This window comes from Reyranella sp., assembly GCF_044224635.1.
Classification (GTDB): domain Bacteria; phylum Pseudomonadota; class Alphaproteobacteria; order Reyranellales; family Reyranellaceae; genus Reyranella.
On record NZ_JBGAKA010000042.1, the window covers coordinates 1 to 55499 of the forward strand.

At 66.9% G+C, this 55499-nt stretch carries 57 protein-coding genes and 3 pseudogenes (1 of these 60 running past the window's edge); 22 read left to right on the top strand and 38 right to left on the bottom strand.

Annotated elements, in window-relative coordinates:
- Nucleotides 1-168: 168 nt before the first annotated feature.
- The 5 genes from ACILR9_RS28215 to ACILR9_RS28235 form a co-directional block, all read right to left on the bottom strand.
- On the bottom strand, nt 169-405 hold the full coding sequence (locus tag ACILR9_RS28215) for a hypothetical protein (protein WP_395713309.1): 237 nt from the start codon (nt 403-405) through the stop codon (nt 169-171).
- A 154-nt stretch (nt 406-559) separates the two neighbouring features.
- The gene (locus ACILR9_RS28220; protein ID WP_395713310.1) at nt 560-904 is read right to left on the bottom strand and encodes a hypothetical protein; all 345 of its coding nucleotides are present in this window, start codon (nt 902-904) and stop codon (nt 560-562) included.
- The gene (locus ACILR9_RS28225; protein WP_395713311.1) at nt 901-2370 is read right to left on the bottom strand and encodes a hypothetical protein; all 1470 of its coding nucleotides are present in this window, start codon (nt 2368-2370) and stop codon (nt 901-903) included. Before ACILR9_RS28225 ends, ACILR9_RS28220 begins: the two co-directional genes overlap by 4 nt.
- Before the next feature lie 131 nt (nt 2371-2501).
- A complete protein-coding gene (locus ACILR9_RS28230; RefSeq protein WP_395713312.1) occupies nt 2502-2813 on the bottom strand; it encodes a hypothetical protein in 312 nt (103 codons plus the stop codon).
- A gap of 25 nt (nt 2814-2838) precedes the next feature.
- Complete coding sequence (locus ACILR9_RS28235) at nt 2839-3117, bottom strand: hypothetical protein (protein WP_395713313.1); 279 nt, start codon at nt 3115-3117, stop codon at nt 2839-2841.
- Nucleotides 3118-3375: 258 nt separating this feature from the next.
- On the opposite strand from ACILR9_RS28235, the gene ACILR9_RS28240 reads away from it, so the two are divergent.
- Entirely contained in the window at nt 3376-3576 is a 201-nt protein-coding gene (locus tag ACILR9_RS28240) for a hypothetical protein (protein WP_395713314.1), read from the top strand.
- Here the strand turns inward: ACILR9_RS28240 and ACILR9_RS28245 are convergent.
- From ACILR9_RS28245 to ACILR9_RS28290, 10 genes and pseudogenes are all read right to left on the bottom strand, one after another.
- Nucleotides 3545-5557: a hypothetical protein gene (locus ACILR9_RS28245; RefSeq protein ID WP_395713315.1), complete on the bottom strand. Its 2013-nt coding sequence runs from the start codon at nt 5555-5557 to the stop codon at nt 3545-3547. The genes ACILR9_RS28240 and ACILR9_RS28245 overlap by 32 nt on opposite strands.
- Nucleotides 5547-5954: a hypothetical protein gene (locus ACILR9_RS28250; RefSeq protein ID WP_395713316.1), complete on the bottom strand. Its 408-nt coding sequence runs from the start codon at nt 5952-5954 to the stop codon at nt 5547-5549. The genes ACILR9_RS28245 and ACILR9_RS28250 overlap by 11 nt, the downstream gene beginning before the upstream one ends.
- 3 nt (nt 5955-5957) lie before the next feature.
- Nucleotides 5958-6446 carry a hypothetical protein gene (locus ACILR9_RS28255; protein ID WP_395713317.1) on the bottom strand — a complete coding sequence of 163 codons (489 nt, stop codon included), beginning with the start codon at nt 6444-6446 and terminating at the stop codon, nt 5958-5960.
- A gap of 8 nt (nt 6447-6454) precedes the next feature.
- A complete protein-coding gene (locus tag ACILR9_RS28260; protein WP_395713318.1) occupies nt 6455-6706 on the bottom strand; it encodes a DUF6127 family protein in 252 nt (83 codons plus the stop codon).
- Nucleotides 6707-6725: 19 nt separating this feature from the next.
- Nucleotides 6726-7028, bottom strand: coding sequence for a helix-turn-helix domain-containing protein (locus ACILR9_RS28265; protein WP_395713319.1), 303 nt, complete (start codon nt 7026-7028; stop codon nt 6726-6728).
- 91 nt (nt 7029-7119) lie between these two features.
- Nucleotides 7120-7273, bottom strand: a pseudogene (locus ACILR9_RS28270) (transcriptional regulator); the annotation flags it as partial.
- 72 nt (nt 7274-7345) lie between these two features.
- The gene (locus ACILR9_RS28275; RefSeq protein WP_395713320.1) at nt 7346-8740 is read right to left on the bottom strand and encodes a DUF2252 domain-containing protein; all 1395 of its coding nucleotides are present in this window, start codon (nt 8738-8740) and stop codon (nt 7346-7348) included.
- Between the two features lie 36 nt (nt 8741-8776).
- Nucleotides 8777-9853, bottom strand: a complete 1077-nt coding sequence (locus ACILR9_RS28280) for a hypothetical protein (protein WP_395713321.1) — start codon at nt 9851-9853, stop codon at nt 8777-8779.
- Nucleotides 9854-9931: 78 nt separating this feature from the next.
- The gene (gene ppk2, locus ACILR9_RS28285; protein WP_395713322.1) at nt 9932-10729 is read right to left on the bottom strand and encodes a polyphosphate kinase 2; all 798 of its coding nucleotides are present in this window, start codon (nt 10727-10729) and stop codon (nt 9932-9934) included.
- 33 nt (nt 10730-10762) lie between these two features.
- A pseudogene (locus ACILR9_RS28290) lies at nt 10763-12051 on the bottom strand (DUF2254 domain-containing protein).
- Nucleotides 12052-12187: 136 nt separating this feature from the next.
- Here ACILR9_RS28290 and ACILR9_RS28295 point away from each other — a divergent pair.
- The 8 genes and pseudogenes from ACILR9_RS28295 to ACILR9_RS28330 all read left to right on the top strand — a co-directional run bounded on the left by ACILR9_RS28295 (nt 12188) and on the right by ACILR9_RS28330 (nt 19165).
- Nucleotides 12188-12496 (top strand): DUF1622 domain-containing protein, encoded by a 309-nt coding sequence (locus tag ACILR9_RS28295; RefSeq protein ID WP_395713323.1) that lies wholly within the window; start codon nt 12188-12190, stop codon nt 12494-12496.
- A gap of 37 nt (nt 12497-12533) precedes the next feature.
- Nucleotides 12534-13049, top strand: a pseudogene (locus ACILR9_RS28300) (transporter); the annotation flags it as partial.
- Nucleotides 13046-13261: a hypothetical protein gene (locus tag ACILR9_RS28305; protein ID WP_395713324.1), complete on the top strand. Its 216-nt coding sequence runs from the start codon at nt 13046-13048 to the stop codon at nt 13259-13261. The pseudogene ACILR9_RS28300 and the gene ACILR9_RS28305, both read left to right, overlap by 4 nt.
- A 127-nt stretch (nt 13262-13388) precedes the next feature.
- Complete coding sequence (locus tag ACILR9_RS28310) at nt 13389-15587, top strand: DUF3141 domain-containing protein (RefSeq protein WP_395713325.1); 2199 nt, start codon at nt 13389-13391, stop codon at nt 15585-15587.
- Complete coding sequence (locus tag ACILR9_RS28315) at nt 15580-16542, top strand: phosphate acetyltransferase (protein ID WP_395713326.1); 963 nt, start codon at nt 15580-15582, stop codon at nt 16540-16542. Before ACILR9_RS28310 ends, ACILR9_RS28315 begins: the two co-directional genes overlap by 8 nt.
- A 200-nt stretch (nt 16543-16742) precedes the next feature.
- A complete protein-coding gene (fabI, locus tag ACILR9_RS28320; RefSeq protein ID WP_395713327.1) occupies nt 16743-17525 on the top strand; it encodes an enoyl-ACP reductase FabI in 783 nt (260 codons plus the stop codon).
- A 6-nt stretch (nt 17526-17531) separates the two neighbouring features.
- Nucleotides 17532-18731 (top strand): acetate/propionate family kinase, encoded by a 1200-nt coding sequence (locus ACILR9_RS28325; RefSeq protein WP_395713328.1) that lies wholly within the window; start codon nt 17532-17534, stop codon nt 18729-18731.
- Nucleotides 18728-19165 (top strand): hypothetical protein, encoded by a 438-nt coding sequence (locus ACILR9_RS28330; RefSeq protein ID WP_395713329.1) that lies wholly within the window; start codon nt 18728-18730, stop codon nt 19163-19165. The genes ACILR9_RS28325 and ACILR9_RS28330 overlap by 4 nt, the downstream gene beginning before the upstream one ends.
- A gap of 905 nt (nt 19166-20070) precedes the next feature.
- On the opposite strand, the gene ACILR9_RS28335 is transcribed toward ACILR9_RS28330, so the two are convergent.
- Both ACILR9_RS28335 and ACILR9_RS28340 read right to left on the bottom strand, forming a co-directional pair.
- Complete coding sequence (locus tag ACILR9_RS28335; RefSeq protein WP_395713330.1) at nt 20071-20493, bottom strand: GNAT family N-acetyltransferase; 423 nt, start codon at nt 20491-20493, stop codon at nt 20071-20073.
- A 102-nt stretch (nt 20494-20595) separates the two neighbouring features.
- Nucleotides 20596-20844 carry a hypothetical protein gene (locus ACILR9_RS28340; RefSeq protein ID WP_395713331.1) on the bottom strand — a complete coding sequence of 83 codons (249 nt, stop codon included), beginning with the start codon at nt 20842-20844 and terminating at the stop codon, nt 20596-20598.
- A 50-nt stretch (nt 20845-20894) separates the two neighbouring features.
- Here ACILR9_RS28340 and ACILR9_RS28345 point away from each other — a divergent pair, with 50 nt between their 5' ends.
- Entirely contained in the window at nt 20895-21089 is a 195-nt protein-coding gene (locus ACILR9_RS28345) for a hypothetical protein (RefSeq protein ID WP_395713332.1), read from the top strand.
- Nucleotides 21090-21192: 103 nt separating this feature from the next.
- On the opposite strand, the gene ACILR9_RS28350 is transcribed toward ACILR9_RS28345, so the two are convergent.
- Nucleotides 21193-21600, bottom strand: a complete 408-nt coding sequence (locus tag ACILR9_RS28350) for a hypothetical protein (protein WP_395713333.1) — start codon at nt 21598-21600, stop codon at nt 21193-21195.
- Nucleotides 21601-21815: 215 nt separating this feature from the next.
- On the opposite strand from ACILR9_RS28350, the gene ACILR9_RS28355 reads away from it, so the two are divergent.
- Nucleotides 21816-22619 (top strand): dienelactone hydrolase family protein, encoded by an 804-nt coding sequence (locus ACILR9_RS28355; RefSeq protein ID WP_395713334.1) that lies wholly within the window; start codon nt 21816-21818, stop codon nt 22617-22619.
- A gap of 99 nt (nt 22620-22718) precedes the next feature.
- A complete protein-coding gene (locus ACILR9_RS28360) occupies nt 22719-23774 on the top strand; it encodes a prolyl hydroxylase family protein (protein ID WP_395713335.1) in 1056 nt (351 codons plus the stop codon).
- Between the two features lie 286 nt (nt 23775-24060).
- Here ACILR9_RS28360 and ACILR9_RS28365 read toward each other — a convergent pair whose 3' ends face one another.
- The 7 genes from ACILR9_RS28365 to ACILR9_RS28395 form a co-directional block, all read right to left on the bottom strand.
- Entirely contained in the window at nt 24061-24516 is a 456-nt protein-coding gene (locus ACILR9_RS28365) for an MlrC C-terminal domain-containing protein (RefSeq protein ID WP_395713336.1), read from the bottom strand.
- A complete protein-coding gene (locus tag ACILR9_RS28370; RefSeq protein WP_395713337.1) occupies nt 24423-25574 on the bottom strand; it encodes a M81 family metallopeptidase in 1152 nt (383 codons plus the stop codon). The genes ACILR9_RS28365 and ACILR9_RS28370 overlap by 94 nt, the downstream gene beginning before the upstream one ends.
- 14 nt (nt 25575-25588) lie before the next feature.
- Nucleotides 25589-26137: a carboxymuconolactone decarboxylase family protein gene (locus ACILR9_RS28375; protein ID WP_395713338.1), complete on the bottom strand. Its 549-nt coding sequence runs from the start codon at nt 26135-26137 to the stop codon at nt 25589-25591.
- 61 nt (nt 26138-26198) lie between these two features.
- Nucleotides 26199-26879, bottom strand: coding sequence for a ChrR family anti-sigma-E factor (locus ACILR9_RS28380; protein ID WP_395713339.1), 681 nt, complete (start codon nt 26877-26879; stop codon nt 26199-26201).
- Nucleotides 26876-27433 carry a sigma-70 family RNA polymerase sigma factor gene (locus ACILR9_RS28385; RefSeq protein ID WP_395713340.1) on the bottom strand — a complete coding sequence of 186 codons (558 nt, stop codon included), beginning with the start codon at nt 27431-27433 and terminating at the stop codon, nt 26876-26878. The genes ACILR9_RS28380 and ACILR9_RS28385 overlap by 4 nt, the downstream gene beginning before the upstream one ends.
- Before the next feature lie 18 nt (nt 27434-27451).
- Entirely contained in the window at nt 27452-28858 is a 1407-nt protein-coding gene (locus ACILR9_RS28390) for a M20 family metallopeptidase (protein ID WP_395713341.1), read from the bottom strand.
- Between the two features lie 43 nt (nt 28859-28901).
- A complete protein-coding gene (locus ACILR9_RS28395; RefSeq protein ID WP_395713342.1) occupies nt 28902-29261 on the bottom strand; it encodes a hypothetical protein in 360 nt (119 codons plus the stop codon).
- A gap of 233 nt (nt 29262-29494) precedes the next feature.
- Between ACILR9_RS28395 and ACILR9_RS28400 the strand changes: the two genes are divergently transcribed.
- Both ACILR9_RS28400 and ACILR9_RS28405 read left to right on the top strand, forming a co-directional pair.
- Nucleotides 29495-30634, top strand: coding sequence for an iron-containing alcohol dehydrogenase (locus ACILR9_RS28400; protein WP_395713377.1), 1140 nt, complete (start codon nt 29495-29497; stop codon nt 30632-30634).
- A gap of 22 nt (nt 30635-30656) precedes the next feature.
- Nucleotides 30657-32549, top strand: a complete 1893-nt coding sequence (locus ACILR9_RS28405) for a DUF4214 domain-containing protein (RefSeq protein WP_395713343.1) — start codon at nt 30657-30659, stop codon at nt 32547-32549.
- An 86-nt stretch (nt 32550-32635) separates the two neighbouring features.
- Here the strand turns inward: ACILR9_RS28405 and ACILR9_RS28410 are convergent, their stop codons facing one another.
- The 6 genes from ACILR9_RS28410 to prpF all read right to left on the bottom strand — a co-directional run bounded on the left by ACILR9_RS28410 (nt 32636) and on the right by prpF (nt 40598).
- Nucleotides 32636-34396, bottom strand: coding sequence for a Calx-beta domain-containing protein (locus tag ACILR9_RS28410; protein ID WP_395713344.1), 1761 nt, complete (start codon nt 34394-34396; stop codon nt 32636-32638).
- A gap of 80 nt (nt 34397-34476) precedes the next feature.
- Nucleotides 34477-35442: an agmatinase gene (gene speB / locus ACILR9_RS28415; RefSeq protein ID WP_395713345.1), complete on the bottom strand. Its 966-nt coding sequence runs from the start codon at nt 35440-35442 to the stop codon at nt 34477-34479.
- Nucleotides 35439-36773: an aspartate aminotransferase family protein gene (locus ACILR9_RS28420; protein ID WP_395713346.1), complete on the bottom strand. Its 1335-nt coding sequence runs from the start codon at nt 36771-36773 to the stop codon at nt 35439-35441. The genes speB and ACILR9_RS28420 overlap by 4 nt, the downstream gene beginning before the upstream one ends.
- Nucleotides 36774-36802: 29 nt before the next feature.
- A complete protein-coding gene (locus ACILR9_RS28425; protein WP_395713378.1) occupies nt 36803-37930 on the bottom strand; it encodes an NAD(P)/FAD-dependent oxidoreductase in 1128 nt (375 codons plus the stop codon).
- A gap of 277 nt (nt 37931-38207) precedes the next feature.
- Nucleotides 38208-39275, bottom strand: coding sequence for an alpha/beta fold hydrolase (locus ACILR9_RS28430; RefSeq protein ID WP_395713347.1), 1068 nt, complete (start codon nt 39273-39275; stop codon nt 38208-38210).
- Between the two features lie 144 nt (nt 39276-39419).
- Nucleotides 39420-40598, bottom strand: a complete 1179-nt coding sequence (prpF, locus tag ACILR9_RS28435; protein ID WP_395713348.1) for a 2-methylaconitate cis-trans isomerase PrpF — start codon at nt 40596-40598, stop codon at nt 39420-39422.
- A gap of 76 nt (nt 40599-40674) precedes the next feature.
- Between prpF and ACILR9_RS28440 the strand changes: the two genes are divergently transcribed.
- From ACILR9_RS28440 to ACILR9_RS28455, 4 genes are all read left to right on the top strand, one after another.
- Nucleotides 40675-41361 carry a response regulator gene (locus ACILR9_RS28440; protein WP_395713349.1) on the top strand — a complete coding sequence of 229 codons (687 nt, stop codon included), beginning with the start codon at nt 40675-40677 and terminating at the stop codon, nt 41359-41361.
- Between the two features lie 253 nt (nt 41362-41614).
- Nucleotides 41615-42484, top strand: a complete 870-nt coding sequence (locus tag ACILR9_RS28445; RefSeq protein WP_395713350.1) for an LLM class F420-dependent oxidoreductase — start codon at nt 41615-41617, stop codon at nt 42482-42484.
- Nucleotides 42485-42688: a hypothetical protein gene (locus ACILR9_RS28450; protein WP_395713351.1), complete on the top strand. Its 204-nt coding sequence runs from the start codon at nt 42485-42487 to the stop codon at nt 42686-42688. It abuts the gene before it with no gap.
- On the top strand, nt 42685-44076 hold the full coding sequence (locus ACILR9_RS28455; RefSeq protein ID WP_395713352.1) for an amidase: 1392 nt from the start codon (nt 42685-42687) through the stop codon (nt 44074-44076). The genes ACILR9_RS28450 and ACILR9_RS28455 overlap by 4 nt, the downstream gene beginning before the upstream one ends.
- Before the next feature lie 89 nt (nt 44077-44165).
- On the opposite strand, the gene ACILR9_RS28460 is transcribed toward ACILR9_RS28455, so the two are convergent.
- The gene (locus ACILR9_RS28460) at nt 44166-45263 is read right to left on the bottom strand and encodes an enolase C-terminal domain-like protein (protein WP_395713353.1); all 1098 of its coding nucleotides are present in this window, start codon (nt 45261-45263) and stop codon (nt 44166-44168) included.
- Nucleotides 45264-45348: 85 nt separating this feature from the next.
- On the opposite strand from ACILR9_RS28460, the gene ACILR9_RS28465 reads away from it, so the two are divergent.
- On the top strand, nt 45349-45987 hold the full coding sequence (locus tag ACILR9_RS28465) for a TetR/AcrR family transcriptional regulator (protein WP_395713354.1): 639 nt from the start codon (nt 45349-45351) through the stop codon (nt 45985-45987).
- Here the strand turns inward: ACILR9_RS28465 and ACILR9_RS28470 are convergent.
- The 3 genes from ACILR9_RS28470 to ACILR9_RS28480 form a co-directional block, all read right to left on the bottom strand.
- Nucleotides 45905-47563, bottom strand: a complete 1659-nt coding sequence (locus ACILR9_RS28470) for a putative 2-aminoethylphosphonate ABC transporter permease subunit (RefSeq protein WP_395713355.1) — start codon at nt 47561-47563, stop codon at nt 45905-45907. The two genes, ACILR9_RS28465 and ACILR9_RS28470, sit on opposite strands and share 83 nt — an antisense overlap.
- Nucleotides 47564-47628: 65 nt before the next feature.
- The gene (locus tag ACILR9_RS28475) at nt 47629-48705 is read right to left on the bottom strand and encodes a putative 2-aminoethylphosphonate ABC transporter ATP-binding protein (RefSeq protein ID WP_395713356.1); all 1077 of its coding nucleotides are present in this window, start codon (nt 48703-48705) and stop codon (nt 47629-47631) included.
- A 187-nt stretch (nt 48706-48892) separates the two neighbouring features.
- Nucleotides 48893-49924, bottom strand: a complete 1032-nt coding sequence (locus ACILR9_RS28480) for a putative 2-aminoethylphosphonate ABC transporter substrate-binding protein (RefSeq protein ID WP_395713357.1) — start codon at nt 49922-49924, stop codon at nt 48893-48895.
- Nucleotides 49925-50089: 165 nt separating this feature from the next.
- On the opposite strand from ACILR9_RS28480, the gene ACILR9_RS28485 reads away from it, so the two are divergent.
- Together ACILR9_RS28485 and ACILR9_RS28490 are read left to right on the top strand one after the other, a co-directional pair.
- Nucleotides 50090-51334 carry an aromatic ring-hydroxylating dioxygenase subunit alpha gene (locus ACILR9_RS28485; RefSeq protein ID WP_395713358.1) on the top strand — a complete coding sequence of 415 codons (1245 nt, stop codon included), beginning with the start codon at nt 50090-50092 and terminating at the stop codon, nt 51332-51334.
- A complete protein-coding gene (locus ACILR9_RS28490; RefSeq protein WP_395713359.1) occupies nt 51331-53751 on the top strand; it encodes an FAD-dependent oxidoreductase in 2421 nt (806 codons plus the stop codon). The genes ACILR9_RS28485 and ACILR9_RS28490 overlap by 4 nt, the downstream gene beginning before the upstream one ends.
- An 87-nt stretch (nt 53752-53838) precedes the next feature.
- On the opposite strand, the gene ACILR9_RS28495 is transcribed toward ACILR9_RS28490, so the two are convergent.
- Nucleotides 53839-54231 (bottom strand): winged helix-turn-helix transcriptional regulator, encoded by a 393-nt coding sequence (locus ACILR9_RS28495; RefSeq protein ID WP_395713360.1) that lies wholly within the window; start codon nt 54229-54231, stop codon nt 53839-53841.
- An 81-nt stretch (nt 54232-54312) separates the two neighbouring features.
- Between ACILR9_RS28495 and ACILR9_RS28500 the strand changes: the two genes are divergently transcribed.
- Nucleotides 54313-54954 (top strand): glutathione S-transferase family protein, encoded by a 642-nt coding sequence (locus ACILR9_RS28500; protein ID WP_395713361.1) that lies wholly within the window; start codon nt 54313-54315, stop codon nt 54952-54954.
- A 34-nt stretch (nt 54955-54988) separates the two neighbouring features.
- Here the strand turns inward: ACILR9_RS28500 and ACILR9_RS28505 are convergent, their stop codons facing one another.
- Both ACILR9_RS28505 and ACILR9_RS28510 read right to left on the bottom strand, forming a co-directional pair.
- Nucleotides 54989-55471 (bottom strand): MarR family winged helix-turn-helix transcriptional regulator, encoded by a 483-nt coding sequence (locus ACILR9_RS28505; RefSeq protein WP_395713362.1) that lies wholly within the window; start codon nt 55469-55471, stop codon nt 54989-54991.
- A gap of 17 nt (nt 55472-55488) precedes the next feature.
- On the bottom strand, nt 55489-55499 hold the 3' end of the coding sequence (locus ACILR9_RS28510; RefSeq protein ID WP_395713363.1) for an oxaloacetate decarboxylase. 808 nt of this gene lie beyond the right edge of the window; only the last 11 of its 819 coding nucleotides appear in the window; its start codon lies off the right edge, out of view — the gene reads right to left on this strand; its stop codon occupies nt 55489-55491.

Below are 55499 nucleotides of genomic sequence, written 5' to 3' on the forward strand. Positions count from 1 at the left end.
TACCTAGCGCAGGTTCTGTCCCAGACATCATTGTGCGCATTCAGCTGATCGAAGAGCGGCCGCCACACCTTGCGCGAGTCGGGGGAGCGCTTGGCGTCGTCGACCTGGGCATCGGTGCCCTGAATGCGGTTGAACGACACGCAGGGATCGGGAGCGGTGATGGCCCGGCTATCGGCGGCCGGGCCGCAGCCGGTCGAAAGCATCGTCGTCAGGCAGAGCAACAGCATCGGCATTGGCTTTTGCCCGGCGCTTGATGGCCTCATTGGTCTTCTCCAGGGTTGCCGAGGCATTGCGGGCGACACCCGCGGATTTGCCTTCGTGGTAGATCCAGCCAGCGCCTGCCAGCGCGACCAGGACGATGACGGCGGCGACAGCCGCCTTGGGCTGAAGGGCGAGCACCGGCAAGCCCTACCCGCACGCCGACCGGCGAGCGGGTGAGGCAGTGTCGGCCGGATTGCCCGGGCCGGGCGCGCCGTCCGGTGTTGCGGTTTCACATCTCGGTTCGCTCAAGCTCGCCTCCTCCGTTCCTGTCTCGCGTCGCCTTGATCGGGGGCCGAGGTCACAGCCACCAGAAGGTCAGGACCGAGTCGCTGGCATAGGCGCGCACCGTCACCTGGCTCGGGCCACTCAACGTCATGCTTCTGCCGGCGGCCAGGTAGGCAACGCCCGAGCCGTCGGTCAGGGAGGCAGCCGGGAACTCGGCACCCGGCATCGAAGCGGTGCGATCGCCCAAAGCCATGCGCCAGCCGCCCTTGTCGGCCATCAGGTGGAGCACGCGCCGGCCTGGAGGCCTCGCAAGCAGCGTCGGCGCCGGGCCGACGATGTGGTTGATCTCGCTCGGCAGCAGCGCCGTTCCGTCTTCGTTTGGCGCGGCGTTGCGCTGCCCGTGCAAATCCATCGTCATCCTGTCACCCCCTTGTCGGGTTCGCCGGCGGTCGCGCCGGCTCGGGAGAATTCGACATCGAGGCCGGCCACCCGGTTCACCGCCTCGATCAGGCTCTGCGGTTCGACGCCCGGCAGCCTCGCGGCCAATCCGAGGGCGGCGATCTGCTGGGAGACATCGGTGAGCTGCAGCGGCCTGGAGCGAAACACATAGCCGGCGCCACCCAGGGCGGGCAGAAGCTTGCGCGTCACGATCTCGTCGAAGTGCGCCCGTTCCGGGCCGAACACCTGGGCTTCCGCCGCCAGGCAGCTCGCATAGGCCGTGGCGAAGTTGAAATCGGCCGACTTGCCGAGGAACAGCGGCGAGAAGCGGAACGCCCGCAGGATCCGCTCGAAGCATTTGTCGTCGTACTTCTCGAACATCGCGTCGCCGGATCGCTCGTGCCCGAAGCGCTCGACCGAGACGCTCACGCCGCCAGCGCGATCGAGCGTACCTTCGCTCGACGGCACCTCGATGATGGCGACGCGCTGCTTGTGTCCGGGAGCGAACTGCTGCTCGAGCGCCTGTCGGGCGTCGCGCGCCACCGAGCCGCCCTGCACGATCAGCAGGGCCGGCGGCAGGCCGCCCGACTGGAGGTAGGCGATGTTGGCCTCCTCCGCGGCGCGCGAGCCGATCACCGAGGGGATCTGCCCCTCCCAGCGCGGCACGCCGTACGGGCTGTCGGGATCCTGCCCGGTCTGGAAGTAGAGCAGCTCGGTGGCGCGGTCCTGCGGCGCGACCGGCCAGTCGGCCGACGCCCACCGTCCGGTATGCTTGTCGAGCTCGCGCGAGGCCCCGAACTCCTTGAAGAACAGCAGCTTGCCGCTCATCACTTGGCAGAAACGCCGCTCCCGCAGCATCATCTCGTAGGAGACCGGGATGCCATTGCGCGTCACCGCCTTCGCCACCGCGATCGGCGCGTCGAGGCGGACGATACGGAACGTGCGCGCCGGCGTAGCTCGCAGGAAGACGACCTCGCCCTCGAAGTTGCGCATGACCTCGAGAAAGCCATAGCCCACGCGTTCGAGATCGCGCCGCAGATCGCGACGCATGGTGACGAACGACTGGCCCGGGAAGGGCTCGTCGAAAAAGGCGGCCAGCCTCAGAGCGACCGGGTCGTCCCGTTCGTTGGCGTCCCGGTCGGGGTCCTTGTTCGCCTTCTCAATCGAATGGCCAGTGCCGTCCGTATTGACGACCATGGCCTCGATGCAGGCGCCCAGCACGTTGCTCTCCTGCGTCAGCCGCTCCAGGACGCGCGGCTCGTACGGCGGCCTCAGCACCTGGCCCGACGCCTCCAGGCTGCTGCCATAGAACGGGCTGAACTCGTCTTCGATCTCGCGCGTGTTGGTGGCGATGATCGAGCGCTGCGCCGTGTCCAGCACGCGAACCCTCACCTCGGGCTTGCCGCGCGCCGGGGCCGTCCGCCCTGCCATGTTCTCGTCGGTCACCGGTCCATCCCCTTCGCGTCGCCCTCTCGCGTTTGGCACGTTAGGAAGAAGGCGCTATCGCGGGCAGCGCCGCCGGCAGCGCCGGTGCGGTTCTGCCGCCACGCCGGCGGGCGGGACGAAGCTCGAGAGGGTCAGCGTCGCCTGGTGCGCTCCACGGCGGCTTCGCCGGACGAACCGTCGTTCTCGGCCGATCTGCGCTCGTCATACGTGCGCTGGCCGAAATAGCTCGCCTCGCCCTGCCCCATGACGCCGATCATGGTCACGACGTCATCAGGCGTGACGAACAGGATGAAATTCCGGTACCGCCGGTTGGCCGCGGGATGGGTGATGCGCGACGCGCGGCGCGCCATGTCCTTGACGACCTCCTCGGCATCGATCGCGCCGAGGCCGAGGCGTTCGGCCTGTTTCAGGGCCTCTTGCGTGACCCGGAAGTTGCGCGCCATCGGAGCTGCCCACCTCGCCCGGACGTCATGTCTTGCGCGCCATGCGGTATTTCGGCCCGATCAGGATGGTCTTGCTGCGCGGCGCATCGATGCGCACCCGGGCGGCACGCGTCGTCATGCGATCGCCGGTCTGCACCAGGACCTCGGGCTCGATCTCGCGCATTTCGTCATTGGTGATCTCGAAGGCAGCGCCGTCGCGCGGACGCTCGAGGCGCACCGTCGTCCCGGCGATTGCGGACAGCACGTAGCGCTCGTCGGCAATGAAGAAATCCTCGCCTGTGCGAAGCGAAATGACCAAGCCCATCGGGTCCCCTGGAACTCCTGCGCTGCAGAACGACACGAGGCGCTCCCGGACGGCTCCACGAGCTGGCCTCGCGCCGAGAGTACACGATTTTGCGCCCTCCACCACCCGCGAGCCTATGATCGACCGCATGCGCCGGCGCCGCCGCAAGGTGCGGGCGCGGGCCCAGGCCGATTGACAGCAGGCTTTCACCAAAGCGTCGCGATCCTGACTTGCCCGCCCCGCTATACGACGTGCCCGCACGGCATTGGGGGAGCCGCGATGGGAAGGAAGGTCATCGACGTTTTCCTGTGGGACTGGCTGATCCGGTCCTATGCCTTCGATCGGCATGCGGCAGACCGCCCGGCCTACGACCAGGATTTCATCGATCGCGCCAGACGGCGCCTGCTGGAAGACGGATACCTCGCGACGGTGATCGCCGACGTCCGCTTCATCGTGAAGGACGATGCCGGGCAGGCTTGACGACCGCGCGTTCATCCCACTCCGCCGCGCCCGCGTCGGTGGCGCCCCCCTCGGTCGCAATCGACAGGCCATGTCTCTCCGCCCCCGCCCGCCCCGCGGCCAGCGACCGCGCGTCCCTGTCCGCCAGCCTGCCGGCGATCTGCAGAAGGCTGCCGTGCATCGGCACGCCATGGCGCACCCACGTCTCGCGGCGATAGCTGAGGCCGAACACGACCCCCGCCATGGCGTCGGCGCAGTCCTTCGAAAAATTGGGCGGATGGTCAATCCGACCGGTCCGCGGGTCGCGCTCCAGCCTGACCAGCTCGGCCTGCGCCCGGCCGTGCGCCGGCGCGGCGACGCGTCCGTCATAGAGCGCCGTCTTTGTCACGTCGTAGGGCATGGAATCGACATCGATCGACTGGAGCCCGGTGAGAAACCCCTTCTGGCGCAGCAACTGCATGCTGTCGCGCGACTGGAAGGTGTCGAAGGTGATCCATTTCAGGTTCATGCCCAGCTCGACCAGCCGCAGGAACAGCCGCCGGATGCTCTCGAGCTCGATCTCGCCATCGCGCGGCGGCGCGACCTCGAGGATGGCATCGAAGCTGACGTGCGGCAGGGTCTCGGTGACGCCCTCGCCGCGCGCCACCTCGACGAAGCGGTCGACGTGGCCGACGGCGATGCCGGCGCTGTCGCCCGACACGGCGAGATCGACATGGGCGAACCGCGGCTCGTCCGGACGCTCGATCCGCCCGGGATAGATGACCGGCCGCGAGGCGACGAAATCCGTCCGCTCCAGCGACAGGATCGACCGCCGCCCTCCGAACGCCCCCGCCACCGCCGCGGTATTGACCAGGAACGGATGCAACGCGAAGGTCGAGGCGCCGGCGATGTCGCGGATCGCCGACAGCAGATCGTGCTCGAACTCAGACCGGAACTCGACCGGGATCTGCTTCACCAAGTGCCGGTCCGCCTCCGCCACCGGCTCGCCGAGCGCCAGCAGGCGCGGCTTGCGCGCCAGGTCGCCCAGGAACAAGCCGAAGCGCGGCCCGCCATAGGTGCCCTGCGGCTTTATGTCGAACACCGTCTTGTCGTATACGAAGATCCGCGTGCGGCCGGTCTGCTCGATCTCGCGCCGGGCCTCGGCGATCTTGAGATCGGTGAATTCCCCAGGATAGCGCTTCGAGGAAACCAGGCAGATCATGCCGGGCAGCCGCTCCGCCGTCAGGAAGCGGGTCTTCCGGCGGCGCACCAGGCCGTTGTACATCTCGAGCGCCTGGTCGAAGGTCCTGCCGTCGGCGGCCTGTGACGAGCGCTCGACGACGCGCATGAAATTGATCTCGTCGATCAGGGCGTTCAGGACATTGGCGCCGATCGCGGCGTGCACGCTGCCGCTCAGCGGCCGCACGACGATGCGCCGCGGAAAGACCATCTCGGTCTCCAGCCCGCGATCGAACGGAAAAGCCTGCTTGAAGTAGGGCGAGCTCGCGATCATGGCGCGGAAACGCGCGTAATCGTTGCTCTTCGCCGCCTGGGCGTTGAGGGACTGGAACACCGTCAGCAGCTCGGCCGCCGGATCCTGCTCGAAGGTGCGATGCGGATCCTTCAGGCACGACAGGACATAGATCTGGTAGGCCATGGTCAGCAGCGCCGCCGTCGTCTTGCCCGAGCCGATGCCGCCGGTCAGCACGCTCTCGACATAGCGGCCGGAATTGAGCTCGATCAGCTCCGCCATGACCGCCGGATAGACGATCCCCCGCCGCCCGAGGAACCGGCGGCTTTCGACGAAGGTCTGGATGTCGACCGGCAGGCGGGCATAGTCCGAGGCCGTCGCCTCGAGACTGCGGAAGTGCGCGGCGGCCCGGATGATGTACGCGTGGCGCTCGACGCAAGGCACAGTCGCGTGGCCGGCGACATTGATGTCGCCGGCATGCGCCAATACGTGTTGGCCGCTGTCGATTACGTCATTGAGCAGTGCGTGTGCGGCACGGAACTCAGGCGTCATCGCCGCCGGGGTCGGAGGCCGCTTTCGATGGAGAGTCCAGAAGTGGGGTCATGTCCCTGGTGAGCCACTCATATCCCATTCGTTCCCTCTCGACGCGCGAGTAATCCATCCAGGATCTTCCGGAAGGAACCGACTCCTGAGTGGTCCATCGCACCGGCGCGATCCGTTCCAGGTGGCCAAGGTCGAACTGGAGCTTGATCAGCCCGTCGAGCGCCTTCGAATAGGCTCCGATGTGCTTCGTCGCGTCCACATCGGTCAAGGGCCGAGAGCCTTCCGCTTCGATCGCGTCGAGAAATCGCTTCCGAAGAGCCTGAGCAAGCTCTTCTTGTGCGGCAAGAACGTCGAGCGGCTTGCGTCGACCACGCCTGGTCGGCCAAGGCTTGTCGGATGGTGCCATGGATCAATACGCAACAACATTGGTACAGTAGATGAATCTGGGACCGACCTCGTCGACAGCAATGAGCGTTGCAGGCAGTGCAGCAAAGCCGTGCGGACGGATCAATCCCAATACGCCGAGACAGCGCTCCGGACGAGTGCTGCAGTCCACGGCGACGACCGATGCGCTGACCAGCGGGTCGGAAGCCACCCTGTCACCGTGGCGCAAGCCAAAGGGGCGAAAGGCGATCTCGTACCAGACATCGACGCCGCGGGCGCGCAGGGCCGACCGGGACAGACCAATGCCGTAACGCGCCAGTGGTTTGCCGAGATCGCGCACAAGTCGTAGTGCGCCCGCGCGGCTGTAGCCGACGGCGACGCTGTCGAAGCGTCGTCGCCGCAAGGCGCCGTGAAGTGTGTCGAATGCCGCCGCCAGCATAGCGTCGAGGGTAAAAGCGCACGGCACCACATGGGCGACGCCACCTGAGCCACCATCTTGTGCAATCGATTGCACAGCCGGGCCTAGTGGCGAAACCAGAAGTAGGCGACCAGAGCGGACACCACTGCCAGCGCCATCGCCTTGCCAAAGGTCACCAGCATGCTGCGCTTGATGGCGCGATAAGCGTCGATCAGAGAACGGAGTTCGGTCAGGTCGCGCAGCGCATGCTCGTCGCCCAGGCCGATAGCGGCGAGCGCTTGCCGGGCCCCGCGCTGCGAAGCTTCCTCCATCAGTGAATGGAGCTGCGCCTGCGTAAAGGTGAAAGTCTGGTCCATGGCGGTCGCCATTAGAACGTCAGACGGCATGCGTTAACAGACCAACCGGCGACGGTGGCGGCAACCTGCCGCCAACGAAGCCATGCCACATCATGTCGATTTCGTAACCCAGCACTGCGACCAGCTTCTCGAGGAGTTCCAGGTTGCCGCGCGAACGTCCCAGCTCGAAGCGCGCCAATGATGCCCGATCGACGCCCGCCAGAGACGCCAGGCGCCGCTGCGACAAATTTTGCGCCTCGCGCAGGCGCTTGATCTCGGCACCCCAGAAGACTGCGGGTCGATCGGGCGTGATCGGATCGCGCCAGATGATGGTCATCGGCATGGTCTGCCCCTCCTTGGGCTGCGACCACTATAGGCCTCGATTGCCGTCTGGAAACCGTGTTGATCCCCAATCCGGTCCGCCCGATCATTCCCTTCACAGCCCCGTCCAGCGAGCTGTTCGGCACCAGCGCGTAGACGAGCGTGCAGTCCAGCGCCTCGACGGCGCGGCGTGCCCAGATGGATCGTGCCGGCAGCATCCGACTTCTCCAGGGCTTCGAGCGTCTGCGAGCGCACCTTCAGGCGGGCAGCATCTGCACGCGGGAACGCTTCGTGCAGCCCTTCAGCGCGCGCCTCGAGAGCCTTACGGTCTCGGAAGCCTCACCCCTCCTGCGCCACCTCGATCCGCCCCTGGCGGATCGCCTTCACGAAGGCACGGTGATCCTTGTGGGTCTGGTCGGCGTAGTCGACGGCGAAATCGGTGATGGCGTCGTCGAACGCCTCGCTGGCGCCCATGTAGCCCGCGATCAGGGCAGGGTCGCCCGAGCGGGCGTGGGCGCGGGCGAGCGCCCAGCCGCACACCCGGCCGTAGTCCCTGAGGTCGCCGGCGTCGAAGCTCTCGATCACCGCGCTGATCTTCATGTCGCGCAGCTGTCGGACATAGACGTGGCTGCCGTTCTCCACTTGTGCCCAGCCGAGGAACAGGTCGCTCGCCGACTGCATCAGGCGCTGGCCAATCACCACGCGCTCGCCGTGGTTCTTGTGCTTCGCCGCGCCGGCATGGGGCTCGAGCACCGAGCGGTTGGCCTCCTTGACCTGGAGGAACAGCGGGTCATCGTCGGCCGCCATGAACAGCGCCACGGCGCAACGCGTGCCGACGCTGCCGATGCCCACCACCTTGAAGGCGACGTCGCAGAGGTGGAAGCGGTCGAACAGCACGCGGATCGGCTCGGCCAGCGAGCTGCGATAGCGGGCAATCGCTTCGGCGTAGCGCGACTCCTGGCCGGGCGCCTGCTCGCGCGTCGGGTGGAAGATCAGTGGCGGGTCGTCCTTGATGGTGGGCATGGCGCCGCGATGCTCGGCCATCTTGGGGAAGATGTACTCCGGCGTGTTCCTGGCCTCGGTCCTCTCGATGCGCTCGGCCACGATGCGCCGCCGTTCCTCCGATTCCATCGCCTTGAGGAAGCGGTCGACGTCGATCGTGTCGTACCAGACCTCGAGCGCGTGCATCGAGGCGTAATCGGCCATGTGCTCGCGATAGGAGCGCGCGGTGGCGCGTGCAGCGCGGTTGGCCTCCGTCTCGGAAAGCCGGATGTCGCGCCCGGCCACCACCACGCTCGCCGCCAGGCGCTTCAGGTCCCATTCCCAGGGCGCCGGCAGCGTCTCGTCGAAATCGTTGATGTCGAACACCAGCCGCCGCTCGGGCGTGGCGAAGCCGCCGAAATTGCTCAGATGGGCATCGCCGCAGGCCTGCACGCGAATGCCGGAGGCCGGCGTGGTCGCGAGGTCGGCCGCCATCACCGCCGCCGAGCCGCGGTAGAAGGTGAAGGGCGATTGCATCATGCGGGCGAAGCGCAGCGGCACCAGCTCCGGCATGCGGCCACGGTTGGACTCGACCAGGATGTCGACGACGTCGCGCCGGTCCTTGCCCGGCTTCCACTGGCCGTGCGCCTCGCGCGGCACGTCGGCGCGCAGCGCCTTGCCGCGGTCGCGCCGCTCGTCGGGCGGCACGAACTGAGGTTCCCTGTCGTCGGGCTGGCTGCGCTTCCTGGCCATCGTCGTCGTCTCCTGAATCACACTGTCGGGTCGGTATCAATTGGCCGGCACGGTGACGACCGGCGGCGCGGTGCGCACACCGACATCAGAGATCGAGAACAGCAGCATGACGACGCCGAAGATCGACTTCGAGCGCACGTCGGTGTCGGCGATCCAGAACCAGCGGCCCTTGTAGGGCACCGCGACATGGGCATTGGCCGGCGCCGCGGGGCCGCTCTGGATGTCGATCAGGGGCGGTTGCCCGGCGTCCGGCGCCAGAGCCGGGGTCGCCCGGCCGCCCGTGACATCGGCCTCGGGCACCTGCGCCAGCAGGCCCATCTCGATCATGATCTGCAGCATCGAGCGCGTCGTCATCGCGATATCGTCGGGCCGTCCCGAATAGCCGCCGAACCGCACGAGGTATGTCGTCGTCCGGCCGGAGAGGTTGAGGATGCGCCGCACCTCGGCGATCTTCGGCGCCGCCGCGTGGCCCTCGCGCACCGGCGGAAAGGCGATCAGGGTCGTGTCGGATGCGTCCTTCGCCCGCTCGATGCGGATCTGCAGCGCATTGTCGCGCTGCAGCTCGGTAAGCAGATCGGCCAGTCGCATGAAATCCGGATCGGCCGGCCGGCCCATCGCGCCACGCCGCGAGTCGTTGGAGACGCCGTTGATCGAATCGACGGCGATGCGCATGACGTTGCTCGCCGAGTAGCCCGATTGCAGCAGGAACAGCACCGCGCTCGGCGGGATGGGCGACATCAGCTTCTTAATGAAGTCGTTGCCGGTGAGCGGTGCGTAGATGATGGTCGGCCGGTCGATGTAGGTCGCGCCCAGCGCGGCGGTGCCGGCGACGGCGGCCGGCACGTTGACCGCCGAGGTCAGGTAGTTCTGCGCCGAGACGCCAGCGCCCACCGTGGTCTGAAGCTGGTAGCCCGCGACCACCTGGGCGATCTCCATGAACACCGGGAAGTCGGCATAGCGCAGGCGCACGATGTTGAGCAGCGTCTGCTGCTTCCACGAATCGCCTATGGCGGCGCTGTAGTCGGCCCGGTCGCGCACCACCGACGGCGGGCCGATGCTGCTGCAGGCGCCGGTCGCGGCGAGGACGGCGAGGAGCGCGAGACCGATCTTCACAATCTCATCCTGCAGCCATCAGGCGCTCGCCGCCTTGATCTTCCGCAAGCAACCGCCCGGCCGATGGCACGCCGCGGCTCAGTAGCGTTCCTCCACCATGCGGCGGCCGGCGATGCTCGCCTTGTCGTCGTACTTGTCCCTGGTCACACGGGCCGGCAGCACGACCTTGGCATGCTTGACCTTCTCGTAGGGAATGGACGAAAGAATGTGGGCGATGACGTTGAGTCGCGCCCGCTTCTTGTCGTCGGAATGGACGATATGCCACGGCGCATGATCGCGGTCGGTGTAGTCGAGCATCATGTCCCGCGCCGTCGAATACTCGTACCAGCGCTTGTAGGATTCGAGATCCATGCCAGAAAGCTTCCACTGGCGCAGCGGGTCCTCGATGCGCGCCTTGAAGCGGCGCTCCTGCTCCTCCTGGCCGACCTCGAGCCAGATCTTGATCAGCCGCGTGCCGCCGTCGATCAGGAAGCGCTCGACCACCGGGCAGAGCTCGAGGAAGCGGCGATGCTGCTCCCTGGTGCAGAAGCCCATGACGTACTCGACGCCGGCGCGGTTGTACCAGCTGCGGTCGAAGATCACGATCTCGCCGCCGGCCGGGAAATGCTCGACATAGCGCTGCATGTACATCTGCGTCTTCTGGCGGTCCGACGGCGCCGGCAGGGCGACGACCCGGAAGGTGCGCGGGCTGACCCGCGCGGTGATCGCTTTGATGGTGCCGCCCTTGCCGGCGGCATCGCGCCCCTCGAGCACGACGATTACGCGCTCGCCCGATTGCTTCAGCCAGGCCTGGAGATGGCAGAGCTCGGTCTGCAGCTTCAACAGCTCCTTCTCGTAGTCCTTGCGCTTCATCTTGTCCGGCGCCTGCTTTGCCATGTCTTTCTCCCGACGATCGGGCCCGGGCCCATATTACAGATCGCTGCGCAACGAAGAACCGCCCAACCCCTGGACATCGCCGACGCTGGCGCGCTGGCGATCCTCCGGTTCGGCGAAGCTGCGGTCTACATTGCGCTGCAGCAGCCCGAGCTGGCCCTGCAGGGCGCCGGCGCGCGACACCGGCAGGCGATCCACCAGATGCTCCAGCATGACGCGCAGCCGGCGCGCCACTTGGGTGCTCGAGGCGCCGTACTGGCGGACCTCGGTGACGGCGAGATCGACGATGTCCTCCCAATCAGACGTCGGGAAGACCAGGCGGAGCCCGCCCGCCGCATCACGCACCCGGCATTGTCGAGATTCCTCAGGCCGGCGTAGCGCAGCAGGCGGTGGATCTGGTCGATCGCCAGCGTCGCCGTGGTCGGGTCGTTGACGGCGGGCGACAGGGCGCGGCTCGCGATGTCGACCATGATGCGAAAGGCGAACATCGGGTCCTGCCGCACCGTGCGCTCGGCGCCGAACGCGACCATGTCGTTCAGCGTCGCCTCGTCGATCGAGGCGTCGGGCGGATAGATGCGCGCCAGCGGGTCGTCGGTCGAGACGAAGTCGCCGACCTGCGGGATCAGCTCGATGGTGCAGCCGGCGCGCGTCGCCAGCGCGACCAGGCGCCTGGTGCCGAAGGCCAGGAAGGTGCCCGACGGGCCGAGCCGGCGTAAGATGCGGCTGTCGCGGCCGGCCAGCTCGTCGGTCTGGCCACCCTCGGCCTGCGTGGGATCGAAAGCGCCCTCGTAGACGGTGTCCATCGCCTGCTTCCCGTCGAGGAAAATCTGCTGGAGGATGGCGACCGGCCGCAGCCCCAGCCCGACGCCCTGCACGAACCAGAAGAATACCAGCACCGAGCTGACATTGCCCACGATGGCCAGCACGGTGAGCACCGCGTGGCGGCTCTCCTCGGTCATGTTGGCGAGGGCCACCAGGGTGACGCCGAAGGAGAAGACGAAGGTGCTGGTCGCCAGCTTCATCTCCCAGCGGCCGAAGGTGATGCGGATCAGGCGCGGAGTCGTCTGGCCGCTGGCCAGCTGGACGGCGAGCAGCAGCGCCGACACGGCGTAGACCACGAAGGTCAGCATCGAGGCGGCGAAAGCCGACAGCGACACGCGCGCCGCCTCGATGTCGGTGCTGTCGAAACGCGGCCAGTTCGGATCGGGCACGAACCACAGGATCGACTTGGCGATCAGCCACGCCGCCAGCATCGCCAGCGACGGGAAGAACCAGAAAGAGGAGCGGACGAAGTCGACGATCCGATATCGCGTGATCCAGCTCATTCCCCTTCCCGCCGGCGTGCACCGCCCAGGCGGCCTGCCGCACTATAAGTGACGGCCATGGTGATCGGCACCCCCAGCGCCACCATGACCATGGTGCGAGGCTTCCGGCGCCGGCCGCATCGTCGAGCTGATCGGCGTGCTCATCCTGATCGCGGGTGCTCTCCTGGCCTGCCTCGCCAGCGTCGTTCGCATGGCTCGCGGCATGACCTTCCAGGAAGCCTATCACGGGCTGCGCGCCGATCTGGGACGCGCGATCCTGCTGGGGCTGGAGTTTCTCGTGATCGCCGACATCATCGGCACCGTGGCCGTGGAGCCGACATTGTACAATCTCGGCGTGCTCGCGGTCATTGTCGCGATCCGGACGCTGCTCAGCTTCGCCCTCGAGCTGGAGGTGACAGGGCGCTGGCCATGGCAGAAGGACCGCCCCGACGGGCTGGGCCGATGACGCCTCTCGTCAGCGCTGTTCATGGCCCTTCTCGCAAGGCAGCGACATGGCCACGGGCCTGAGCGACCTCTACCCAATGGCGTCACTCAAGTGGCAGCGGGGCGACCACAACTTCATGGTCTATTCGCTGGCCAGCGTGCCGACCGGCATCTACGACCCCGCGCGGCTGGCCGGCGTCGGCATCGGCCATTGGGCGATCCACGGCGGACTGGGCTACACTTTCCTCGCGTCCTCCTGCTTCGAGGCCTCGCTGACCGCAGGCCTCACCTACAACTTCGTCAACCCGCAGACCGGCTACCAGAGCGGGCTCGACGGCCATGTCGACGCCGCGACATCGTGGTCGTTCGGCGATGCGCTCTACCTCGATGTAGCGGGGTATCTCTACAACCAGCTCAACGCCGATAGCGGCGGCAATGTCCGGCTGGGCGAATTTCGCTCGCTCGCGCTGTTGTGCGACGGGCACTGGTCGATGCCCTGCGCCATGCGAATACGTCGCGTGTCGGCATCGGCGAGGACGACTACGCCGCGGCGGGAATCGTATGCCTGCTCGTGACCGCGACCGCCCTCCCCGCCATCGTGTCGCTGCTGCTGATTGGCGACGCGACGCTGGCACTGCGACTGGCCAACGCAGCCCAGATCGTGCTGCTCTTTCTCGTCGGCTACTCGTGGGCGCAGCATGCCGGCGCCAATCGCTGGAAGACCGGCACGGCAATTGCCTCGCTGGCGGTCGGCCTGGTCCTCGTCGCTGTCGTCCTGGGCGGCTGATGCCCGCGAAGCGTAACCCAAGCGTCACTGCAGCGTCGCGGAAATGTTTGACCAAGCGCAAAGCGGGCCGTTACCAATCCCTCTATTCAGCTTGCCTCAGGTTCTTCCTCGTGCGTGGGAGCGCACCATGTCCGCAGCCCCCGACAGCCAGATGCCCGCGAACCAGATGTCCGCCAATTGGGGCTTCACCTTCGCCCAGGATTACTGGATCGATGCGTGGCAGCGCACGATCCTGACCCTCGATACGCTGCGCCAACGCGGCAACACCTATCTCGAGCGCACCCGGTCGGATGCCCCGCACGTGCTGGGCTTCCCCTTCGAGCTCGTCGTCGACGGCCGCACCCTGCCGCGGCCCGTCAACTACATGCTTGTGCGCATCGTGGCACCGGACGGCACGACGATCGATCCCAGCAAGCCGCCCTTCGTGGTCGTCGACCCGCGCGCCGGCCACGGTCCCGGCATCGGCGGCATGAAGCACGACAGCGAGATCGGCGTGGCGCTCGCATCGGGCCATCCCTGCTACTTCGTCGGCTTCCTGCCCGAGCCGGTGCCGGGGCAGACCATCGAGGATGTCTGCACGGCGGAGGCGCATTTCCTGGAGGTCATCGCCCGCCTGCATCCCGACGCCGACGGCAAGCCGGTGACAGTCGGCAACTGCCAGGCCGGCTGGCAGATCATGATGACGGCGGCGATCCGGCCCGAGTTGTTCGGCCCGATCCTGCTGGCCGGGTCGCCGCTCTCCTATTGGGCCGGGGTGCGCGGCGCCAACCCGATGCGCTATATCGGCGGAACGCTCGGCGGCACGTGGCTCACCGCGCTCTCCGGGGATCTCGGGCACGGCATCTTCGACGGCGCCAACCTGGTCGCCAATTTCGAATCGCTGAACCCGGCCAACACGTACTGGCAGAAGCCCTACAATCTCTACGCCAATGTCGACGGCGAAGCGCACCGCTTCCTCGACTTCGAGACCTGGTGGGGCAGCCCCGTGCTGCTGAACGCGAACGAGATGCAGTGGATCGCCGACAACCTGTTCGTCGGCAACAAGCTCACCTCGGGTGAAATCCACACGTCCGATGGCCGGCGGGTCGACCTGCGCAACATCCGCTCGCCGATCATCGTGCTGTGCTCGCACGGCGACAACATCACGCCGCCGCAGCAGGCGCTGGGCTGGATCACCGACCTCTACAAGGAGGATACGGAGATCGTCACCAACGGCCAGACCATCGTCTACACGCTGCACCAGTCGATCGGGCATCTCGGCATCTTCGTCTCCGGCAAGGTGGCGACGCGCGAGCACGCCGAGCTCGCATCGTGCATGGAGATGATCGATCTCCTGCCGCCCGGCCTCTACGAGGCGGTCATCAGCGAGGTCGACGGCGAGACCGCCAATTCGGAGCTGATCCACGGCAAGTACCTGTTCCGGCTGGAAGCACGCTCGCTTGGCGACATTCGCGCCCTCGGTGGTAACGACGCCGAAGACGACCAGCGCTTCGCCACAGTGGCGCGTGTTTCGGAGATCAATCACGGCCTCTACGCGACCTTCGCCCGGCCGACGGTGACGGTGGCGGCGGGCGCGCAGTCGGCCGACATGGCGCGCCAGATGCATCCCAATCGGATGCGATTCGCGATGTTCTCCGACAGGAACCCGGCGATGGCGCCCATCGAGGCGCTGGCCGAGAGCGTGCGTGCCGACCGCAAGCCGGTCGCGGCGGACAATCCGCTGCTCGCCCTGGAGCAGATGGCATCGAGCATGATCACCACCTGGTGGGAGAGCTATCGCGTGGCGCGCGACGCCATGACCGAAGCGGCGTTCGTCACGACCTACGGTTCGCCCTGGCTGCAGGCGATGGTCGGGCTCGCGGCCCCGAACGGCTCCACCAGGCCACATCGCCGCATCGAGCGTGATCTCGCGCGCGAGGCGATGGCGGCCCATGCCGAGGCCGAGCTTGAGACCCGCTTCGAGGTCGGCGGCCTGCCGGCAGCGGTGGCGCGCGCCGTCATCCATGTCCGCCAGCCGCAGGGCAGCGTCGACGAGCGCGGATTCAGGGTGCTGCAGGCGCTGCGCAAGCTGCAGCCGGCCAACCGCCGCCTCGGCGCCGGCGAGGTCAAGGCGCTGTTCCGCAACCAGTATCTGTTGCTGCGTCTCGACGAGGGGCGCGCCGTCGCGGCGATCCCGCACCTGCTGCCCGACGACGAAGCCCTTCGCCGCACGGGCTGGCAAGCGATCCGCGACGTCTTGCTGGCGAGCGGTCCCCTGCCAGAAGAGGGCCAACGGCGGCTGCGCCATATTGCCGAGCTGTTCGGAGAGTCCCCCAGCGATGCCTGACACCGCCGCGCGGCCCGTGCGCCCCCATGCCAAGTACGACCGGCTGATCGATATCGCGCGGAAGCACGAGCCGATGCCGACTGCCGTCTGCCATCCCTGCGACGCCGTCTCGCTCGACAGCGCGGTCGAGGGCGCACGCCTCGGCCTGCTGGAGCCCATCCTGGTGGGGCCGCCGGCCCGGATCATCGACGTCGCCGCGCGCCACAATTTCGACATCAGCCCGTTCGAGCTGATCGCCTCCCAGCACAGCCACGACTCGGCGTTCAAGGCCGTTGAGCTGGTGCGCACCGGGCGCGCCCAGGCGCTGATGAAGGGCAGCCTGCACACCGACGAGCTGATGGGCGCCGTGGTGGCGCGCGACAGCGGCATTCGTACCGCGCGGCGCATCAGCCATTGCTTCGTGATGGACGTGCCGAGCCACCCCGAAGCGCTGATCATCACCGACGCCGCGGTGAACATCGCGCCGAGCCTCGAGGACAAGGTCGACATCGTGCAGAACGCCATCGATCTGGCGCACGCACTGGGCGTCGCCGAGGTGCGCGTGGCGATCCTCTCGGCCATGGAGACGGTCAACCCGCGCGTGCCCTCGACCATCGAGGCGGCGGCGCTGTGCAAGATGGCCGACCGCGGCCAGATCACCGGCGGCGTGCTCGACGGCCCGCTGGCGCTCGACAACGCCATCAGCGCGGAGGCCGCCGCGATCAAGAATATTGCCTCGCCAGTCGCCGGCCGCGCCAACGTGCTGGTCGTGCCCGACCTGGAGGCCGGCAACATGCTGGCCAAGAGCCTGTCCTTCCTGGCCGGCGCCGATGCCGCCGGCGTGGTGCTGGGCGCCCGCGTGCCCATCATCCTGACCAGCCGCGCCGACTCGCTCTCGACCCGGCTCGCCTCGTGCGCGGTGGCCGTCCTGGTTGCCGCGGCGAGGCGCGCCAACGCCGCGGCGGCGCTCGCGTGAGGACGATCATTCTCCATCCCTCCCCCCTAATCGGGGAAGGTGCACGGTCATACGGGGCAAGCCACACGCGAGATTTCCCCGAGTCCGACGTCGGATTTTCATGGACCTCGCTTGAGGCCTTTCCCTTCTGCCCCCTTTGGGGGCACCTCCCCCGTAAGATGACGTAAAATGGGGAAGGAATTCGAGACGTGCAGGATCGCATGAGCGTCCAGCCCATCCGCCCCGTCCTCCAAGGCCAGAAGGCCCTGGTCGTCGGCATCGCCAACGACCAGTCGATCGCCTACGGCTGCGCCCGCGCCTTCCGCGATGCCGGCGCCGACCTTGCCGTCACCTGGCTCAACGCCAAGGCGCGTGCCTATGTCGAGCCGCTGGCGCGCGCTCTCGAGGCGCCGATCGCGCTCGGGCTCGACGTCTCCGAGCCCGGCCAGCTCGAAGCGGTGTTCGCCGAGATCGAGCGGCGCTGGGGACGCCTCGACATCCTGGTCCATTCGATCGCCTTCGCCCCGCTCGACGACCTGCGCGGCGGCCTGCTTGACTGCTCGGCCAAAGGCTTCGCCAAGGCAATGGACGTGTCCTGCCATTCCTTCGTGCGCATGGCGCGGCTCGCCGCGCCGCTGATGAGAGACGGCGGCACGATGTTCGCCATGAGCTACTACGGCGCCAACCGCGTGGTGCCCAACTACAACGTCATGGGCCCGGTCAAGGCGGCGCTGGAGGCGTCATGCCGCTACCTGGCCTACGAGCTCGGGCCGCGCGGCATTCGCGTGCACGCCATCTCGCCCGGTCCGCTGAAGACGCGCGCCGCCTCCGGTCTCAAGGATTTCGAATTGCTGCTGAACGAGGCCGCGCACAAGGCGCCGCTCGGCGAGCTGGTCGACATCATGGATGTCGGCTGGACCTGCGCCTACCTGGCGACGCCGTTCGCCCATCGCATCACCGGCGGCACCGTCTATGTCGACGGCGGCGCCAACATCGTGTCCTGACATTCCATGAGCGATCCCGGCGTCATCACCGTCCTCAATGCCGGCTCGTCGAGCATCAAGTTCGGCCTCTATGAGCCGGGCGTTGACGGCGTGCTGTTGTATCACGGCCAGATCGAGCGCCTGGGCGGTGCGGCACACCTGAAGGTTTCCGATCGATCGGGCAAGACCGTCGCCGAGCAGAGCTGGCCCGATGGCACGCTCGACCATCGCCGCGCCACGGCAGAGTTCCTGGAACTCGGCCGCACCCTGCTGGCTGGCCGGCCGGTCGCGGCGTTCGGCCACCGCGTCGTGCACGGCGGTGTCTGGTTCTCGCAGCCGACCCGGGTCGATGCGGCCGTCCTCGCCAGGCTCGCCACCCTCGTCCCGCTGGCGCCGCTGCATCAGCCGCACAATCTGGCGCCGATCGAGGTGATCGCCGAGGCGGCACCGCACCTGCCGCAGATCGCCTGCTTCGACACCGCCTTCCATCGCAGCCAGCCCGAGCTGGCCCAGGAGTTCGGCCTGCCGCGCGCGCTTACCGACGAAGGCGTGCGGCGCTATGGCTTCCATGGCCTCTCCTACGACTACATCGTGGCCCGCCTTCGCGAGAGCGAGCCCGATCTTGCCGGGCAGCGCCTGATCATCGCCCACCTCGGTAACGGCGCCAGCCTGTGCGCGGTGCAAGGCGGCCGGAGCGTCGCCAGCACCATGGGCTTCACCGCGGTGGACGGACTGATGATGGGCACGCGCACCGGCACGCTCGATCCCGGCGTGCTGCTCTACCTGATGGAAGAGCACGGTTACGACGCCAGGCGCCTCGAAGACCTGCTCTACCGACAGTCGGGCCTTCTGGGCGTCTCCGGCATCGCCTCCGACATGCGGACGCTTCGCCAGTCCGCCGAACCCGCGGCGGCGCACGCGGTCGCTCTGTTCGTTTATCGGATCGTGCGCGAGATCGGCTCGCTGGCGGCGGCGATGAGCGGGGTCGACGTTCTCGTCTTCACCGCGGGGATCGGCGAAAATGACGCCGCGACGCGAGCCGAGGTGGTGCAGGGATGCGCCTGGCTGGGCTTTGCGCTTGACCCTGTTCGGAACGGGGCTGGCGGCGGACAGCGCCGCATCAATGAAGCAGGGGCGCGACCGGTGCTGGTCGTGCCGACCGACGAGGAACGGATGATTGCCCGCTATACCAGCGCGGCCTTGAACCAGGAGGGAGAGCAGCCATGACCAAGATTCTCACCGTCAAGGAGCTGCAGCAGAAGATCGCGCTCGCCGAGGCAGCGAAGGCGTCGGCGGCGCTGAAGGCGCACGAGGCGGCCGAAGCGGAGAAGCGCGAGTTGCTGGACCGGATGACCCAGCCGTCCGGCCTGAGCGACGACGAGATCGTCGAGAAGGCTTCCGTCATCGTCAACCGCGCGGTCGAGAACGGGCTGACCTCGGTGCAGGTGTATCGCTTTCCCCATACGCTCTGCACCGACAACGGCCGCGCCATCAACCAAGCCGAACCGGGCTGGGAGGCGACGCTCACCGGCATCCCGAAAGAGATCTACGAATTCTGGAAGCGCCAACTCCAGCCGCGCGGCTACCACATCCGCTACGAGATCCTCGACTATCCTGGCGGCATGCTGGGCGATGTCGGCGTGACCCTGAGCTGGGGGTGAGGCGGGCTCTCACGTCTCCCGCCGATTGGAACAGGCAAGGAAGCCACCGAACGAGGGAAGTTCCTCGCGACGCAATGCTGTCATCCCGAGCGCAGCGAGGGACCTTTGAGGCAACAGAAAAGATCCCTCGCGACGCTCGGGATGACAAATTCTTTGTCGCGCGCATCGCACGTCAGGATCGGAATCTGAAGGTTACAGGCCCAGCGGGGGGCAAGCGTCGCTTGCGGCTCCGCAACGAGTCGCGCGCAGCCGGTGCTCCCTCGCACGCCCGCCAAACACACAGCGAGCGCACGCTATCGGCGGAAGGCGGGAGGCCGGTTCCCACGCCGGCCTCGCCGCTTCCGCTTCCCACACCTCGGCGGAGCCTCATCGGCTGCCACCACCCACGCACCGAGGCCCCGAAAATAGGTTGCACCCGGGGCGCAAACGAGGCGGCGCGGGCGCCGTTCATCGAGCGATTCACCCGGTTCGTCGAGTATCGGTGGGAGCCTTGGATGCGGATTCCGCTGAATTCGGCCGAGTATTCCGATTGATGTCGGCCACTTGATTCCGATTGAAGCCAGCCATCGATTCCGCTCGATATCGGCCGAGGTGGCGGACGCCTGCTGGCGCTTGTCGTTTGCCATCGCGATGGGGAAGCGCCGCCGGTCCACGCAGCGGATCGTCCACATATCAACGGCCTTGGTTGATGCGGCCGGTCAGGTGGGCTTGACCGGCGAGACGAGCCTCGTGCGCAGCGAGTGGCCCTTGAGCTTGGGAGGTGGGCGTTGTGGACGATGCGATCGAGGATGGCGTCGGCGAGGGTCGGCAACAGACGTGATTGGGCCGACCCTTCGAGACGCGGCCTACGGCCGCTCCTCATGGCGAGGCCATGCTTTGGTGGTTCAACCTAAGACGATCAAGCTCTAGCCAGGCTTCAGCGCGAGCTCGAAGACGACCTCGCCCTTCTCGCGGCCTTTGTCGGTCCAGCCGTTCAGCCGATAGAAACGGTCGGCGCGGCTGCCGGGGTCCGTCGTGAGCGTCGCCACCGTGTGCCCGGCCCGGCGCAGGTCCTCGCAGGCGAGCGGCAGCAGCGCGCGGCCGATGCCGCGGCCCTCGTAGTCGGGATGGACGAACAGCGCGAAAATCGTTCCGTCGCGCGGGTCGGCGGCCGAGAAGCCCTGCACCGCACCGTCCTGCTCCCACACCCAGAAGGTGCCGTTCTCGTAGAGCCAGCCCGCGGTGTCGGCCACCCGGGAAACATTTCCCGGCGACAGCCGGTTCTCGCGCACGGCGTGGCGCACCTCGGTGATGCGCGGCGCATCCGCGATCGTTGCCTTGCGAATCATGCCGTTCCTATAGCGCCCACCCCACGCGCGCGAAATCCCAGCGGGCGCCGGGCACCGACTTGGTCTGAAGATTCGCGAGCGTGGAACCGGGGGTTGGTTCGGCTACTTCGCCTTGAGCCGGGCATCGAGGAAAGCCTTCGTCATCGCGAACGAATCGGCCGCCGCTTCGGGATTGCCGCCAATCATGTGGCCGGAACTGGTGACTACGGGCAAGGTGCCGAGGTCGAAGCTGTGCAGCGCACCGGGGTAGACCTTGATGGCGGGCGGACGGGGGTCTTTGGCTCTCGCCGCAACCGTCCCGAGGCAGAGGTCGGCCGGAGTCCAAGTGTCGTCCTTGCCGATCAGGACCATCAGGTCCGTGACATACGATCGCATTAAAGCGTTTGAGAGTGAGGTGTCCTGTGAGAGCCACAGGCCTGGTCCGGCGTGCGCGTGCCGCCGGCGTGGGTGCGATTGCCGCCGCTCTCCTGACCGGTTGTTCAAAGATCGACCGCCACGTCACCGTCTACCAGACCGACGATCGCGGCGGCCTCTATCCGGCCGACACGAGCAGTGGCGAGCCGACCTATCATGTCGGCTGGCGCATCTTCCGCTGACGACGACGCCGCTGCGGCGGCGGTGCTGTCATCCCGCGGCTGGCCTTGGCCGCATCAGCGGCCTCGCCGATGCATCGGAGACGGGCCAAATCATCAGAAATCACTATGCCTTGGGCGTGTAAACGCGCCGGCAAGCCTTATAGCGATAGGTCATATGGAATATCCGGGCTCCGCTGCCCGGCTCGAACGTCAGGTAGAACTCTCTATTATCCTTGTCTATGCCGACAACTTTTCCGGAACCATCAGGCTGCAGCGCCTTCAAATCGACGGTGAATGAATGGTTCCGTATTGCGCTCGTGCTCTTAAAAGTGAGCGTGTTCCCCTTTATGTCGACCTGCCCGTAGGCAGGGCTGGTCCATTCCGGCCCGGTACTCACCGTGCCGCCACCGCACGACGTCGACATGCCATTCTCCAGGGCGCCAACGGCAGCCCACGACGCGTCTGCCGCGCCGGAGATGTGAGAAGCACCCGCGAGCCCAATCAAAGTCGCGAGAAACAACCCTAGCTTCATGATCGCCTCCTTTGGTTGCAATTGTCCTGTCCTGACTCGATCCGTCAAGGATTTGCTTCATCTCTGATCGATGCGGCGGCCCCGGAGCCTGAGCCCCATGGCTCCTGCAAAAAAGCGGGCGGTTGTGTAACCCGGGTTACACAACGCGCGCAGCCCGGGTGCTAGCATCGCGACAACCGCCACGGCGATGAGGCTCTATGCGATACCCAACGTTATTGGCGAAGGCAGCACTCGCACTGGTGTTGCCGTTTGTCCTTGCGCACTGCGCAAGCCTGCAGTCCATGCGAGAGCCGCTGACCTACGATGCGAATTCGGTCGGGGGGCCAAACAGCGGCGCTGTTCTGGAACTGTGGCGGCCGGCCGGAGCCGGTCCGTTCCCGGCGGTGCTGGTCTTGCATAGTTGCAGCGGCGTCACTGACAACACCCGGGCCTGGGCGGGTCGTCTGGTCGGCTGGGGCTACGCCGCGGTGATCGTCGACAGTTTCGGGCCACGCAATCAACGCAGCCTCTGCGACCACACGAACTTCATCCCCACTACCCTGCGTGCGCAGGACGCCCACAACGCCGCGATTTATCTGCGCACCTTGCCCGACATCCAGGCCGATCGGATGGGGATCATAGGGTTCTCCCACGGTGGCGGGACGACCCTTTATGCCGCAATCGGCGAAGAAATTCCTGTCGGACGCGGCGGCCGCCCGTTCCAGGCGGCGGTCGCCTATTACCCCCCATGCTCGGGTGGGAAGATCCTGACGCCGTTTGCCACGGACCTTCTGATTCTGGTCGGCAAGAACGACACCTGGACTCCGGCCGACCTCTGCGTCAGGACGGTTGAGGCGAGAGCCCACCAGGCCCGTCCGCCTGCAATCAAGGTCTATCCCGGTGCGTTGCACAGCTTCGACATTGCCTACTCGCCCATGCTCTCCAGTACCGGCCACATGTTTGGCAGCAACCCCGAAGCGGCGGCCGATTCGTTCGCGATGACGAAGGCTTTCCTCGATGCGCGGCTCAAGGTGCAGTAGGAACGAACCTCGGTCCCACGCTCGCGAATTTTCAAGCTGGGTCGGCGCCCCCGGGTCAACTAGCTTGACAGGGAATCGGCCAGCCTGCACACGAACGGGATGACCAACGCGCCCAGCCTGCGTCCCGGTGACCGCGTTCCGGATTTCGTCCTGCCGGGGCTCGACGGCAAGCTGCGCAAGTTCGTCTGGTCGTTCACCGGCGCGCCGGTCTGCCTGCTCGCCGTCGACACGCTGGCGACGCTGGAGGCGCCGCCGTTCGCCGCCTGGCTCGCCGCCTGCGCCGACGCGGCTGTCGTGCCGGTGGTGCTCGCCGGCGATCGCGTGGCCGATGCCGCATCGCCGTGGGCCAGGCTGGGCGGCAGCGCCGAGACGCCGCTGCTGCTGTGCGACGCCGAGCGCAAGTTCCTCCCCGCCCTGCTGGCGCAAGGCGCCGGTGGGCTGGGCTTCGGTGCCGGCGGCGGGCTGGTGAGGCTGCGCGCGATCGTGCTCGATCCCAACCAGCGCGTGGCGGCGAGCTTCGACAGCCGCGTGCTGCCGGCCTCGGCCGAGGCGATGGCCGCGATCGCCCGGTCGGTACGCGCCGACGGCGGCGCCGACCAGCGTCTCGCCACTCCGATGGCGCCGGTGCTGGTGCTGCCGCGCGTCTTCGAGCCGGAGTTCTGCACCCAGGTGATCCGCCTGTGGAGCAAGGGCGACCACAAGGACAGCGGCGTGTCGAGCCGCTACGGCAACGTCAACGTCGCCGAGCTGAAGCGCACCGAGGACTACACCGTCGTCGAGCCGATGATGCTGAAGGCGATCTCCGACCGGCTGGCCTATCGCATCGGCCCCGAGCTCACCAAGGCGTTCGCCTTCGATCGGCAATTCACCTTCGACGCGCATGTCGTGTTGTCGTACTCGGCCGAAGGCAAGCACTTTTTCGGTGCCCACCGCGACAATGGCGCCCCGACGACGGCCGACCGCGCTTTTGCGGTGTCACTGAGCCTCAACGACGATTTCGACGGCGGCGAGCTGGTCTTCCCCGAATACGCCGCGGTCCGCGTCAGCCCGCCCGCCGGCAGCGCCGCCGTCTTCTCCTGCTCCCTCCTCCACCAGGTGCTGCCGGTGACGCGTGGCCGCCGCTTCGTGCTGACGACGTTCTTCCGGCAGAAATAGGCAGCCTCGAGGGCACCTCTTTCGTGTCATCCTAAGCTCTCATGTCATCCTGAGCGCAGCGAAGGATCTCATCGCCAGAAGATCCAAAGCACCTTGAGCCCGGCGGCGATGAGGTCCTTCGCTAATCTAATCTGAAGTTCCCGCGGACTTCTCTCAGCGTCTAGAGCGAAAAGGATCGATGCGATCGGCATTTGTGCTGGGTCGAGCGACTTGACGACCATGCAGAAAAGTTGGCTCTCTCAAGAGCGGAACTTCAGACTAATCGATTGGATGAGCAGCAATCGAGTCACGCCCGCGACAGCGGATCGTTGACGCCGTCGAGCGGCCAGATCGGGCGGCGCAGGCGGGTGAATTTGAGGCGGCCGATGTCGGGCGAACAGATGCCGCCCGAGTCGACGACGATGACCTCGCGCGCGATCGGGCCGTAGGCAGCCCGGAAATGCTGGACGCTCTTCACAACCAGCACGCTCTTCGCCGTCGGGTCGATGCCCTGGCTGAGGAAGACCTGCAGGTCGATGGTCTGGATGCGGCGCGAGATGGTGACGATGTCGATGCCGTCCAGCCGCAGCACCGCCGTGGGGCCCATGGTGGTCTCGACGCCGGCATTCATCGGCCCGTCATTCTTGAAGACGCCGTCGGACAGCATCTTCACCACCACCCTGGCCTTGATCGGTGCGCCCATCGTCGGGTCGGTGTGGCCGCCCAGGCTGACCTCGATCTCGGCACCGACGCCGGCCTGCATCGCCTGCTGCACCGTCGCCGGATCGTAGATGGTGCCGAACGCGACGTTGTCGATCCCGCATCGATCAGCGCCTGCAGCACCGGCGTGGTGTCGTTGTAGCCGCCGCCCCCGGGATTGTCGGTGCCGTCGGCGATCACCAGCGGCCCCTTCTCTCCGGCGCCGGCACCGGCGCGCGCGGCGGCGATGCCGTCGGCGATCGGCTGGTAGGTGCTGGCGCCCCCCTCCTCGCGACGGCGCCACATGTCGTCGATCAGCTCGTGCGCGATCGCGCGGGCGCGCGCCTCGACGCCGGGCTCGTGGCTGATCGCAACCGATGGGCCGGTATAAGGAATGTCGGCCCAGGTGAAACCGGCCTGGATGCTGACGACGTCGATGCCAGGCTCCTGCTCGAACCGGTCGGCCTTGGCCAGCATATCCAGCATCAGCCCCGGCTTGGTGGTGCGGCCGTGCTCGGCGCCCTCCAGCATGGCGGGCTGCACCAGCAGGCAGCGCGGCCTTTTCTTGCCGTCCATCGCCTGCTGCACCAACGCGGCCGCCTGCGTGGCCCGTTCGTAACCGTCGATATGCGGATAGGTGCGGTAGCTCACCAGCGCATTGGCGTTCGTGGCCATGCGCTCTGTCGCGTTGGCGTGCAGGTCGAGCGTCGTGGCGATCGGCACGTCGGCGCCGACGACACCGCGCAGCAACTCGAGCAGCGCACCCTCGGCATCGTCCTCGGTCTCGGTCACCATGGCGCCATGTAGCGACAGGCAGATGCCGTCGAGCTTTCCGGCGGCGCGCGCCACGCCGACGATGCGATCCCGGATCGTCTCCCAGCACTCGCGCGTCAGCTTGCCCGAGGGCGTGGCGTTGGCCGCGCCCGCCCACACCGGCTGCCAGCCGTACTTCTTCACGGCATCGATGTAGGCGCCGACCTCATTCCGCGTGCCGGTGAAATGCGGCACCATCGCCTCGCCCTCGATCAGCCAGCGCTTGCGGTAATCCTCGAGCGTGGTCGGCAGCATCGAGAAGGTGTTGGTCTCGTGCATGAACTGCGCGATCAGGACGCGGTACGCCATGGCCGATCCCTCGCCTACAGCTTCGCCGTCTTGAGCCATTCGGCCTGCCCTTCCTCGCCGTCGACACCCATCGATTCGAGGAAGCGGCAAACCATCATGTAGTAGCCGATGGTGAGCGTGAGCTCGACCAGCGCGCCCCGCGACAGCAAGGCCGCGACCGGCTTCAGGGTCCGGTCGGAGGCGCGCACGTTGCGCACGACGTCGTCGGTGTAGCGCAGCACGGCCTTGTCGTTGTCGCCGAAGGCGGGTGCCTCGATGGTGGCGTCGCGCAGGGCGGTGATCTTCTCCTCGGGGACTCCCACCTCGCGGGCAATGCGCTCGTGCTGGAACACCTCGTAGGCGGCACGGCTCAGGCGACCGACTCGCAGGATCGCGAGCTCGCGCAATTGCGCATCGAGCTCGCAGCGATGGAGCAGCGCATTGCCCATGCGCGTAAAGCCTTTGATGCCGCTCTCGGAGTTGGCCAGCATGCGGTAGATGTTGAGGTGCGGTCCGAGCTTGTGCAGAAACTCGGCATGCCGGCCCTCGGCCTTGTCGATCTCGTAGTATGGAATACGCGACATGGTCACCCCTCGAATACTCCTCCCCAAGCGAAGCTTGGGGAGGCGAATGACGGGGAACTTGTCAGATCAGACCGCGCCTAACCAGAGGATTGAGCCAGCGGCCGAAAGGGCCGGTGAGCACGATCGGTCTCTCGAGCACAATCAGGGCGATGCACGGGTCTCCGGGATCGGCGATCGGCTCATGCTGCTCGGGGCCGGGGCCGACGGCAAAGTCGCCGACCGCGTAGTTGCCCGTTGAATCGGTATAGCCGCCTTGCAGAACCACCGTGTACTCGGTGCCGACATGGCGATGCATCGGCAGGCCGCGGCCGGGTGCCAGGCGCAGCAGCGAGACGCGGTGCGTGTCGCCCGGAAGGCTGAGCCGGATTTCCTCGAAACCGCCGACTGCGCGCCGCCAGGTCGCGGACAAGTCGAGATGCCGCAACAAGGGCGGCGGCGCCCAGTCGAAGCCGGGGCGTCGCACCGGGTGTCCGATCGTCTGCACGGAGGGCGAACGCGCCTCGACCGGAACGCTGTCGATGGCGGCCAGGGCGCGCGCCAGCGCCGCGTCGCCGGGGTCGAGCTCAGCCGCCGGCTCACCCTCCAGCATCGCGCCCGCGAGCGCGCCCAGCCGGCCGACCGCGCGCCGCGCGTCCTGGTCGAGCGCGACATGCAGCGCCACCGCCAGCTCGGGACCGGCCGCCAACGTGCCGGCTGCATAGTCCAGCAGCAGCTCGTCGGGAGCCGGATGGCGGCTACTCATAACGCGTCCTTCTCCAGTGCCTGGCGCAATCGCCCGAGGGCCATGCGAATGCGCGACTTCACAGTGCCGAGCGGCAGCTTCAGCTCGTCGGCGATCATGGTGTGCGACTTGTCCTCGAAGAAGGCCTTCTGGACGACCACCAGCTGATCCGCCGACAGGGTGCGCAGCAGCTCCTGCAAACGGCTATACGTCTGTCCGGCGAGAACGGATTTGTCGGCGTCGTCGTCCTCGGGGGCGAAGACAGTCAGCCAATCCTCCACCTCTATGGCGGGCTTGCCGGTACGGCGCAACAGGTCGATGCGCTTGTTGCGGGCGATGGTGTAGATCCAGGTCGCGGCGGAGGCGCGGCTGCGGTCGAAGCTGGCGGCCTTTCGCCACACCACGATCAGCGCCTCCTGCGCCACTTCCTGCGCGCTGTCGGAATCGGCGCCGCCGCGCATCAGGAACGCCTTCACCTTCGGTGCAAAGTAGCGGAACAGCCCGGCGAAGGCGGCGCGATCCTGTCGGGTCGCGATGGCCTCGATCAGGTCGGCCGCTTCCTCGGGCGACAGCATCGCCGCCTCAACGGGTCCTCAGGCCCGGGCGACGCCCGGCGGATGGGCGCCGAGGTCCCAGAACAGCCCGGTCATCAGCCTCAGCCCTTCGCGCGCGACCGGCGCCAGCAAGTGCTCGTTCGGCGCGTGCTGCGAGCAGGCGGCGTAGGAATGCGGCACCCACACGGTGGGCAGGCCAAGGATGTCGGTGAACACTTCGTTGGGCAGCGAGCCGCCGAGATTAGGCAGCATGTTGGGCTTCTGGCCGGCCGTCTTCTCGATCGAGCCGGCGGCGAACTTCGCCCATGGATTCTCCGGATCGAGGCGCGTTGCGTGCATGATCACGTCGCGCGCCGCTTCGAGCTCGACGTCCTGGTAGCCATGGCGGTCGAGATGGCGGCGCAGCGCCGGCAGGATATCGTGCGGATCGGTGCCGACGACGAAGCGGAGCTGGCAGTAGGCGATGGCCGAAGGCGGGATGGCATTGACCGGCCGGTCAGGGTTGCCGGTCTTGAAGGCCAGCACCTCGAAGCTGTTCCAGCCGAACACGCGCTCGACCGGCGTCAGCGCCTCCTCGCCCCAATTGGGATCGATCTTGGGCGCGCCATCGCCCGCATCGATATGGGCATCGGCGAGCGCGGCACGCACCGAGTTGGTGAGCGTGGTCGGCCGCCATTCCGGCACCTTTATCTGGCCGCGCCGGTCGGTGATGGTGGCGAGCGCGTGCGCCAGCACGATGCCGGGATTGGAGAGCAGCCCGCCCCAGTTGCCCGAGTGGTGCCCGCCTTCGCGATAGGTGAGCTTGAGGTTGAAGTTCATCGTGCCGCGCGTGCCGCCGAAGATGGTCGGCCGGCGATGATCGAGGCGCGGTCCGTCCGAGCCGATCAGGGCGTCGGCCTTCAGCGCGGCCTTGTTGACCTTGCAGAAATCGGCGAGGCCCGGCGAACCCGTCTCCTCGCCGGTCTCGATCAGGACGGTCGAATTGAAGCCGAGCGCGCCGCGCTCCTGCAGCACGCAGGCGAGAGCGGCGATGTTGATGGTGTGCTGGCCCTTGTTGTCGGCCGTGCCGCGGCCGTACATGCGGTCGCCTTCGATGACGATCTTCCACGGCGACAGGCCGGAGCGCCATTGATCGTCCTGGCCGCGGATCACGTCACCATGGCCATAGGTCAGCACCGTGGGCTTTGCCGGATCCTCGACGCGGCGGGCGATCAGGAACGGCCCGTATTCGGCGCGCGGATTGGGCAGCACCGTGCATTCATAGCCGAGCTTCTCGAGAGACTCGGTCATCTCGCCCGAGACGTACTCCTGCAGGGCCGGCATGGAGTCCTTCTCCTGACTGGTGGTCGGGATCGCCACCCGCCGCTGCAGCTCGGTCAGGAAACCACCGTCGTCGAAGTACAGTTCGGCGCGCGCGATGGCGCCTTCCCGGGTTCCGTTCGTCATTTTTCCCGTCCTGTTCCAGCCATAGACTAGCAGACTAGCACTGTTACGACCCCGACAGGGCACCCGCGACGAAGGCCACGGTGACCGCCAGGGCGCCGAGCCAGGCGGCGCCGGGATTGGCGGCAGCGCGTGCCGCCAAGCGCACGATCGACTGGCACCAGCCGGGCTTGCCATTGATCCACACCGCCGTCAGCAGCCCTGCCACGCTGCCGATCAGGACGGCGTAGGAGACATGCGTCAGCGCTACGCCCCAATCGTGATAATGGGCGGCCCATCGCGAGAATGCCGTCGCAACAACGATGACGGCGAACACCATCGCCATCGGCAGCAGCGTCGGCCACAGCACGATCGGCTGGCGTTGCGGACCCTCGGTCTGCAGCGCCGCCGCCGTCATGAACGCCATGAATCCGCCTGAACACAGGAGCAGGAACGCCAACCCGATGCTCACAGCCCGCCCCCTGGTTGCCCGAATCCCGCTCGTCTCAGTGCCATCGCCGTCACCGTCACCCAAGCCTGCCTGCCCACCATGCCGGCGGATGTTTAGCGTCCCTTTTGCCCGCTTCATAGAGGTCGTTGGGTAACTGGCGTGCGCGGCTGAATTGTAGGCAAGATGGTGCTTTCCGGGAGGGCAGAATGCTGACAGCGGGGCGCGTCGTTTTCACCGATATGGAAGAAGTCCGCTACGGCAAGCCGGCCGGCCAGTCGGTGGCGGCGCTGGTCGAGAGCTACGGCGCCGAGCGGGTGTTCGTGATGGCGAGCGGCACGCTCGACCGCGAGACCGACGAGGTCGAGAAAGTGCGCCGCGCGCTCGGCAACAAGTGCGTCGGCACCTTCGCCAGCATGCCGGCGCACTCGCCGCGCTCGGCGGTGATTGCCGCCACCCGGCAGGCGCGCGAGGCCAAGGCCGACCTGATCGTCACCGTGGGCGGCGGCTCGATCACCGACGGCGCCAAGGCGGTCCAGCTCTGCCTCGCCAATGGCATCCAAAGCGTCGAGGAGATAGACAAGATCCGCGCCGCCGACGTCAAGGCGCCGGTGGTGCGTCAGATCTCGATCCCGACCACGCTGTCGGCCGGCGAGTTCTCCGGCATCGCCGGCGTCACCAACGAGGCGACCAAGGTCAAGGAGATGTTCCGCCACCCCCTCACGATCCCCCGCGCGGTGATCCTCGACCCCGAGGTGACGCGGCACACGCCGATGTGGCTGTTCCTGTCGACCGGCATCCGCGCCGTCGATCACTGCGTGGAGGGCGTCTGCTCCAACGAATCGACCGAGTTCACCAACGCCTCCGCCCTGCACGGCCTCGGCATGCTGGCGCGCGGCCTGCCGCGCGTACTGGCCGATCCGAAGGACATGAAGGCGCGGCTCGATTGCCAGATCGGCTCGTGGCTGTCGATGGGCGGGCTGGCGGCCGGCGTGCCGATGGGCGCGAGCCATGGCATCGGCTACGTGCTGGGCGCCGTGTTCGACGTGCCGCACGGCCACACTTCGTGCATCATGCTGCCGTGGGTGATGCGCTGGAACAAGCCGGCCAACGCCGACAAGCAGGCCGCCGTCGCCGCGGCGATGGGCCATCCCGGCAAGGACGCCGGCGACGTGCTCGACCAGTTCATCGCCGACCTCGGCATGCCGAGGACGCTCGGCGCGGTGAAGATTGGCCGCGAGCATTTCGAGCGCATCGCCAAGCAGGCGATGGGCACGCCGTGGGTGCCGCGCAATCCCCGCCTCATCCATGGACCGGCCGAGATCCAGGAGATATTGACCCTCGCCGCCTGAGACCCGAGAGAAAGATCGATTGATGACCATTGTGCCGACCAACACGCCGTTCAACTACAACCTGGGCGTCGACTACGAGACCTGGGAGAACGGGCGCACCGGGCGCAGCATCAGCGCCGACCTCGACCAGATCGGTCAGTACTTCAAGCTGGTGCGGACCTACCACGATGCGGCGGTCGGCGTGCCTCCGGGCAGCGCGCCGGTCATCGATCCGACGCAGGCGGCGGCGATCGGCTACATCGTGGCCCACCCCGGCATGCAGCTCGTGATGGGCACCAACAACAACGCGGTGGCGAGCGGTGGATTCGGCACGGCGTGGTCGGCCGGGCTGATGACCAGCTCGACCTACACCGACCAGTGGGTGCAGATGATCATCGGCGCCTTCGGAAGCGTGGCCAACGTCGAAGCATCGCTGGCGCTGATCCAGATCGGCAACGAGCTCGACGCCAACGGGCCGCCGCCTACCGATCCCGCTTTCCCGAGCTACCAGGGCTGGATCAACTCGGCCTTCATCAACCTCAAGACGTCCCTGGCCAATGCGGGGCTGGACTCGATCCCGGTGTCGACGACGATCGCCAACTACCCGGCGACCGCCTCGGCCAACCCGATCGCCTTTAACACGACCCAGTATATCATCAGCAACTGGAGCACGGGCTGGAATTCGAACACGCCGATGGTGTTCTTCAACCAATACACGCAGAACAACGGATCATCGACCGACTACCAGTACGACATCAACTACTTCACCGGGGCGAGCACCAGCCTCGGCAGCGCGGGCGAGGTAGCGATCGGCGAGACTGGCTATTCGACCTTCTACGGTCAGGGCAACCAGCAGAACGTCTATCAGCAGATCGTGGCGTGGCTCGACAGCCAGTACAACACCTCGAACCACATGACCGTGCCGATGTTCCTGTTCGACGCGTTCGACCAGCCGGCGATCACCAATTGGGAAGGCCAGTACGGCATCTTCTCGCAGGGGCCGTCGTTCACGCCGACCGGCCTGAAGCAGGGCATCTCGCTGCCGGCGTGGTCGGCGACGCCGATCGACACGCAGATGGCCGGCAGCGGCAACGACGTGATGTACTCCGCCGCGCCCGATGCGAGCTTCCTGGCAGGCGGCGGCAACGACACGGTCGTCGCCACGGCTGGCTCCAACAACCGCCTGATCTTCTGGGACGAGGCGCAGAGCTTCGCGGTGTCGATCGCCGCCGGCCAGCAGGCGCTGACGGTCCACGATAACGGCGGCACGCACGGCACCGACAGCATCTTCAACATCCAGTTCCTGCAGTACGCCGACCAGACGGTCGACCTGACCTGGCTGGTCAAGGCAGCCAACCTGCCGGCCGAAAAATTTGCCCCGGTGATCGAGCTCTACGGCGCCTATCTCGACCGCGCCCCCGATGCGACCGGCCTGCACTACTGGGTGGCCCGTTTCGGCGAAGGCATGAGCCTCTCCGACATCGCGGAGAGCTTCCACGATTCGGCCGAGGCCGTGGCCCTGCGGCCGGCGACACACAGCGCGAGCGAACTCGTCACCGCCGCCTACCAGGACGTGCTCGGCCGCGCACCCGACGCAGGTGGCCTCGCCTACTGGGTCGCGGAAGTTTCAGGCGGCCGCCTGCCCGACCACAAGCTACCGCTCGCCCTGGTGCTGGGCGCGTTGGCGTCGGGCGGCGGCAGCGCCGATGCGCAGTACATTGCCAACCATGTCGCCGTCGGCGCCTACTTCGCGCTCGAGCAGGGCCTGAACGACATCGCGCAAGCGCGGGCCGTGGCAGCGCTCACCGACAGCACGGCGGCGAGCGTCACCGCTGCCAATCACCTGACCGACACCTATGCCGCCGCTGCAGCGGCGGTCGACACGGCCGAGCTGGTGGTGACGCTGGTCGGCATCACCGGGCAGATCCACGTCTGACCGAGCAGATTCGCGAGCGACAGCTCGGTCAGCCGTGCACGGCGACGTAGTCGTCGCCGTGCTTGATGCCGGCCAGGATGCTGCTGTCACTCGAGGAGACGCCTTTCAGCAGCTCCGTCGCCACGGCAATGTCGGCCGCGCCAGACCACGCCATGCCGTGCTCCTGCTGGGGCCTCGTCGCTGATTGCGAACGAACTCGCGATGTTGCCGAACAGCGCTTTGGTTTCTTGCGTCGACAGGCCGGCATGGAACTGATCAAGCCAGAATGCGAAGCCTTCGGCATCGGCCGCGCGTCCCATGAAGGCGACGTAGGTCACAGCGATCTGCTCCTCAGGTGTCAGGGCCAGCAGGTTCAGGGTGGTGATCTGGCTCTTGATGACAGGCACCACGTGGATGGTCACCCGCCCGTCATCGTGGCCGTCCGGCCCGACGGCGGTGTAAGTGAAGCTGTCGGTCCCGTGGAAGCTGGCGTCGGGCTTGTAGGTGAACAGGCCATTGGCATCGAGCGTTACCGTGCCGTGACGCGGCCCCAAGCCGAGCACGACAGCGGTGGCGCCGATGTCGTTGCCCAGCACGCCGGGCGTGGCCTGCCCGTTCACCTGCACCTGAAACTGGGACAGCGACACCCAGTGGCCTTCGGTCGTGACATAGGCATCATCGTGCACGACGACCGGCAGCGGGTCGTCGTTGCGAATGAAGTTCCATGCGATGTCCGACGTGGAGGTGACTCCAGACGGCAGATCGCCGAGCTGCACGATGAAGTCTTCATTGGTCTCCGACGACGTGTCGCCCGACGCCAGCACGGTGAACGTCTTCCGGGTGTCGCCCGGTGCGAATGTCACCGTGCCGCTCGGGAAAACACCGCCAGCGAAGTCCGCAGCGTCGGCGGAGTAGACCCCAAGGCCCTCCCAGGCCTTCGTCGCCGCCCAGGAGAACGTGCGCGGCACGGCGATATCGCCCGACAGGATGAGCTCGAAGGTGAAGGCGGTCGTGCCCCTGTCACCCTCGTCCTCCCCGTACGTCAATCGATGGAGCTCGATGGTCGCCTCGTCGTTCAAGATGGTGGCCGTCGCGACGGTGTGGCCGTCAGTCAGCCCGACCTCGTTCGACAACCGCACCTCGAATGCCTCGTCGGGCTCCATGACGGCATCGGGGGCGATACGGATGGCGATAGTCTTGCTGGTCTCTCCCGGCTCGAACGCGGCGACACCGCTCGGTCCGCTGAATCGCACACCGTCGACAAAGTCGAAATAGTCGGCCCCGTCCAACCCCACCGTCCAGGCCACCCCGTGAGCCTTCGAAAGGTCGCCCCAGCGCGTCACCTCGAACAGGAACTCGGCACCCTCGCCATCGACCGAACCCTCGCGCAGCCATGGCATCAGGGTGGTGATCGCGATCCTCGTGTCGTCGTTGAGGATCGTGCCGCTCGCCGATATCCCATAGTCCAGGCTGGACGCCGGATCATAGGCAGTTACCGTGAAACCTTCGTCGGGCTCGATGTTGATGTCCCCCCAGCTCAGGGCCCTGATCGTCTTGCTGGTCTCGCCGGGAGCGAAGGAGACCGCTCCGCTTGAGACGGCGAGGTCCGAACCGTCAGCCGGATGCTCGCCCGAGCCGTACGCACGCCAGTAGACAAGTCGCGCCTCCGAGGTGTCTCCGCTGCGCGTCATCGTGTAAAGAAAAGGGCTGCCGCCGTAGGCTCCCTCAGGCTGGTGAGACGCTCGAGCGCGGTGATCGTTATCGACAGATCGTCGGTGGCGGCCGGTGAGACCGCGTCCTGTTGGCTCACCAAGATTGCCGTAAGGGTTCCAGAAGCTGCGCGAAAAAGTACGCGTGCGCCCAATCATGAGCGGCAACGTTGAAGCAGCCGGCGCGATGCCACGACATTATGTCGATTTTAAAGCAGCACGCGCCCTGAAGGTCTCTTCTACAACCGCCCTTTCCGCTTGGCCACCGCCTCGGCGAGCAGGCAGAGGATCTCCCACATCATCGTCACGCCCACGAGGGCCGTGTTGCCGCTCATGTCAAACGGCGGCGAGACCTCGACCACGTCGCCGCCGACCAGGTTGAGGCCGCGCAGACCGCGCAGCAGGCGCTGGGCCTCGTGCGGAGTGTAGCCGCCGATCTCGGGGGTGCCGGTGCCCGGCGCGTAGGCCGGGTCGAGGCCGTCGACGTCGAAGCTCACGTAGGTCGGGCCGCTGCCGACGACGCGGCGGGCCTCGGCGATCACCTTCTCGACGCCGAGGTCGAAATACTCCTCGATGGTGATGACGCGCATGCCCTGCTCGACCGCCCAGTCGTTGTCGTCGCGCTTGTAGAGCGAGCCTCGGATGCCGATCTGCACCGTCCGCTTGGGATCGAGCAGGCCCTCCTCGACAGCGCGGCGGAACGGCGTGCCGTGGGTGTACTTGTAGCCGCCGAAATAGGTGTCCCAAGTGTCGCTGTGGGCGTCGAAATGCACCATGCCGAGCGGCGCCTGACCCGAGGCGATGCCGCGCATGATCGGCAGGGTGATCAGGTGATCGCCGCCGGCCGACAACGGCACCGTGCCGGCGGCATGGATCCTGGTGAAGAACTTGCCGATGCGCTCCAGCGAATCGTCGAGGCTGGCCGGGTTGACCGGGGCGTCGCCGAGATCGCCGCAGCGCGCCAGCTCGTAGGGCGCCACCCGCGTCACGTGGTGGACGCGGCGCATCATGGTCGACAGGTCGCGCATCTGGCGCGGGCCGTGGCGGGCGCCCGGCCGGTTGGTCGTGCCGCCGTCCCACGGCACGCCGACGATGCCGATCTCGACCTCGGCCGGATCGCGAAACAGCGGCAGGCGCATGAAGGTGGCGACATCGCCGAAGCGCGGCACCACCGTGCCGGCCACGGGCTGGGGAAAATCCTTCATGCTTTCAAGAGCGCCTTGCGGGCAACGACGAACTCCTCGACGGCGGCGACGAACCGATCGGCCTCGGCCTCGCCGATCATGATGTTGAGGGCGACGAAGCCGCGCCGGGCGATCCAGATTCCGGCCGCCAGCATGTCAAAGAAGAACAGCTCCTTGGCGTCCTGGTTGCTTGTCGCAATGTCGGCCGCGGTCCGAATTGGCCGCGTCGTGGCATGCGCCGTCATCATCGAGCCGATGCCGGAGAACTGGAAGGCCACCTTCTCGCGCGCGCAGATCTCGTTCAGGCGCTGGCGGATGCGCTCGCCGCGCTCGTTCAGCTCCTTGGCCGCCGCCGGCGTGTAGACCTCGCCGTAGCCCGCCGCGCCGGCCGCCATGGTGAGGGCGTTGTTGTTGAAGGTTCCGGCGTGCGGCAGATGGTCCGGCTTGGTCGGGTCGAACAGCTCCATGATATCGTGACGGCCGCCGAAGGCGCCGAACGACATGCCGCCGCCGATGTACTTGCCCAGCGTGGTCATGTCGGGGATGACGCCGGTCTTCTCCTGCAGGCCGCCGGGCGACAGGCGCGAGGTCATGACCTCGTCGAAGATCATGGTGATGCCGCGGGCCTTGGTCTCCTGGCGCACCATCTGGAGGAAGGCGAGATCGCCCGGCAGGCAGCCGTGGCTGCCCTGCATCGGCTCGAGCAGCACCGCGAACAGCTCCTCGCCGTGCTTGGCGAGCAGCGCACGCGTGCCCTCGACGTCGTTGTAGGGCGCGACGACGTACTCGTACGGCATGTTCACCGGGCTGCCGCCGCTCACGAAATAGAGCACGCCGCCATGGTAGCCACCGTGAAACACCATGACCTTGGTGGCGGCCTTGCGGCCGTTGCGCTGCGCGAACACACGCGCGCCGGCCAGGGCCATCACGTTGCCCTCGGTGCCCGAATTGGTGAAGCGGACCAGGTCGATCGACGGCATGCGGTCGGCCACCAGCTTGGCGAGCCGGGCCTCGTTGGCGTTGCGTCCGCCGTAATTCCAGCCGTGGTCGAGCGCGCGATCGATGGCGGCGCGGATCACCGGATGGGAATGGCCGTAGATGCCCGCCGTGTACTCACCCAGCACGTCGATGTATTCGTGGCCGTCGACGTCCCACAGACGGCAGCCTTCGCCGCGCGCCACAGTCAGCGGAAAGGGAGAATTGTGCAGCGTCGTGCGCGTGTTGCCGCCCGGCATCGCCTCGCAGGACTCATTGTGGCGCGCCAGGCTCTTCTGATTGCGCGCGGCGTAGGCTTGGCGCGCCTCGGCGAGCGCGGAGTGCAGGTCCGAATTGACCAGGGTTTGATCGGGCACGGTTCTCTCTCCTCTGTATGAGGACAGTATCACACCACGTTCAGCTCCCGGATAGGCCGGCCTGCGGATAGACGCTCATAACCAAATGACGTCAGGTCCAGCGTTCGATAGCTGCCATGCACGATCAGCTCGGCAACGGCGCGCCCGACCGCCGGCGACTGCTGAATGCCGTGGCCGGAAAAACCGGTGGCGAAGATCAGGCTCTCCATCCCCGGATGGCGGCCGACGATGCCGTTCTGGTCGAAGGTGTTGTACTCGTAATAACCTGCCCAGCTGTTCACCACCTTGGCCGCCTCGAAGGCTTCTACGCGACCGGCCAGCACCGGCCACACCATCTCGTCCCATTCCTGGTGCTGGACCTCGAGCGGGGCGCCGCCCGGGTCGTTGCCCTCGGCGGGCGTCGTGCCGCCGATGTAGAAGCGGCCCTCGGGGCGGAACCAGGTGCCCGACGGATCGATGGTGAGCGGCGTCAGCCCGGGCGGCTCGCGCACGTCGAACACGAAGACCGAGCGCCGCCGTGGCTCGACCGGCAGGGCAATGCCGGCGAGCGCGGCCACCGCGCCCGACCAAGGCCCGGCTGCGAGCACGATGGTGCGTGCGGCGAGCCGTCCTCCGTCGCGCAGCACGACGGAGTCGGCCGCGAGACCCACCACCTCGTCCGCGACATAGATGACGCCCGCCTCGCGCGCCTTGCGGCGAAACGCCTGCATCAGCGCCGGCCCGTCGAACCAGCCTTCATTGGCGACCCCGTGCGAGGCCAGCGTCACGCCGTCGGTCGCGATCCAGGGAAAGCGCCGCTGCAGCGCCTCCGCGTCCAGCAGCTCGACGGCGCAGCCTTCGCCTTTCTGGATGGCATGATTGGCCCGCAGCACCGCCTCGCCCGCGGGACTGCCGAGGAACAGGTAACCCGGCTCCTTGAGCCCGAGATCGACGCCCAGCAGCTTCGGCGCCCGCCGCAGCACCGAGAGCCCATGGCGCGACAGATGGATGTTGAGCGGCGTCGAGAATTGCTGGCGGATCGAGCTCGCCGACAGCGCCGAGGAGGCCCGCGCATAGGTCGGATCGCGCTCGATCACGACCACCTTGCCGTCGAAATTGGGATCCGTCGCCAGATGCCAGGCGGTCGACGAGCCCATGACGCCACCGCCAATGATCACTACCGGTAATGTTGAACTCAAGAGAGGGTCCCAGCCGTTTGCTCGTTCGTTTCACGCTATAATATTCGCCACATCCTATTCGCCATCCTAACCCTCCGTCATCCGGCCCCTCTGTCACCCCGAGAGTTTGCGAGCGAACAAGAAAAGGTCCCTCGCTGCGCTTCGGGTGACGGTATTGTTGTCATCCAAGCGCAGCCTTGACGTCATCCCGAGCGCAGCGAGGGGACCTTTCCTTTCAAGGAAGCCCGCGCCAAACGGCGGTCGGCTGAGACATCTCTCACCGCATCGCCGGCGCGCTTTGCAGCAGCTCGGCCAGCGGCTCCTTGTAGAACTTGGCCATGCCCGTGGTGCCGTGGCCGCGGGTGTCGGCGCTGGCGGGGATCAGAAGGAGGCGGCCGTTGGCGACCTGCTTCATTGCGGCTTCCATCAGGCCGGTCTCCGGCGGATTGCGCTCGTCGTCGGCGGCATTGATGGCGAGCAGGCGCGCCTTGATGTGCACGAGGCCGGGCGAGGGATCGTAGTCGCCCGAGGATTCCCACTGGTAGAGCGCATCATTGGCGTCGGCAGTGAAAGGCGCGGCGAGGCGCTGGTCGAGGAGCTTGTCGGCGGCCTCGCGGGTCGGCGCCGCCTTCTGCAAGGCGATGTTGCCGCCGCTGGTGCCGATGGCGAAGAAGACCGACGCGACCCTGGCTGAGCGCGGCTGCGTGGTGTAGTTGCCATCCTTCCACTCCGGGTCGTTGCGGATCGAATCGATGATCAACCGCCGCATCATCCAATTGCGGCTCGACATGGCGGTAGGCTGCGACGCCATCGGGGCGAGCGTATCCATGAATTCGGGATACTTCACGCCCCATAGCCAGGTGTGCATGCCACCCATCGAGTTTCCGATCACCAGCCGGACATGCGTGATGCCGAGGCCCTCGGTGAGCAGGCGATGCTGCGCGTCGACCATGTCGGCGTAGTTGTACCTGGGGAATTTCGCGCGCAGCCCATCCGACGGCTTGGAGGATTTGCCGTGGCCGATGCCGTCGGGAATGACGATGAAGTACTTTTGGGCATCGAGCGGCTGGCCCGGCCCGAACAGCTCGCCGGCAAAGGCCGGCGTCAGCATGCTCGCGGCCGAGCCGGTCGTGCCGTGCAACACGAGCACCGGCTGGCCAGTGCGCTCCCCCACGGTCGTATAGGCGAGCCGCAGCTCGGACATAACCTCGCCGGTATGGAACTTGAAATCGCGCGCGACCCATTCGCCGGTGCGCGGTGCCGGATAGTCGGCGGCCGATGCGATGAGCGGCGTCGCGAGCAGCGACAGCACGAGCGTGAGGATGATTGGCAGTCGGATGTTCATGATTCCCTCCCCGATTTCATGTTTTGCGTCGTCCTGAGCGGAGCGAAGGACCTCATCGCCGCTTCCTAGAGAGTACATGGGACGCTCCGGGGACGAGATCCTTCGCTCCACTCAGGATGACATGAGGGCGCGGGCACACGCGGGTCAACCTCCCGGCACCCTCACCCAGCCCTCCATCAACCGGCGGGCCGAGCGGCTCATCATGACCTTGCCGACCTGCCAGTGCTCGCCGTGGCGACGGACCTCGGCGCCGACCCTGAGCGCGCCGGAGGGATGGCCGAAGCGCACACGACCATCCGGCCCCGCCGGCGCAACGCGATGCACGAGGGTCCCCGGGATGGCGGCCGCCGCGGCGATCGCCACGGCGCCGGTCCCGGTCATGGCGTGATGCAGCACGCCCATCGAGAAGATGCGCACCAGGATATCGATCGAGCCCGCCGCCACCGCACGGCCGTCCGAGGCGATGTAGCCGGCCGGCCTCGCCACGTACGCGAGCTTGGGTGTGTGCGGGCGCCTGGCCGTCGCCTCCTCCGGCGTGCTGGCAATGCCCATCATCACTGTGCCCAGCGCGCGCACCGCCTCGGCACGCGCCAGCACGGCCTTGTCGCCGTTGACGTCGCCTTGCAGCTCGGTGCCCTTGAGCCCTAGGCTCGCGGCATCGACGAACACGGTCGGATTGCCGGCATTGATCAGCGTCGCCTCGACCTTGCCGACGCCCGCAATGTCGAGCACGTCGATATGATTGCCGGTCGGGAACGTGGCCCCGCCACCACCGCCTGCGGCTGCCTCCCCGCCTTCGCCGTCGTCGGCCGGATCGAGGAATTCCAGTTTCACCTCGGCGGCCGGAAAGGCCACGCCATCGAGCTCGAAGTCGCCCAGCTCCTGCACCTCACCGCCCCGCATCGGCACGTGGGCGATGATCTTCTTGGAGATATTGGCCTGCCAGATGCGCACGACGGCCTCGCCGTCGGCCGGGCCCTCAAGCAGGCCGGCACCGAGCGCAAACGGCCCGACGGCGGCGCTGAGGTTGCCGCAATTGCCCGACCAGTCGACCAGCGGCCGGTCGATCGCGACCTGGCCGAACAGGTAATCGACGTCACAATCCGGTCGCGTCGATTTCGCCAGGATGACGACCTTGCTGGTGCTTGAGGTGGCGCCGCCCATGCCGTCAGTATGCTTGCCGTAGCGGTCCGGGCTGCCGATCACCCGCATCAGCAGGCGGTCGCGCTCAGTCGGGTCGGCAGGCAGGTCGTGGGCGAGGAAGAAGACCCCCTTGCTGGTGCCCCCGCGCATGTAGACGGCGGGGATTCGGAGCTGCTTCATCGGCGCCTCGACAGGATGATGACATGTTCGGCACACTATAATCCCTATCCTGACGCAATGATTGGGGACGCGGCAGATGCGGGTACTCGTGGTCGAGGACAACAGCGAGTTGGTCGTCCTGCTCACCAAGGCGCTGGAACGGGCCGGCCTGGATGTCGACGGAGTCCGGACCGTCGCCGATGCCGAGGCATCGCTCCGCGCCATGAACTATGCCGCCGTGGTGCTCGACCTCGGCCTGCCCGATGCCGACGGCCTCAGCCTGCTCGACCAGATGCGCCGGCGGCGTGATGGGACCCCGGTCCTTATCCTGACGGCGCGCAGCGGCATCGAGGATCGGGTGAAAGGTCTGGACAAGGGCGCCAGCGACTATCTGATCAAACCGTTCGCTACCGAGGAGCTGATCGCCCGCCTGCAATCGCTGCTGCGCCGCGCGCCGGCGCCCGAGGGTCACGTGCTGACGCTGGGCAATGTCGCGCTGGAGACCGCCGGCCGGCAGACCAGCGTCGCCGGCAAGCCGGTCGCGGTGCCGGCGCGCGAAGCCGATCTTCTTGAGGTGCTGATGAAGCGCAACGGCCGGCTGGTCTCGCACGAGGTGCTGCGCGGACAGGTCTTCGGTGCCGCGCAGGGCGTGTCCTCCAACGCCATCGAGGTCTACATCCATCGCCTGCGCCGCCTGCTGACCGACGCCGGCGCCAATGTGCAGATCCACACGATCCGCGGCGCCGGCTACCTGATGAAGGCCGACACCGCCGGCGCAGCGTAGCATGGGTCGGCTGCCGCCGGTCGATCCCTCGAAAGGTCCTCGCTATGCTCGGGATGACAGATTCTTTGCGGTCAACACCCCGTGTCATCCCGAGAAAGGCACCTGCGAAGCAAGTGCCGTAAGCGAGGGACCTTTCATTTCATCGATGGACTGCCAGCCGACAACCGCCCAGCGAGACAACGCCAGGCACGTATTGCCCCGGCTCGCTGCCTGCGCGCAGGATGGCGCCTTGTCCGCGAAAGGAACCCGCACCATGAAGATCGGCGTCTTCTCCACCTTCATGTCGCCGCAGGCGACGCCTGCCATGATCCGAGATTTCGGTCGCCGCGCCGAGAGCATGGGCCTCGAGTCCATCTGGATGGGCGAGCATGTCGCCCTGTTCGACAAGAACACCTACGGCTATCCCGGCTCGAAGGACGGCCGCATTCCGGTGCCGGAAGGCGGCGGCATGCTCGATGTCACGGCGACCTTCGGCTTCCTTGCCGCCGCGACGACCAAGGTGCGGCTCGGCACCGGCGTCGCCCTCGTGCCGCAGCGCAATCCGATCTACACCGCCAAGGAAATGTGCACGCTCGACTGGCTGAGCGATGGCCGCATCGATTTCGGCATCGGCGTCGGCTGGAACAAGGAGGAGGTCGAGTCCTGCGGCTATCGCTGGGAGGATCGCGGCAAGCGCTGCGACGAATTCCTCGAGGTCATGCGCCGGCTGTGGACCGAGCCGGTCGTCGACTTCGCCGGCAAGTGGGTCAAGTTCGAGACCATGCGGCTCGACCCCAAGCCGATCCAGAAGCCGCACGTGCCGATCATCGTCGGAGGCTACGCCGAAGCCGCCTTCCAGCGCGCCGTGAAGTTCGGCGCCGGCTGGTACGGCTTCAACCTCGACCCCAACCGGACCAAGGAGATGCTGGGCCGCCTCGATGCCGCGTTCGCCAAGGCCGACCGCAAGAGAAGCAAGGATTTCCAGATCATCGTCACGCCGCCGCTCGCCATGACCGCCGACGCCGTGCCGGCCTATGCCGAGCTCGGAGTCGACCGTCTGCTGGTCAATCTCGGCAGCCAGCGTCCCGAGCGCGTCGACGCCCGGCTGGGCGAGATCGAAACCATGGTGAAGAAGGCGGCGTAAGTGAGCACCAAGTCGGACATCACCCTCGACGAGTTCCGCGCCTGGGCCGGCGTGGTCGGCCTGAGCCTTACCGAGGACGACATCATCGAGCTGCACAAGGGCTATCTCGGGATGATGCAGCTCGCAGCCCGCGTTCCCCAGGAATGGGCGTGGGAGGCCGAGTCCGCCCATGTCTTCGCCCCGCTGCCGGGAGCGCGGCGATGAGCGAGCTCGCTTTCCTCACCATCGCCGAGGCGAGCGCCCGGCTGGCCCAAGGGTCGCTGAAGGCGATCGACCTGGTCGAAGCCTGCCTCGCCCGCATCGCCCGGCACGACGGCAAGCTCAACGCGTTCGTCGCGCTGACGGCGGACCAGGCGCGCGCGGCCGCGCAGCAGGCCGATCGCGAGATCGGGCGCGGGCATCGCCGCGGCGCGCTGCACGGCATCCCCATAGGCATCAAGGACATCTACGAGACGACTGGCGTGCGCACCGCGGGGCAATCGCATCTCAAGGTCGATCACGTGCCCACGATCGACGCCGAGACCGTGGCGCGGCTGCGCGCGGCCGGCGCGGTCATCATGGGCAAGCTCGCGACGCACGAATTCGCCACCGGGGCGGCGACGCCCGACCAGCCGTTTCCGCCGGCGCGCAATCCTTGGATGCCCGATCGCCAGCCCGGCGGCTCGTCGAGCGGCTCCGGCACGGCGGTTGCCGCCAGCTTTTGCGCCGGCGCGATGGGGTCGGACACCAGCGGCTCGATCCGCAATCCGGCCGGCTGGTGCGCTCTCTCGGGCCTCAAGCCGACCTATGGGCTGGTGAGCCGACGTGGCGTGTTCCCCCTCGCGCCGAGCTTCGACACGGTGGGCCCGATGGCATGGACCGCCGAGGACTGCGCCCTGATGCTCGACGTGCTGGCCGGCCACGATCCGCTCGATCCGGCCTCGGCGCGGACCGAGCCGATGGTCTACAGCGCGCGCCTGGCACAGCCGATCGCTGGCACCCGCATCGGCCTGATCAAACACTGGTATGCGCACGAGAACGGCGCCAGCGCGGACATGGTGCGAGGCATCGACGAGGCGGCGCGGGTGCTGCGCGCGCTGGGCTGCGTCGTCGAGGAGATCACGCTGCCCGCCCTGCTCGACTACCAGGCCTGCGCGCGCTTCATCATCTCGTCGGAGACCCATTCGATCTATCGCCGGGACGTCGACCGCACGCCGATGAAGTTCGGCTACACGACGCGCCGGCGCGTGCAGCTCGGCGCCTTCATCACCGCCGAGCAGTACGTCAACGCCACGCGCTTCCGGCGCAAGCTGATGCTCGACACCGAGGCGGCAATGCGCGGCTACGACCTCGTCATGACGGCCAACCACTGGGGGCCGCCCGAGGGTTTCGACAATCCACCGATGTTCCTGTTCTACGGCAAGCCTTCGCTGCCCAATCCGTTCAATGTCACGGGGCAGCCGGCGCTGACGGTGTGCTGTGGCTTCGGCGGCGACGGCCATCCCCTGGCTTTCCAGCTCGCCGGCCGCGCGTTCGACGACGCCACGGTGCTGCGCGTCGGATCGGCCTACGAGCGCGCCACGCCGTGGCGCGACAAGCGGCCGGCACTCTAGAAATCATGCTCTTCCGGACCGCGAGCGTCTCGCTCATGGCTCGATGAGCGAGCGAGACGCTCGCGGGCCAGAAGAAAACGATCCGCTCCTCAGACGTCGACGCAGTAGCGCTTCACCGCATCCTCGTTCCAGTCGATGCCGCAACCCGGCCGATCGGGAATCTCGATGCGGCCCTCGCGGACTTTGAATGGCTCGGCCAGGATCGGATCGGCCCAGTCCTGCCATTCGAGCCAGTGGGCGGTCTCGGTGACGCACATCAGGTGGGCGGCGACCTCCGGATAGAGGTGGGTGGAGACCTGCAGGCCAGCGGCTGCGGCGATCGGCACCGAACGCAACCAGCCGCTAACCCCGCCGATGCGCGTGAGGTCGGGCATCACGTAGACGCCGGCCTCGGCGCGGACAGCCGCTAGTAGATCGCGCGGACCATAGAAATTCTCGCCGAGCTGCACTGGTGTCTTGAGCACCTTCGTGAGGTGCGCATAGCCTGCGAGATCGTCGTACACGATCGGCTCCTCGAACCAGTAGAGGCCCTGGTCGTCGAGGGCATGGCAGCGATCGAGCGCATCGCCCAAGCTGAGCCCCTGGTTGAAATCGACCATCAGCTTGATGTCGGCTCCCGCGCCGCGTCGTACCTCGGCGATCGCCGCAAGGTCGTCGGCTAAGCGGGTGCGCCCCAGCCGCAGCTTCAGGGCTCCGAACCCGCCCTCGCCCACCAGCGCCGCCGCCTCGTCGGCGAGCGTCGCGACCTCGGTCAACCACAGGCCGTTGCTGTTGTAGGCCGGTACCGGCTCCAGCGAGCCTCCCAGCAAGCAGGCGAGCGGCAGCCCCGCCGCCTTGGCCAGCGCATCCCACAACGCCATGTCGAGCCCGGCGACGGCGATGGCGGCCACTCCGCCGTAGCCAATCAGGTTCAGCGCCCGCCGATTGGCCTGGAAGCGCGCTATCGGATCGAGCTCCTTGCCGACGCAGGTGACAGCGAGATCGCGCACCGCCGGTGCGACGTAGCGCAGCGACTGTGCCAGATAAGGCTCGAGGTAGGCTCGGCCGACGACTCCGTCCGACGTCCGGGCATCGATCAGCAGCAACGGCCACTCAGCAAACTGGCCGACCTTGGAGACGACAGGCCGACGCAACGGCATGACGACGCCGCGCACCTCCACCGATTCAAGCGTTGGCCTCTTGCCCATGGCACCCCCCGGAGGCGGGCATTCACGCAGTCGCAGCGGCTCGAGTAAACTCACTACCTGGTATACTTCGGAACAGTGCGCCGTCATGCCCAAAGACAAGAGCAAGACCGACCGCCGCATCGTCGAGGCCGCCTACTACCTGTTCTACCGACGCGGCTTCACGCGCGTCGGGGTCGACGAGATCGCAGCCCGGGCCGGCATCACCAAGCGCACGCTCTACAGCCATTTCCGCAGCAAGGACGACCTGCTGGCCGCCGCCCTGACGCGGCATCACGAGCTCGACCTCGAACGGCTGCAGAGCTTTGCGCGGCACTTGCCCGAGGATCCAGAAGCAATGGTCGAGTCGTTCTTCGACCAGCTCCTCGAATGGGCCGCGACCCCCCGCTGGTCGGGCTCCGGTTTCACCCGCCTCGCCGTCGAGCTGGCCGACCTTCCGGGGCATCCGGCGCGGGCAATCGCGGCGCGCGCCAAGGGCGTCACCGAAAGCTGGCTGACCAGCCTTCTGGCCAAGGGGGGCGTCGCTTCGGCGGCCGAGATGGCACGCGCGATCATGCTGCTGATGGAGGGTGCCATGGCCCTGATGCTGATCCACGGCGACCGCACCTATGGCCGCTCCGCCGCGGGGATCGCGGGGGCTCTGGTCAGCGCCGCCGCCAGCCCTGCAGGTGATCGAGCAGGTAGCGGTCGGCGAGCAAATGCAGGGCCTTCACGGCGGCGGAGGTGATCACGATCACGATGCAGAGCGCGGCCGCTGCCGCGGTGGTGCCCGCCTCCTCGATGTTCACTGCCGCCACCGAGGCGAGCTTGGTGTCGGGGGCATAGAGAAAGATCACCGACGACACCGTCGTCATGGCGTTGACGAACAGGTAGATCGCGATATCGAGGATGGCGGGGAGGCAGATCGGCGCAGTGACGCGGCCGAAAGTGCGCCAGACCGGCACCTTGAGCGAGGCCGAGACCGCTTCGAACTCGGGATCGATCTGCTTCAGCGCCGTCGTCGCCGTGAGATGGCCGACCGTATAGAAATGCGCCACGCAATTGATCGCGAGGATGCCCATGGTGGCGTAGAGGAAGTTGAGCGGGTTATTGGGCGCGTTGAAGAAAAAGATGTAGCCCAGCCCCAGCACCATGCCGGGCACCGCCATGGGCAGGAAGGCCAGGAACTGGACGAGGCCGCGCATGATGAAGAACTCGCGTGTGCGCTCGTTCAGCCAGGCGCCGACGAACATCAACGCGGTCCCGCCGACCGCCGCCAGGGCAGCCATCTCCAGCGAGTTGACGTACGACATCCAGCCATTGGCGTCGAAGTTGGAGAACTCGTAGTTGTCGAGCGTCAGGCTAAGATTGTAGGGCCAGTACTTTATCAAGGAGCCCCACGCCGCCATGCCGAGGATCCCCACGATGCCGATCGCGATCACCGTGCAGTAAAGGGTGAAGAAGAGGTCGCGGCCAAACGTGGGTCGCGGGATCAGCGGCACGGCGCGCGCGGTCAGCATGGCGACCTGCTTGCGTTGGACGACGCGGTCGACGACGAAGGCGAGTGCCGCCGGCACCAGCAGCACCATGCCGACCACCGCGCCCATCGAGAAATTCTGCTGGCCGATCACCTGCTTGTAGACGTCGGTCGCCAGGACATTGAAGTTGCCGCCGATCACCTTGGCGATGCCGAAATCGGTGATCATCAGCGTGAACACCACCAGCGCCGCACTGATCAGCCCGTACTTGGCGCCGGGCAGGGTGACGGTGAAGAACACCCGGAGCTTGGAGGCACCCAGCACGTCGGCCGCCTCGTAGAGGCGCGCATCGGCAGTGGCGAGCGCCGTCACCAGGATCAGGGTGGCGTGCGGGAAGCAATAGAAGACCTGGGCGATCAGGATGCCGTCGAAGCCGTAGATCGGCCCGCCCAGCGCGCCCTTGAAGAACCCCTGGTTGCCGAACAAGTAGATCAACGCCAACCCGGGCAACAGCGAGGGTGCGAAGATCGGGATAAGCGAGATGCCCTGGAACAACCAGCGCATCGGCAGCACCGCGCGCGTGAGTGCGTAGGCATAGAGGAAGGCGAGCGGCACCACGATCACGGTGGTGACGGTGGCGATATGCAGGGAATTCAGCGCCGAGTCGAAGAGCGCCGGCGTCGAGAAATAGGCGATGTAGTTGGCCAACCCGACAAAATGACCGTCCTTATTCTCGAAGCCCTTGGCGAGCAACGACCACAACGGCAGCCCCACGATGAGCAGCAGGACCGCGGCCACGACCACGACGCCAGCGCGCATCACGACGTCGTCGCGTGACAGCCTCACGCGTGATCGCGGGCGCACGGCCGGTGTGGTTGCGGCGATTCCCGCGAAGGACGCTTCGCGCTGGGTCACGCCGCGAACACCTGCAGCCGGTCGGGCGGCAAGGCGACGTCGAGCCGGGTGCCGCGCTCGACGCCCAGGTCACGAATCAGGTTGCTGGAGAAATCGGCCACCAGGCTCACCTTGCTCGCGGCCCGTACCGCGAGCGTAGCCCGGCAGAACGAGCCTACGAAGTCGAGCTCTCCCACCTCCACTGCGACACGATTCGGCACATCGGCCGGCAGGTCGCGTACGCGCACGTCCTCCGGTCGGATGCAAAGCTGCACCGCGGCACCCGGCGCCAGGCCGTCCTGCACCGGGCAGGCAAATTCGTGGCCGTCGACCTTCACCTTACCCGGGGCCGACACGGTGCCGGCGAGGAAGTTCATCGAGCCCACGAAATCGGCCACGAAGGCGGTCGCAGGGTTGCGATAGATCTCCTGTGGCGCACCCACCTGCTCGAGGCAACCGGCATTCATCACCACGATCCGGTCGGCCATGGTGAGCGCCTCCTCCTGGTCGTGCGTCACCATGATCGTCGTGACGCCGAGCGTGCGCTGCAGCGCCTTGATCTCGTGGCGCAGGCGAAGGCGTACGCGCGCGTCGAGAGCGGAAAGCGGCTCATCGAGCAGCAGCAGGCCGGGCGACGTCGCGAGCGCGCGGGCAAGCGCCACGCGCTGCTGCTGGCCGCCGGAGAGTTGTGCCGGGTACTTGGGCGCGGCGTCCGGCAGGCCGACCAGGGACAAAAGCTCGTGCACCCGTTTGGCAATGGCAGCGCGTGCCATGCGCCGGCTGACCAGCCCGTAGCCGACATTGTCGCCGACCGTGAGGTTGGGAAACAGCGCATAGGACTGGAAAACGATGCCGAAATCGCGCTGCGCCGGCGGCAGGGCGGAGATGTCCCGCGCCTTCTGACGGATCGTGCCCGAGCTCTGCCGGTCGAGCCCGGCGATGGCGCGCAGCAGGGTGGTCTTGCCGCAGCCCGACGGTCCGAGGAAGCAGACGAACTCGCCCTCGGCGATGTCGAGCGAGATGTTCTTCAGCGCCGTGAACTCGCCGTAGCGCTTGAAGAGATTACGGACTTCGAGATAGGCCATCGCTGTCATCCCGGGGCCGAAGGCCGGCGCGCGCTTTTCATTCTCCTCCCCAGCGGAGCTGGGGAGGTGTCGCGGTAATCCGCGACGGAGGGGTCATGAGCCATGGGCCCCGTCGTCTCTCGTGACTCATGACCCCTCCGTCGCCGAAGACGGCGACACCTCCCCAGCTCCGCTGGGGAGGAATACTCCAGGCGGGTCACTTGGCCTTCGGCGCGGACTTCCCATCGTAGCGCTTGGTCCACTCGGCCAGGATGCGGTCGCGGTTCTTGGCCATCCAGTCGACATCGACCTTGGCCATCAGCTTCTCGCCGTCGGCCGGATAGTTTTTCGGCATCGACTTGATCTCGGGGTCGGCGACGATGGCGTAGTACTTTCCATACAGCTCGTTGGCCTTGCGTGAGGCCGACCAGTCGGCGAGCTTCTTGGCCGCATCGAGATTCTTGGTGCCCTTGATGATGGAGGTGGCCTCCATCTCCCAGCCCAGGCCTTCCTTCGGCACGACGAGATCGATCGGTGCCCCCTTGGTCTTCTCCGACGCGCCGCGCATGTCGAAGCCGATGCCGATCAGCCGCTCGCCCTTGGCCGCCTGCACGCAGGGCGCCGAACCCGAGTGCAGATACTGCGACACGTTCTGGTGCAGGGCGTCCATGAATTTCCAGCCGGCCTCCTCGCCCATGATGGTAAGCCAGCCCGCGATGGTGAGATAGCCGGTGCCCGACGACGCCGGGTTCGGCATCACGATCGAGTCCTTGTATTCGGGCTTGATAAGGTCGGCCCAGCTCGCCGGCTTGGGCTTCTTGTTCTTCTCCGCCTCGGCGGTGTTGAAGCACACCACGGCGAGATAGGCGTCCATGCCGACCCAGGTGTCCGGCGTCTTGCCGCTGCGGAAGATCGGCTTCAGCTTGTCGGCGCCGACCGGCGTGTAGGGTTCGATCATGCCCATGCCCGCCATCAATCCGAGGCTGGACGCCGCCAGGCCCCACACCACGTCGGCCCGCGGGTTGTCCTTCTCGGCGACCAGCTTGGCGGTCACGACGCCAGTTGAATCGCGCACCCAGGCGATCTCGATGGTCGGGTTGTCGGCCTCGAAGGCCTTCTTGAAGGGCTCGAGCTGCTCGTTCTCGATCGCCGTATAGACGGTGAGCTTCGTCTTCTGGGCCAGCGCAGCCCCGCTGGTCAGCGCCACGGCCGCCAGGGCAGCGCCCCCCAGCATTGCGGCACGGCGCATGGTTGCAAATATCCTCATGTTCGATCCCCCTGGTTCGGTCACCCTTCGACCGTCCTCGCTACACGCACACTATGATGGTTTCGTTGCAGCGATACACAAAACCTTAACATGGGGCTGGGGACCGGCAAGCGCGGCATGGTAGTTTGCCGGCAAAAGGAGACGAAAATGGATGGCACGCCGCTCAAGGCGCGATCCCCCCTGACGCCAGAGCTGGCCCGCCTGGTCGCCGAGCACCGCTCCGGCGGCCCCTTGGTGAGCGATTTCTATGTGACGCCCGAGGTTTTCGACGCCGACTTGGCACGGATTTTTCACCGCCATTGGGTTTTCGCCGGCTACGCCTTCCAGGTTGCCAAGCCGGGCGATTTCTTCACTTGGCGGCTAGGGGCTGAGTCGATCATTGTCGTGCGTGATCGCGACGGCGAGATCCGCGCCTTTCACAATGTCTGTCGCCACAGAGGCTCGATCATCTGCAAGACCGAGCACGGCAGCACCCATCGCTTCGTCTGCCCCTATCATCGCTGGACCTACGAGCTCGACGGCAGCCTGGTGCTCGATACCAGACGCGAGTTCGGCGTCGACCGCGACACCCTCGCGCTGCGCCCGGTGGCGCTCGAGAATGCAGCCGGCCTGCTGTTCGTCTCCCTGGCCGACTCGCCGCCCGATTTTTCCGCCGCGCTGGCCACCATCCGCCGCAAGATGAAACCGCACGCCATCGAGCGCGCCAAGATCGCCCATCAGGTCGACTACGTCGTCAAGGCGAACTGGAAGATCGTTTTCGAGAACAATCGCGAGTGCTACCACTGCCCACCCAACCACAAGGAATACAACACGGCAGCCTACGACGTGCAGCGCGACCTCGCGATGCTCGACCCGACACAGCAGCCGGCCATGGACGCGATCGTGGCGCGCGCCAATGCCCGCTTCCGGGCGCTCGGCCTCGACGAGGGCGATGCCATGTCGACCATGACCGGCGCCTCGTGGCGCTGCCATCGCACGCCGGTGATGGAGGGCTTCGTCACCCAGAGCCTCGACGGCAAGCCGCTGTCCTGCCTGATGGGCGACATCAAGGAATGGGACTCGGGCACCTTGCGCACCACCGTGTTCCCGAACTTCTGGCAGCACACGAATTGCGACTACGCCGCCGCCTCGCGCATCACGCCGGTCGGGCCCGACGAGACGCATGTGCGCGGCTACTGGCTGGTCGATGAGAAGGCGGTCGAGGGCCGCGACTACACGATCGACCGCCTGCTGCCGATCTGGGACATCACCAACCGGCAGGACTGGACGATCTGCGAAGACCAGCAGCAGGGCGTCAGCTCGCACGCCTACCTGCCGGGGCCCTTCTCCCTGGTCCGCGAACGCAACGTCGCGCACTTCCTCAACTGGTATCTCGGCGAGCTGCGCGCGTGAGCGTTCCATCGCAGGCCCGCATCGTCGTGATCGGCGGCGGTGCGGTGGGCTGCTCCATCGCCTATCACCTGGCCCAGCTCGGCCAGCGCGACGTGCTCGTGCTGGAGAAGAGCGGCCTGACGCACGGCTCGACCTGGCATGCCGCCGGCCTGGTTGGCCAGCTACGCAGCAAGCGCAACCTGACGCGCCTGATGCAGTACAGCGCCCAGCTCTACGGCAGGCTCGAGGCCGAAACCGGCCAGGCGACGGAATGGAAGCCGGTCGGCAGCCTGCGCCTCGCCTCGTCGCCTGAGCGCTGGAGCGAGCTAAAGCGCATGGCGACGACGGCACGCAGCTTCGACTTCGAGCTGCACACGCTCTCGCCCAAGGAATCACAGGAAAAGTTTCCACTGATCACACCCGACGGCATCGTCGGCGCAGTGTTCGTGCCGACCGACGGCTCGGTCGAACCGTCCAGCCTGACCATGGCCTATGCCAAGGGCGCGCGCGCCGGCGGCGTGCGCATCGTCGAGAACGTGCTGGTCACCGGTTTCGAGGCAACAGGCCGGCGCATCACCCGCGTACTCACCGACCAGGGCGCGATCGCCTGCGAGATCGTGGTCAATGCCGCCGGCATCTGGGCGCGCGACGTCGCGCACATGGCCGGCGTCAAGGTGCCGGCCGGCGCCGTCGAGCATCAGTACCTGATCACCGAGAAGAGCGAGGCGATCCCCAAGGGCCTGCCGACATTGCGCGACCCCGACCGCATCTTCTATCTCAAGCCGGAGCCCGGCGCCCTGGCGATCGGCGGCTGGGAGAAAGGCACGCCCACCTTCGGCGCCAGCGGTGTGCCGTTCAACTTCGGCCGCGAGCTCCTGCAGCCTAACCAGGAGCGTCTCGAGCAGTTCGTATTGCCCGCCGCCGAGCGCCTGCCGATCCTGAACGAGCTCGGCATTCGTACCGTGATCAATGGGCCGATCCCGATCTCGCCCGACGGCGAGCCGATCATGGGTCTGGCACCGGAGCGCGACAATTTCTACGTCGCCTGTGGCTTCACCTCGGGGATCGCGGCCTCCGGCGGCGCCGGCAAGGCGATGGCGGAGTGGATCGTCGAGGGCGAACCCGGCCTCGACCTGTGGGCGTTCGACGTGCGCCGCTTCGGCAGCCATCACATGAGCGCCCGGTACCTCGCCGAGCGCAGCGTCGACAGCTACTGGCGCTACTACCAGATCCATTATCCGATCGAGGAGTTGCACACGGCGCGCGGCGGCCGGCGCTCGCCGCTCTATCCGCTGCTGCAGGCAAAGAACGCGGTGTTCGGCTCGCGCTTCGGCTGGGAGCGGCCGAACTGGTTTGCCCCGGCCGGCAGCGAGGCGGTCGACCGGCCCTCCTTCGAGGGACGGCCGAACTGGTTCGCCGCGGTCGGCAACGAGTGCCGCGCCGCCCGCGAGCGTGCCGTGCTGATCGACCAGAGCTCGTTCTCGAAATACGAGATCGGCGGACCGGGCGCGCTGGCCGCCCTGCAGCGCCTGGCTGCCAACGACCTCGACAAGCCCAGGGGCACGCTCACCTACACCCAGCTGTGCAACGAGCGCGGCGGCATCGAGGCCGACCTCACCTTCGCCCGGCTCGACGAAGACCGCTTCTACATGGTGACCGGCAGCGCCTTCGGCGTGCGCGACATGGGATGGATCAGGAAGCACCTGCCGGCCGACGGCTCGGTGACGGTGCAGGAACTGACCTCGGCCCGCGCCACCATCAATCTCGCCGGCCCGCGCGCGCGCGACATCCTGCAAAAGGTCGCCGACGGCGACGTAAGCAACGATGCCTTCCCCTACATGAACGCGCGGAACTTGTGCATCGGCTACGCCCCGGTGCTGGCGCTGCGTGTCACCTATGTGGGCGAGCTCGGTTACGAGCTCCATCTGCCGACCGAGTACGCTGCGCACGTCTACGAATTGCTGTGGGCCGCCGGCGGCGCGTTCGGCATCGTCGACGCCGGCTACCGCGCCATCGATTCCTTGAGACTGGAGAAGCGTTACCTCTACTGGGGCGCCGACATCACGCCGGACTACACGCCCTACGAGGCGGGCCTCGGCTTCGCCGTATCGCTGAAGAAGAACGCCGATTTCATCGGCCGCGCCGCCCTCGAGAAGGCCCATGCCATGGGCCCCAGGCGGCGCCTGATCACCCTGCTGGTCGACGCCGAAATCCAGCTCTACGGCGGCGAGGCGATCCGCCGCAACGGCAAGGTTCTGGGCGTCACCTCGTCGGCCGGTTGGGGCCACACCATCGGCAAGGCCATCGCCTTCGGCTACGTCCCCACCGAAGAATCCGGCCACCCCGACTACGAGATCGAAGCCTTCACCCGCCGCCATCCCGCCCGCCGCATCGCGGGCGCGGCGGTCGATCCGGAACGCAGGAAGATCCTCATATAAGCCTTCTTCCCCAGCTTCGCTGGGGAGGTGTCGCCGTCTTACGGCGACGGAGAGGTCATGGTCTTAGACCGACGGCGGCTCGTCCGCTTATGCTCTCATGAGCGGGCGAGTCGCCGTCGGTCCACATGAGCGCATCTTTCGCGCCCATGTCTTCGAGGACCATCGACCAAGTGGCACGAGCAACTCGTAGAGCTGTCTTCCCATTGAGGTCGGGCAATAGCCGTCGCCAGTTCTCTCGATCAGCAGAGCGGCGTGAAGTTCTCCAAGCCGGGTATTCAGGACTGACGGCGACAGCGTTTCGCAATGCTTCTGAAGCTCGCGAAAGGTGCACGGACCGATGCGGCACAGGACCCACAATATGCCCATGGCCCATCTGCGACCAAGCAGGTCGAAGAGCGCCATCACTGGAACGCCGCTGCTCGAGCCTCTGACGGGCTCGCCGGGCAACGGGATCGTCCGCGGCCTTCCTCGCCTGGCCATGACCTTGTCTCTCCTTGCTTTCTGCTACGAATATCGTAGCATTCAGCCAACCTGAACAACAGCTCTGCGAAATGCCGGCAGATGACGAAGCTCTACTATTATCCTGGCTTCATAAGCCTCGTGCCGCACATTCTTCTCGAAGAGATTGGCATGGAATACGAGCTGGCCTTCGTCAATCTTCATGGCAATGCGCACAAGCGACCGGAGTTCCTGTCGATCAACCCCAACGGCCTGGTTCCTGTCCTGGTCGACGGCGAACTCGTCCTCTACGAAAGTGCCGCGATCTGTCTCCATCTTGTGGACGGTCATCCGGGAAAGGGCCTGGCGCCACCACAGGGAAGCGTTGAGCGGGCGCACTTCTACAAGTGGCTGATGTGGCTAGCGACGACGTTGCACCCGGCCGTCTCGATGTACCTGCATCCCACCAAGTGGGGAAGTAGCCCGGATACGCTCGCCGAGCTCGGATCTTCCGCTGAGTCGAAGGTGGTCGGCATGCTCGACATTCTTGACAGCACGCTGGAAGCCAATGGTGGTCCTTGGCTCCTGGGAACATCCTACTCGGCTATCGACGCCTACGCCCTGACGCTTTGTCGATGGACGCGCGGGATGCCACGTCCGGGAGCGAGCTGGCCGCATTTCGGGGAACATGCACGCCGCGTCCTCCAACGGCCTGCCGTCATGCGCGCCATTCGGCAGGAACACCTTTCCGAACCTTGGATATAGCGGCTGCGCCCTTTTCGGGTGGACACCCCGGGGGCTAGGAGGAGCGCTCCTTCCCCAGCGTCTCCGCGACGGCGCTGAGCCAGCGGCGGACCACGCGTTCGTCGTCGCGGCCGATCAAGCCGCTGATCCGATCCTCGATCGCATTCACGCGGGCGCGGCAGCGTCTGAGCAGCGCCCGGCCCGCGGCGGTCGCCTCGAGCTGGAGGATGCGGCCATGCACGGCGTGCGCCGACTTCGCGATGGCGCCTGCCTTCTCGAGGTTGTGCACGATCACGTTGATGGTCTGCGGCGTCAGGAAGGTGAGCCGCGCCAGGTCAGCGCCCGATACGCCGGGATAGGCCGCGATCATGGTCAGCACGGCAAATTGCGGTACCGTCACGTCGAGATCGGCCAGCGCCTTCTCCATCGCCGCGCGCACCGCGACATTGGCCTGGCGCACCAGGTAACCCAGATGGCCCTCCGGCCCGCGCTTGCCCTCGCCCGGCTTGGGGATCGCGACGCTCGTCTTGCGACTCATATCAGACCAGCCCCGGCTCACCCGCCGC

Bases quoted from the DNA above. Each gene is read 5' to 3' on its own strand.
- ACILR9_RS28220 (WP_395713310.1), bottom strand. From the start codon at position 904: ATGACGATGGATTTGCACGGGCAGCGCAACGCCGCGCCAAACGAAGAC.
- ACILR9_RS28230 (WP_395713312.1), bottom strand. From the start codon at position 2,813: ATGGCGCGCAACTTCCGGGTCACGCAAGAGGCCCTGAAACAGGCCGAA.
- ACILR9_RS28235 (WP_395713313.1), bottom strand. From the start codon at position 3,117: ATGGGCTTGGTCATTTCGCTTCGCACAGGCGAGGATTTCTTCATTGCC.
- ACILR9_RS28240 (WP_395713314.1), top strand. From the start codon at position 3,376: ATGGGAAGGAAGGTCATCGACGTTTTCCTGTGGGACTGGCTGATCCGG.
- ACILR9_RS28245 (WP_395713315.1), bottom strand. From the start codon at position 5,557: ATGACGCCTGAGTTCCGTGCCGCACACGCACTGCTCAATGACGTAATC.
- ACILR9_RS28250 (WP_395713316.1), bottom strand. From the start codon at position 5,954: ATGGCACCATCCGACAAGCCTTGGCCGACCAGGCGTGGTCGACGCAAG.
- ACILR9_RS28260 (WP_395713318.1), bottom strand. From the start codon at position 6,706: ATGGACCAGACTTTCACCTTTACGCAGGCGCAGCTCCATTCACTGATG.
- ACILR9_RS28265 (WP_395713319.1), bottom strand. From the start codon at position 7,028: ATGCCGATGACCATCATCTGGCGCGATCCGATCACGCCCGATCGACCC.
- ACILR9_RS28275 (WP_395713320.1), bottom strand. From the start codon at position 8,740: ATGGCCAGGAAGCGCAGCCAGCCCGACGACAGGGAACCTCAGTTCGTG.
- ppk2 (WP_395713322.1), bottom strand. From the start codon at position 10,729: ATGGCAAAGCAGGCGCCGGACAAGATGAAGCGCAAGGACTACGAGAAG.
- ACILR9_RS28310 (WP_395713325.1), top strand. From the start codon at position 13,389: ATGTCCGCAGCCCCCGACAGCCAGATGCCCGCGAACCAGATGTCCGCC.
- ACILR9_RS28315 (WP_395713326.1), top strand. From the start codon at position 15,580: ATGCCTGACACCGCCGCGCGGCCCGTGCGCCCCCATGCCAAGTACGAC.
- fabI (WP_395713327.1), top strand. From the start codon at position 16,743: ATGAGCGTCCAGCCCATCCGCCCCGTCCTCCAAGGCCAGAAGGCCCTG.
- ACILR9_RS28325 (WP_395713328.1), top strand. From the start codon at position 17,532: ATGAGCGATCCCGGCGTCATCACCGTCCTCAATGCCGGCTCGTCGAGC.
- ACILR9_RS28330 (WP_395713329.1), top strand. From the start codon at position 18,728: ATGACCAAGATTCTCACCGTCAAGGAGCTGCAGCAGAAGATCGCGCTC.
- ACILR9_RS28335 (WP_395713330.1), bottom strand. From the start codon at position 20,493: ATGATTCGCAAGGCAACGATCGCGGATGCGCCGCGCATCACCGAGGTG.
- ACILR9_RS28340 (WP_395713331.1), bottom strand. From the start codon at position 20,844: ATGGTCCTGATCGGCAAGGACGACACTTGGACTCCGGCCGACCTCTGC.
- ACILR9_RS28350 (WP_395713333.1), bottom strand. From the start codon at position 21,600: ATGAAGCTAGGGTTGTTTCTCGCGACTTTGATTGGGCTCGCGGGTGCT.
- ACILR9_RS28360 (WP_395713335.1), top strand. From the start codon at position 22,719: ATGACCAACGCGCCCAGCCTGCGTCCCGGTGACCGCGTTCCGGATTTC.
- ACILR9_RS28365 (WP_395713336.1), bottom strand. From the start codon at position 24,516: ATGCAGGCCGGCGTCGGTGCCGAGATCGAGGTCAGCCTGGGCGGCCAC.
- ACILR9_RS28370 (WP_395713337.1), bottom strand. From the start codon at position 25,574: ATGGCGTACCGCGTCCTGATCGCGCAGTTCATGCACGAGACCAACACC.
- ACILR9_RS28375 (WP_395713338.1), bottom strand. From the start codon at position 26,137: ATGTCGCGTATTCCATACTACGAGATCGACAAGGCCGAGGGCCGGCAT.
- ACILR9_RS28380 (WP_395713339.1), bottom strand. From the start codon at position 26,879: ATGAGTAGCCGCCATCCGGCTCCCGACGAGCTGCTGCTGGACTATGCA.
- ACILR9_RS28385 (WP_395713340.1), bottom strand. From the start codon at position 27,433: ATGCTGTCGCCCGAGGAAGCGGCCGACCTGATCGAGGCCATCGCGACC.
- ACILR9_RS28390 (WP_395713341.1), bottom strand. From the start codon at position 28,858: ATGACGAACGGAACCCGGGAAGGCGCCATCGCGCGCGCCGAACTGTAC.
- ACILR9_RS28395 (WP_395713342.1), bottom strand. From the start codon at position 29,261: ATGGCGTTCATGACGGCGGCGGCGCTGCAGACCGAGGGTCCGCAACGC.
- ACILR9_RS28405 (WP_395713343.1), top strand. From the start codon at position 30,657: ATGACCATTGTGCCGACCAACACGCCGTTCAACTACAACCTGGGCGTC.
- ACILR9_RS28410 (WP_395713344.1), bottom strand. From the start codon at position 34,396: ATGATTGGGCGCACGCGTACTTTTTCGCGCAGCTTCTGGAACCCTTAC.
- speB (WP_395713345.1), bottom strand. From the start codon at position 35,442: ATGAAGGATTTTCCCCAGCCCGTGGCCGGCACGGTGGTGCCGCGCTTC.
- ACILR9_RS28430 (WP_395713347.1), bottom strand. From the start codon at position 39,275: ATGAACATCCGACTGCCAATCATCCTCACGCTCGTGCTGTCGCTGCTC.
- prpF (WP_395713348.1), bottom strand. From the start codon at position 40,598: ATGAAGCAGCTCCGAATCCCCGCCGTCTACATGCGCGGGGGCACCAGC.
- ACILR9_RS28440 (WP_395713349.1), top strand. From the start codon at position 40,675: ATGCGGGTACTCGTGGTCGAGGACAACAGCGAGTTGGTCGTCCTGCTC.
- ACILR9_RS28445 (WP_395713350.1), top strand. From the start codon at position 41,615: ATGAAGATCGGCGTCTTCTCCACCTTCATGTCGCCGCAGGCGACGCCT.
- ACILR9_RS28455 (WP_395713352.1), top strand. From the start codon at position 42,685: ATGAGCGAGCTCGCTTTCCTCACCATCGCCGAGGCGAGCGCCCGGCTG.
- ACILR9_RS28460 (WP_395713353.1), bottom strand. From the start codon at position 45,263: ATGGGCAAGAGGCCAACGCTTGAATCGGTGGAGGTGCGCGGCGTCGTC.
- ACILR9_RS28465 (WP_395713354.1), top strand. From the start codon at position 45,349: ATGCCCAAAGACAAGAGCAAGACCGACCGCCGCATCGTCGAGGCCGCC.
- ACILR9_RS28475 (WP_395713356.1), bottom strand. From the start codon at position 48,705: ATGACAGCGATGGCCTATCTCGAAGTCCGTAATCTCTTCAAGCGCTAC.
- ACILR9_RS28480 (WP_395713357.1), bottom strand. From the start codon at position 49,924: ATGCGCCGTGCCGCAATGCTGGGGGGCGCTGCCCTGGCGGCCGTGGCG.
- ACILR9_RS28485 (WP_395713358.1), top strand. From the start codon at position 50,090: ATGGATGGCACGCCGCTCAAGGCGCGATCCCCCCTGACGCCAGAGCTG.
- ACILR9_RS28495 (WP_395713360.1), bottom strand. From the start codon at position 54,231: ATGGCCAGGCGAGGAAGGCCGCGGACGATCCCGTTGCCCGGCGAGCCC.
- ACILR9_RS28500 (WP_395713361.1), top strand. From the start codon at position 54,313: ATGACGAAGCTCTACTATTATCCTGGCTTCATAAGCCTCGTGCCGCAC.
- ACILR9_RS28505 (WP_395713362.1), bottom strand. From the start codon at position 55,471: ATGAGTCGCAAGACGAGCGTCGCGATCCCCAAGCCGGGCGAGGGCAAG.